Consider the following 56,057-nt stretch of genomic DNA (forward strand, 5'->3'; position numbering starts at 1 on the left):
CCTCTCTGGGGCCCCACCCGAAGGGCCGGGGCGGCAAGGGGCGCAGGGCGTCGTTGCGGTCCTTGCCCAGGCGGCCAGCCTGGGCTGCGGCCCGCGCCTAGCCCTGCACCCCTTGCCGCCCCGGCGCGGGGGTGATTCATGTGTCGACAGGCCCTTGGCCGACCGATGAGCGCCGTGACTTCTCCCGCCTCCGCTACCGCTGCCCGCCACGAAGGGCCGCTCAACCTGCGGCACCTGATCGAGTGGCTCGCCAAGGATCGCGTGATCTCGCCCGAGGAGGCCAAGCGGACGCTGACACGCTGCGCCCAGGCCGAGAGCCGGCAGCCGCCGCTGGTGCGGCTGGCCAACGTGGCGATGACGCGCCAGGGCGACGGCAAGCCGCTCGACCTGGAGATGCTGACGGAATGGCTGGCCGGCCGCGCCGGGCTCGCGTATCTGCGCATCGATCCGCTGCGCGTCGACGTCGGCAAGGTGGCCGACACCATGAGCGCCGCCTATGCCGAGCGGCACAAGGTGCTGCCGGTGCAGGTCACGCCGGCCGAGGTGGTGGTGGCCACCGCCGAGCCCTTCCTCACTGACTGGATCGCCGAGGTCGAGCGGCAGGCGCGGCGCCCGGTGCGGCGCGTGGTCGCGAATCCGACCGACATCCAGCGCTACACGGCCGAGTTCTTCTCGCTGGCCAAGTCGGTGCGCGCGGCGCAGAAGGCCGGCGGCAACGCGGGCAGCGCGAGCTTCGAGCAGCTGGTCGAGCTGGGCAAGAGCAACAAGCAGCTCGATGCCAACGACCAGAGCGTGGTGCAGGTGGTGGACTGGCTGTGGCAGTACGCCTTCGACCAGCGCGCCAGCGACATCCACCTGGAGCCGCGGCGCGAGCAGGGCGTGATCCGCTTCCGCATCGACGGCGTGCTGCACCCGGCCTACCAGATGCCGATGGGCGTGATGAACGCGATGGTCTCGCGCATCAAGCTGCTGGGCCGCATGGACGTCGTGGAGAAGCGCCGCCCGCTCGATGGCCGCATCAAGACCCGCAACATGCGCGGCGACGAGGTCGAGATGCGCCTGTCCACGCTGCCCACTGCCTTCGGCGAAAAGATGGTGATGCGCATCTTCGACCCCGACACCGCGGTCAAGGACCTCGACGCGCTGGGCTTCGCGCAGCACGACGCGCAGCGCTGGGAGCAGCTGGTGACGCGGCCGCACGGCATCATCCTGGTGACCGGGCCGACCGGCTCGGGCAAGACCACCACGCTTTATTCAACGCTCAAGCGGGTGGCGACGGAGGAGGTCAACGTCAGCACCATCGAGGACCCGATCGAGATGATCGAGCCCTCCTTCAACCAGACGCAGGTGCAGCCGCAGCTGGACTTCGGCTTCACCGAGGGCCTGCGTGCGCTGATGCGGCAGGACCCGGACATCATCATGGTGGGCGAGGTCCGCGACCTCGCCACCGCCGAGATGGCGGTGCAGGCCGCGCTCACTGGCCACCTGGTCTTCAGCACCCTGCACACCAACGATGCGCCCAGCGCCATCACGCGGCTGATGGAGCTGGGCGTGCCCAACTACCTGATCAACGCCACCATGCTCGGCGTGCTGGCGCAGCGCCTGGTGCGCACCCTGTGCCCGCATTGCAAGGTGCCTGACGAGAGCGTCACGCGCGAGCAGCTCGGCGCCTTCGTCAAGCCCTGGCAGATCACCGGCTCGGTGCGCGCCTACAAGCCGGTCGGCTGTGTCGACTGCCGCATGACGGGCTACCGCGGCCGCATGGGTCTCTACGAGCTGCTCACCGTCAGCGAACCGTTCAAGACCCTGGTCGACAAGGAGCCCAACGTGGGGGCGCTGCGGCACCAGGCCGTGGCGGACGGCATGCGGCCGCTGCGCCTGGCCGGCGCCCTGCGCGTGGCCGAAGGGCTGACCACCGTCGACGAAGTCCTGAGCGCCACGCCGCCGCTCGAATAGGGCCGTGCGCGCCGCACCGCGCCCCGGGGAAACCCTAGCTTCACGTTTAGTGGTATCCACATCGATCCTGACCACAAGCTGACCCCACAATCGCCTGTTCGAAAATTTTCGAGGGGACAGTTCGTGAAGATCAAAAGTCAAAGGGACTTTTTTGCGGGTCTGATGTTCACCGTCGTCGGCATTGCCTTCGCATGGGGAGCAACGACCTACAGCGTGGGCACCGGCGCCCGCATGGGGCCGGGTTACTTTCCGCTGATGCTGGGCATCCTGCTGGGCGTTCTGGGGGTCATCGTGATCTTCACGGCGTTGACCATCGAGACGGTGGACGGCGAGCCGGTGGGCAGCATCGCCTGGCGTCCGCTGGGCTACATCATCGGCTCCAACCTCGTCTTCGGCATCCTGCTGGGCGGCCTGCCCAGCATCGGCCTGCCGGCCATGGGCCTGATCGCCGCCATCTACGCCCTGGTGCTGATCGCCGGCCTCGCGGGCGAGCACTACCACATCCGGTCCAGCCTGATCCTCGCCACCATCCTGGCGGTGGGCAGCTACGTCGCCTTCGTGGTCCTGCTCAAGCTGCAGTTCCAGGTCTGGCCCACCTTCATCACCGGCTAAGAGCGACAGCGTCATGGATCTCATCAACAATCTCTCCATCGGGTTCACCGCGGCCTTCACGCTGCAGAACCTCATCTACGCCTTCGTCGGCTGCCTGCTGGGCACGCTGATCGGCGTGCTGCCGGGCATCGGCCCGGTCGCCACCATCGCCATGCTGCTGCCGGCCACCTACGCGCTGCCGCCGGTGGCCGCGCTCATCATGCTGGCCGGCATCTACTACGGCTCGCAGTACGGCGGCTCCACCACCGCCATCCTGGTCAACCTGCCGGGTGAATCGTCCTCGGTCGTCACGGTGATCGACGGCCACCAGATGGCCAAGCAGGGACGAGGAGGGGCCGCGCTCGCAGCGGCCGGCCTGGGCTCCTTCTTCGCCGGCTGCGTCGGCACACTGATCCTGGCCGCCTTCGCGCCGCCCTTGACCGAACTGGCCTTCAAGTTCGGCCCGGCCGAGTACTTCTCGCTGATGGTGCTGGGCCTGATCGGCGCCGTGGTGCTGGCTTCGGGCTCGCTGCTCAAGGCGATCTGCATGATCGTGCTGGGCCTCTTGATCGGCCTGGTCGGCACCGACGTGAACTCGGGTGTCGCGCGCTACAGCTTCGACATCCCCGAGCTGACTGACGGCATCGGCTTCATCGTGATCGCGATGGGCGTGTTCGGCTATGGCGAGATCATCTCCAACCTTTCGCGTCCCGAAGAAGAGCGCCAGGTCTTCACGTCCGAGGTGCATAACCTGTGGCCCACCAAGGAGGACTTCAAGCGCATGACGCCTGCGGTGCTGCGCGGCACCACGCTCGGTTCCTGCCTCGGCATCCTGCCCGGCGGCGGTGCGCTGCTGTCGGCCTTCGCGGCCTACACGCTCGAGAAGAAGATGAAGCTCAAGCCCGGTGAGGTTCCCTTCGGCAAGGGCAACATCCGCGGCGTCGCGGGCCCCGAGGCGGCCAACAACGCCGGCGCGCAGACCTCCTTCATCCCGCTGCTCACGCTGGGCATTCCGCCGAACCCGGTGATGGCGCTGATGGTCGGCGCGATGACCATCCACAACATCCAGCCCGGCCCCCAGGTGATGACCAGCAACCCGGAGCTGTTCTGGGGCCTGATCGCCTCGATGTGGATCGGCAACCTGATGCTGATCATCCTGAACCTGCCGCTGATCGGCATCTGGATCAAGCTGCTGTCCATTCCCTACCGCTGGCTGTTCCCGGCCATCGTGCTGTTTTGCGCGATCGGCGTGTACTCGACCAACAACAACACCTTCGACGTGTGGATGGTCGCGATCTTCGGCATCGTGGGCTACCTGTTCATCAAGCTGGGCTGCGAGCCGGCGCCACTGCTGCTGGGGCTGATCCTGGGGCCGATGATGGAAGAGAACCTGCGGCGCGCGCTGCTGCTGTCGCGCGGCTCGTGGAGCGTGTTCGTCACGCGGCCCATCTCGGCCGGCCTGCTGGTCGCCGCCGCGCTGATGGTCGTGATCGTGCTGCTGCCGGCGGTGAAGTCCAAACGCGAGGAGGCCTTCCACGAGGAAGAAGCCTGAGCGCGGTCCCCCGCGGTTCGAACGGCACCTTCGGGTGCCGTTTTGCTTTTGAGCGGCCCCGGCGCCGAAGCGTCAAAATCGAACCCATGAATATGAAAATATCCTCTCTCCTTCGCGCCGGGGCCCTGGCGCTGTGTGCAGCGGCCCTGCCCGCCGCGTGGGCGCAGCAGGCCTGGCCGGGCAAGCCGATCCGCCTGATCGTGCCTTTCCCGGCAGGCGGCGCCACCGATCTCTTCGCGCGCACCCTGTCGCAGAAGATGGGCGAGAAGCTGGGCACGACGCTGGTCGTCGACAACAAGCCGGGCGCCGGCGGCGCCATCGGCTCCGACCTCGCAGCCAAGGCGCCGGCCGACGGCTACACGCTGCTGCTGGCGACCACCAGCACGCATTCGATCGGCCCCGCGATCAATGCGAAGCTGCCCTACGACACGGTGCGCGACTTCGCGCCCATCGCGCATGTAGGCGATGCGCCCAGCATCATGCTGGTGCCCAACAGCTCGCCGGCGAAGACGGTGCGCGAATGGATCGAGTACGCGAAGAAGAACCCCGGCAAGCTCAACTACGCCTCCAGCGGCAACGGCACCATCGTGCAGCTCACGGCGGAGCTCTTCAAGGCGCAGGCGGGCGTGTTCGTCACGCATATCCCCTACAAGGGCACGGCGCTGGCCATCCCCGACCTGATCAGCGGCAAGATCGACGTGCTCTTCGACGCGCTGCCCACCGGCATGCCGCACGTGCGCGACGGCCGGCTGCGCGCGCTGGGCGTGACCTCGCTGCAGCGCAGCCCGCTGGCGCCCGAGCTGCCGGCCATCGCCGACGTGCTGCCGGGCTTCGAGTCGAACACCTGGTTCGGCCTCTATGGGCCCAAGGCACTTCCGGCCGATCTGGTGGCGCGCGTCAATGCCGCGGCCAACGAGGCGGTGAGCGACCCCGAGGTGCGCGACAAGCTCTCCAGGCTGGGCATCGCGCCCGCCACCGGCACGCCCGCGCAGTTCGCCGCGATGGTGGCGCAGGATGCCGCCAAGTGGAAGAAGATCATCACCGAACGAAAGATCATCAGCGACTGAAGCCATGAAGTTCGACTACACCAACCCCTACACCTCGACCCGCATCCCGGTCTTCGCCCGCAACGTCGTCTCGACCTCGCACCCCTTGGCCGCCCAGGCCGGCCTGCGCATCCTTCAGCAGGGCGGCAATGCGGTCGATGCCGCCATCGCCACCGCGGCCGTGATGACCCTGGTCGAGCCGGTCAGCAACGGCCTGGGCAGCGATGCCTTCTGCATCCTGTGGGACGGCGAGCAGCTGCACGGGCTCAACGCCTCCGGCTGCTCGCCGGCCGCCTGGACGCCCGAGTACTTCCAGCGCAAGTACGGCAAGGACGCCGCCGCGCCGCCGCAGCGCGGCATCGACTCCGTCATCGTGCCGGGTGCCGTCGGCAGCTGGGTCGCGCTGTCCGCGCACTTCGGCAAGCTGCCTTTCGAGGACCTGATGGCGCCGGCCATCGAGGTCGCCGAGCGCGGCTACCTGGTGCCCCCGGTGGTGCAGCAGAAATGGGCCGCGGCCACGCCGATCCTGCAGTCGCAGCCCGGCTTCGCCGAGGCCTTCCTGCCCTGGGGCCGCGCGCCCCAGGTGGGCGAGCTGTTCCGCTTTCCGGCCGCGGCGCGCGCGCTGAAGGCCATCGGCGCCACCAAGGGAGACGCGTTCTACAGCGGCGAGATCGCCGAGGCGATGGAGAAGTTCTCGCTGGCCCACGGCGGCAACCTCAAGGTGCGCGACCTCGCCAACTGGAAGCCGGAATGGGTGGCGCCGATCGCGCAGGACTACCGCGGCTACACGCTGCACGAGATGCCGCCCAACGGGCAGGGCATCGCCGCGCAGATCGCGCTGGGCATCCTGCAGAACTTCGACATGGCCTCGATGCCACCCGACTCGGTGGCCTCGCAGCACCTTCAGATCGAGGCGATGAAGCTGGCCTTCGCCGACACCTACCGCTACGTGTCCGACCCATCGTCGATGGAGGTGTCCCCGCTGCAAATGCTCGATGGCGCGTATCTGGCCTCGCGTGCCAAACTGATCGACGTGAAAAAGGCGCAGGACTTCAAGGCCGGCAACCCGGTCAAGGGCGGCACGATCTACCTCACCGCGGCCGACGAAAGCGGCATGATGGTGAGCTTCATCCAGAGCAACTTCATGGGCTTCGGCTCCGGCTGCGTGGAGCCTTCGTTCGGCATCAGTCTGCAGAATCGCGGCCACGGCTTCAGCCTGGATGCCGAGAGCCCCAACGTGGTCGAACCGCGCAAGCGCCCCTTCCACACCATCATCCCGGGCTTCCTCACGAAGGACGGCCAGCCGGTGATGAGCTTCGGCGTGATGGGCGGCAATATGCAGCCGCAGGGCCACATGCAGACGTTGGTGCGCATGCTGGACCACGCCCAGAACCCGCAGGCGGCCTGCGACGCGCCGCGCTGGCGCTTCAACCACGGGCTGGAGATCAACGCCGAAGGGGCGATGAAGCCCGAACTCGTGCAAGGCCTCGGCGCGCTCGGCCACAAGGTCGAGGTGATCAACGACTCCTACCAGGACTTCGGCGCCGGCCAGTTCATCTGGCGCGCGGGCGAGCCGGCAGTCGAGGGCTATGTGGCGGCCAGCGATGCCCGCCGCGACGGCCTTGCGGCTGGTTTCTGATTGCCGATGTCTTCCGTGCAGGTAGCCGCCACGGGAGCCGCGCACGCGCACAAGCGCATCGGGCCCGGCCTGGCGTTCGCCTCGCTGGGCGCCATCGCCTTCAGCGGCAAGGCCATCATCGTCAAGCTGGCCTACCGTTACGGCGTGGACGCGGTCACGCTGATCATGCTGCGCATGCTGTTCGCGCTGCCGCTGTTCGCGCTCATGGCCTGGTGGGCCGGGCGGGGCAAGCCGGCGTTGACGCGGCGCGACTGGATGGGCGTGGTCGGCCTGGGCTTCTCGGGCTACTACCTTTCCAGCTTCCTGGACTTCGCGGGGCTGGCCTACGTCACGGCCAGTCTTGAGCGGCTGATCCTGTACCTCAACCCCACGCTGGTGCTGTTGTTCGGCTGGATCCTCTGGCGCCGGCGGATCACGCGCTGGCAGGCGGCCGGCATGGCGGTCAGCTACACCGGCGTGCTGCTGGTCTTCGGCCACGAGCTGCAGCTGGGCCAGAGCGCGGCGGCCGCCTGGGGCACCCTGCTCATCTTCCTGAGCGCGGTGAGCTATGCGGTCTACCTCGTGGCCAGCGGCGAGTGCGTCAAGCGCCTCGGCTCGCTGCGCCTGGTGGGGCTCGCGACCAGCGTGGCCTGCGTGCTGTGCATCGTGCAGTTCCTGCTGCTGCGGCCGGTGGAGACGGCCTTCCTGGTGGCGCCCGCGGTGATCTGGCTCTCGGTGCTCAACGCGATCGTATGCACCGCGCTGCCGGTGCTGGCGGTGATGATGGCCATCGAGCGCATCGGGCCCGCGATGGCGGCGCAAACGGGCATGATCGGGCCGATGTCGACCATCCTGATGGGCGTGCTGATCCTCGGCGAGCCCTTCACCGCATGGATCGCGGCCGGCACCGTGCTGGTGATCGCGGGCATCTTTGTCTTCACACGAATGGGGCGCTGAACGCCCGAAGGAAATCGATCATGGATCTTGGAATCGCAGGCAAGACGGCCCTGGTGTGCGGGGCCAGCAAGGGACTCGGCTACGGCTGCGCGGAGGCGCTGGTGCGCGAAGGCGTCAACGTGCTGATCGTGGCGCGCGGCGCCGAGGCACTGGCGGAGGCGGCGAAGAGGCTGGAGGCGGCGGCCGCGGCCCACGGGAGCGCCCTCAAGCCCTGGGTCAAGCAGGTGGCCGCCGACATCACGACGGCCGAAGGGCGCGCCGCGGTGTTCGCGCTGCAGAAGGACTTCGACATCGTCGTCACCAACGCCGGCGGCCCGCCGCCGGGTGACTTCCGCGACTGGGACCGCGAGGCCTGGATCAAGGCGGTCGACGCCAACATGCTCACGCCCATCGAGCTGATCAAGGCCACGGTCGACGGCATGGCGGCGCGCGGCTTCGGGCGGATCGTCAACATCACCTCCAGCTCGGTGAAGGCGCCGATCGACATCCTCGGCCTTTCGAACGGCGCGCGCAGCGGGCTCACGGGCTTTGTCGCGGGCGTGGCGCGCACCGGGATCGCAGCCAAGGGGGTGACCCTCAACAACCTGCTGCCGGGGTCCTTCGACACCGATCGGCTGAAGGGCACCATGGCCGGCGCCGCGAAGAAGTCGGGACAGGACTTCGACACCGTGTGGGAAAGCCGCAAGAAGAACATTCCGGCGAAGCGCTTCGGGACGCCCGAAGAGTTCGGGGCGATCTGTGCTTTTTTGTGCAGCGTGCAGGCGGGTTATCTGACCGGGCAGAACGTGCTGGCGGATGGCGGGGCGTATCCCGGGACCTACTGACGCTTGCTTCCTTGCCCTCTGGGGGAAGGAGTAATACCCCAGCCAGCGCCGACATCGAAGCCTGACTACGATGGGCGTCCCCCAGCCCATCCGGACAGAAGGAAACACCCATGCGCAGCCAAGCCATCCGCATCGACCGCAATGGCGGTCCCGAGGAACTGAAGATCGTCGATGTGGAGGTCGGCGAGCCCGGCCCGGGCGAGATCCGCATCCGCCATCACGCGGTCGGCCTCAACTTCATCGACACCTACCAGCGCAGCGGCCTCTATCCCTTGTCCCTGCCCCTGCAACTCGGCATGGAGGCCGCGGGCGTGGTCGAGGCGGTGGGCGAGGGCGTTACGCACCTGAAGGCCGGCGACCGTGCCGCCTATGCCAGCCAGCCGCCCGGCGCCTACTGCGAGCTGCGCGTGATGCCGGCCAAGAGCGTCTGCAAGCTCCCCGACGCGATCTCCTTCGAGACCGGCGCGGCCATGATGCTCAAGGGCTTGACGGCGCAGTACCTGTTGAAGAAGACCTTGCCGGCCGAGGGCCTGCAGCCGGGCGACTTCATCCTCTTCCACGCGGCCGCCGGCGGCGTGGGGCTGATTGCGTGCCAGTGGGCCAAGGCCCTCGGCCTGCAGCTCATCGGCACGGCCGGCACCGACGCCAAGTGCCGGCTGGCGCTGGACCATGGCGCAGCGCATGCGATCAACTACAGCACCGAGAACTTTGCCGAGCGCGTCAAGGAGATCACGGGCGGCAAGGGCGTGAAGGTGGTGTACGACTCGGTGGGCAAGGACACCTTCGAGGGCTCGCTGAATTGCCTGCGGCCCTTCGGCCTGCTCGCCATCTTCGGCAACGGCTCGGGGCCGGTGCCGCCGGTCAACCTCGGCGTGCTCGCCTCCAAGGGCTCGCTCTACATCACGCGGCCCACGCTGTTCACGCACATTGCCACGCGCGAGGGCACGCAGGCGATGGCCGACGACCTGTTCGCTGCGGTGACCAGCGGCGCGGTGAAGATCCCGATCGAGCAGCGCTACGCCCTGGCCGACGTGCAGCAGGCGCACCGCGACCTGGAGGCGCGCAAGACCACCGGCTGCACCATCCTCACGCTCTGAGCGCGCCGGGCCGCCCGCTCACTCGATCTCGGCGAGCCGCGACTCGCGCATGCGCGTGCGCGCCAGCGCGCCGGCCGAGTCGAGAATCGGGTAGGCGATCGAGCAGATGTGGGAGTTGATGCGCTTGAGCTCGCTGATCAGGTCGATGTGCAGCGAGCTGGTCTCGATGCTGGAGGCAGTCTGCTCCGACAGGCGCTCCAGGTGCGTGCCGGCATAGGCGCGCTCCAGGTCGCGGAAGCGCGCCTTCTCCTCCAGCAGCCTCTGCGCGTCGCGCACGTTGGCATTGAGGAACACGCTCATGCCGAGCCGCAGGTTGGCGAGCAGCCGCTCGTGCAGCTCGACGATCTCGCGCATGCCGGCGGCGGAGAAGCTGCGCTGCTTCTTGATCTTCTTGTCCTCGATGTCGATGATCACCCGCTCGATGATGTCGCCGATCTGCTCCATGTTGATGGTGAAGCTGATGATGTCGGTCCAGCGCCGGCTCTCTTCCTCGCCCAGCGCCTCGCGCGAGATCTTGGTCATGTAGTACTTGATGGCCGAGTAGAGCTCGTCCACCGTGTCGTCCAGCTTGCGCAGCTCGGCGGCCAGGCGCAGGTCGTTGTCGCGGATCACCTTGAGCATGCCGATCAGCATGGTCTCGACCACATCGGCCTGGTGCAGGGCCTCGCGCGCGGCGTTGGAGATCGCCAGCGTGGGCGTCGAGAGCGCCGAGGGATCGAGGTGCCGCGGACGCTGCATGGCGGGAGATTCGGTCGGCACCGGGAGCAGCCGTGTCACCAGCCGCGCGACCCAGCCGGTGAGCCCGATGAAGCCGATGCTGACGACGAGATTGAAGCCCAGGTGGAACAGCACCACCAGCTGCGTTGCGTCGGAGATGTAGGGCCGGGCCTCGCGCAGGTAGAGGCCGACGAAGGGCGCCGCGATCGCCACGCCCAGCAGCTTGAAGACCAGGTTGCCGACCGTGACCTGGCGCACCGGGACCGCCGATTTCGCGGTGGTCAGCACCGCCAGCAGGCCGCTGCCCAGGTTGGCGCCCAGCACCAGGCCCAACGCCACGTCCAGCGGCACCACGTTGGAGCTGGCCATGGCCGCGACCAGCAGCACCACCGCCAGGCTGGAGTAGGCCGCGATCGCCAGCACGGCGCCGATGGTGACCTCCAGCAGCACGTCGCTGGCGAGCGAGGCCAGGAGCTCCAGCACCGCGGGCGAGGAGAACAGCGGCCCGGTCGCCTCGACCACCAGCTGCAGCGCCAGCAGCATCAGGCCGAGGCCGATCAGCACCCGCCCGACGCGGCCGGCCACGGTGGAGCCGCGCGAGATGAAGAGCACCACGCCGACGAAGATGAAGAGCGGCGACAGCCAGGAGAGGTCGGCCGAGAACAGCACCGACATCAGCGCCGTGCCGACGTCGGCCCCGCGCATCACGGCCAGCGCGGCCGGCAGTGCCACCAGGCCCTGGCCGACGAAGGAGGAGGTCATCAGCGAGGTGGCGGTGCTCGATTGCACCAGCGCCGTGACGCCGATGCCCGAGAGCGCGGCCGTGAAGCGGTTGCGCATGCTGTGCACCAGGATCTTGCGCAGGTTGGCGCCGAAGACGCGCAGCACGCCGGTACGAACGAGATGGGTACCCCATACCAGCAGCGCGATGGCGGCCAGCAGATTCAACAGGTGCTTCATGGAATGCGACGACTATACGCGCAGGCCATCAGCGCTCAGTCGATCAGGGCGCCGCTCTCGTGGAAGGGATAGGGCCCCTCGAAGCTGCCGCTGGCGGCCAGGTGCGTGACCAGCCGGCCACCGTCCCAGGCGTGGATGCGATAGCCCGGCGGCTCCAGCATCCAGGCCGAGGCCGCCTCGGGCGAGAGGTCGAGCGCGACCTGGTGGGCGGGCGAGGGCGCGGTCGAGGCGATGCTGCCGCCGAAGCGCACGTCGATGGCGCGGTGCAGGTGGCCGCAGATCACGCGCTCGACGTTGGGATGGCGCTCGACCAGGGCTTCGAGCGCGGCGGCGCCTTCGAGCAGGCCGATCTCGTCCATGTGGCCGATGAGCGTGGCAAAGGGCGGGTGGTGCATGGCGATCACCACCGGCTCGCCGCGGTGGCGATCGAGCTGGTCGTCGAGCCATGCGAGGCGCTGCTCGCACAGGGTGCCGTGGCTGTGGCCGGGCACGCAGGTGTCGAGCGCGAGCAGGCGCAGCGCACCGACCTGTACCGCGTACTGCACGAAGCCCTCGCTGCCCAGGTAGGCGTGGTTCGGGAAGCTGCGCCGCAGCTGGTCGCGATCGTCGTGGTTGCCGGGCATCAGGTAGACCGGCATCCGAAGCGGTGCGAGCAACTGCGCGAGATGGCTGTACTCGGCCGCGCGGCCGAAGTCGCTCAGGTCGCCGGTGATCACCACCGCGTCGGGCCGCTGCCGCAGCTGCAGGACCGATTGCACGGCGCGCTGCAGATAGGGTGCGGTGTCGAGCCGGCCGTAGGCGAGGCGGCCCGGCTCGCGGATGTGGAGGTCGCTGAGCTGGACGAGAAAGGTGGTCATGCGGGGGACTCCTGCGGGCACATGAGGTTTGCGGGCTCGATGCGGATGCCGACGCTGTCGCCGGCGCGGAACGCGCTGTCGCGGCCCACGTCGGCGACCAGCGGCGGCTGTCCGTCGGCGCGCAGGCGCAGCTGCACGCGGTCGCCGAGGAAGGTGCGCTGCTCGACCCGGGCCTCGGCCCAGCCGGCCTGCGGCACGCCGACCTCGATGTCCTCGGGGCGCACCAGCAGCGCGCCGTGGTCCTGCCACGCGGGAGGGCAGGCGAAGCTGGCGCCGCCTATGTGCAGCATGCCTTGCGCGATGGCCTCGGGCCCGCGTTGCAGGCGGTTCACGCGGCCGAGGAATTCGGCCACGAAGGGATGCTGCGGCGACCGGTAGAGCGATTCGCCGCGGCCGATCTGCACGATGCGCCCGTTGCTCATCACCGCCAGCCGGTCGGCGATCGCCATCGCCTCCTGCTGGTCGTGCGTGACGTGAATGGCCGTGATGTGCAGCCGCCGCAGCAGCTCGGCCAGCTCGTCGCGCAGCGACTCCTTGAGCTTGGCGTCGAGGGCGGCCAGCGGCTCGTCCAGCAGCAGCACGCGCGGGCGCACGGCCACCGCGCGCGCCAGTGCCACGCGCTGGCGCTGGCCGCCGGAAAGCTCGGCGGGGCGCTTCTTCTCCAGGCCGCCCAGGCGCGTCAGGTCGATCAGCTCGCCGACCCGGCGCCGCTCCTCGTCGCGCGCGATGCCTCGGATGCGCAGGCCATAGCCGATGTTGGCTTCCACCGTCATCTGCGGAAAGAGGGCGTAACTCTGGAACACCATGCCGACGCCGCGCTGCTCCACCGGCCGCCCGGTGACCTCCTGGCTGCCGAAGAGGATGCGGCCGCCCGCATCGGGCGACTCCAGCCCGGCGATCAGGCGCAGCAGGGTGGTCTTGCCGCAGCCCGAGGGGCCGAGCAGCGCGAGCACCTCGCCCGGCTCCACATGCAGCGTGGTCGGCTGGAGGCCGCGCGTGCCGTCGGCATAGGTCTTGGCGACGCCCTGGGCGTCGACCGGAATGCGCTCATGTTCCATGGCGTTTCTGTACCTGGTGGGCCAGGAATTGCAGGCCCCACAGGACCGGCAGGATGACGATGAAGAAGACCAGCGTGTAGGCCGAGCCGATTTCCAGCCGCATGGAGGCGTAGCTGTCGGCCAGGCCCACCGGCAGGGTGCGGGTCAGCGGCGTGTGCAGCATCCAGGTGAGATTGAACTCGCCGACCGACAGCGTGAAGACCATCAGGCTGCCCGCGACGATGGCCGGGAACACGGCAGGCACCAGCACGCCGAGGAAACGCTGGCGGAAGTTGGCGCCCAGCGATCGCGCGGCCTCTTCCAGCGCGCGCAGCTCCTCGCGCTGGAAGGCCGAGGAGACGGTGCGGACCATGAAGGGCAGGGTGAACACGACGTGGCCCACCAGGATGAAGGCGAAGCTCTGGCGAAAGGCGGTGAGCTGGCCGTAGGCCAGGATCAGCGCCAGCGCCGTGGCCAGGCCGGGCACCGCCACCGGCAGCGTCAGCAGCTCCTCGAAGGCGCGCGCCGCGCGCGTGCGGCTGCGCGCGAGCGCGTAGGCGCAGGGCACGCCGAGGAGCAGGGTGCCGATCACGCAGCCCGTGGCCAGTGCGAGGGACCAGCCGACGGTGCTGCCGTAGACCTCCCAGACCTCCCGCAGCCAGCGCAGGGTCAGGCCGCTCTTCAGGCCGCTGCTGTAGTTGTTGACCAGGCCGGCCAGGACCGACAGCAGCATCGGCGCCAGCATGAAGAGGCTCACGAGGACCGTGATGGTCAGCAGGAAGGGGGCAGGCGGTGTGGTGCTGCGCATGGTCTTGCTGCCTATGGCGTGGGGTCGGCGCCGAAGTGCCGGGCCAGGAACAGCACCGCCCAGGTCACCAGGCCGAGGGCGATCGACAGCGAGGCCGCCAGCGCGAAGTTGGCGTAGTTGGTGAACTCGTTGTAGATCGTGATCGGGATCACCTCGAACTTGCTGGCCAGCGTGAAGGCGGTGCCGAAGGCGCCCATCGAGGTGGCGAAGAGGATCGCGCCGCAGGCCAGCGTGGTGGGCGCGAGCTCGGGAAGCCAGACGTCGCGCGCCACCCGCAGCCGCGAGGCGCCCAGCGAGCGCGCGGCTTCTTCCAGCTGCGGGTTCATCGCCTCGGCCGCCGCCGCGTAGGTGGCGATGGCGCGCGGCAGCGAGAAGTAGAGGTAGGCGAGGAAAAGCCCCAGCAGCCCGTAGGCAAAGGTGATCCGGCCTGCGCCGAAGGCAGAGCCCAGGTCGGCGACCAGGCCCTGGCGGCCGCCCAGCAGGATCACGAAGAAGCCGATGATCACGCCCGGGAAGGACAGCGGCAGCGTCAGCAGCGACAGCAGCACGCGCTTGCCGGGAAAGCTGTGTCGCGCGAGGTAGATGCCGACCGCGCTGCCCAGGAGCAGGGTCGCCAGCGTCACCGCCAGCGACAGCGCGACCGTGTTGGCCATGCTGCCCAGGTAGCGGCCGTCGGTAAGCACGGCGAGGTAGGTCTCCCAGCCCTTGGCGGCCGGCAGCGCCACCAGGCGCGCCACCGGCAGTAGCCAGAAGGCCAGGAAGAAAACCGCCGCCGGTGCCAGGCAGGCCGGCAGCAGCCAGCGCGAGCGGAAGGATCCGGCGGTGTTCATGCGTGCCTCAGCGCACTTCCTTCAGGTAGCGATCGGAGAAGCTGCGCTGGGCTTGTGCCATGCGGCCGTAGTCCACGGTCCTGGCGCGCGCGTACTCGGCGGCAGGCAGGAACTGCGCCTCGATCTCCTTGGGCATTGCGCCGGCACGCACCGGGCGCAGGTAGGCCTTGGCCCAGATCGCCTGGCCCTCGTCGGAGAGCACGAAGTCCAGCACCTTCCTGCCTTCCGCGGCATGCGGCGCCTTGGCGACCAGGCTCATCACGTAGGGCACGGCGATCGTGCCTTCACTGGGGATCACGAACTCGACGTTGGCCTTGTCCTTGTACTTCGCGCGGTAGGCATTGAAGTCGTAGTCCAGCAGGATCGCGATCTCGCCCGAGAGCACGCGCGCATAGGAGGTCTGCTTGGGCACGATGGGCTCGTTCTTCTGCAGCGCCTTGAAGTAGCTCATGGCCGGCTCGAAGTTGTCCAGCGTGCCGCCGCGCGCCTCGTTGACCGCGACCGCGCCCACGTAGCCGACGAAGGCGGAGGATGGGTCGAGGTAGCCGATCAGGCCCTTGTACTCGGGCTTGAGCAGGTCGGCCCAGGACTTGGGCACCGGCTTGCCGCGCAGCGCATCGACGTTGACCATGAAGCCCAGCGTGCCCGAATGGATGGTGAACCACTGGCCGGCCGGGTCCTTGAGTCCGTCGGGGATGTCCTTCCACGCGGCGGGCTTGTAGGCCTCGACCACGCCGTCCTTCTGGGCCTGGATCGCGAAGGTGACGCCGAGGTAGGTCACGTCGGCCACGGGGCTGGCCTTCTCGGCCACCAGCTGGGCCAGCGCCTGGCCCGAGTTCTTGTTGTCGGGCGGGACCGTGACGCCGGTCTTCGCCTTGATGGCGCGCAGCTGCGTGCCCCAGTCGGCCCATTCGGTCGGGCAGTTGTAGCAGATGGCGGTCTGGGCCATGGCGGTGCCGGCAGCCAGGCCGAGGGCCAGCAGGCCGGCGCGGACGATGCGATGAAGAGGCAGGGACACGGGAGCTCCTTGGTGATGGATGGAGAAGCGGGAAGGGTCAGAGGGGCGGCGCGCACGACTCGCCTGCGCGCAGTGCGTGCGGCAGCAGGAGGCTCGCCTCGGGGCCGAGTGCGACATCGCCGGCGAGCGCCTTCACCAGCAGTTCGACGCCGCGGCGGCCGATGTCGCTGTTGGGCTGGACCACGGTGCTGAGCGCCGGCGTCAGGTCTTCGCCGAGTGCGATGCCATCGAAGCCGATGACGCTGAGCTCTCCGGGCACCTGCAGGCCGCTGCGGTGCGCGGCTCGGATGCTGCGGATGGCCAGCAGGTCGTTGGAGCAGACCAGGGCGGTGGGGCGCGGCGTGGCGGCGAGGAAGCGCGTCAGCGCGTCCGCGGCGGTTTCGACGAAGGGCACCTCGACCAGTGCCGGCGGCTCCAGTCCCGCGGCGGCCATGCCCCGGAGAAAGCCGCGCCAGCGCTGCTGCGCCCGGTCGGACGCGGCCAGCGTGCCGCTGATCATCGCGATCCGGCGATGCCCGAGCGCGACCAGGTGCGCCACGGCGCCGGCGGTCGCGGCTTCGTTGTCCACCGAGATGCAGGGGTGGCCGGCATGCCGGTTGTAGGCCAGCACGTAGGGAAGGCCGGCCGCGCGCAGGCGCTGCAGCGCGGTCGAGGTGGCCGGGTTCGACACGACCAGGATCAGGCCGTCCACGTTGCCGGCCATCAGCCGGTGTACCGCGCGCTCTTCCTCGTCGACCTGGTAGCCGGTGGTCACGGGGATGATGGCGTAGCCGCCCGCCACGGCCGCCTGTGCGATGCCCTGCAGGCACTCGGCGAAGACCGGATTCAGCATCGTGGGCAGCACCACGCCCAGCACGCGGCTGCGCTGGGTGCGCAGCGTCCGGGCGCTCGAATTGGGCAGGTAGCCCAGCTCGCGCGCCGCCTGCTCCACCTGGGCGCGGGTGGAAGGCGAGACCTTCTCCGGCAGATTGAAGACGCGCGAGACCGTGGCCACGGAGACCCCGGCTTTTCTCGCGACGGCTTGGATGCTCATGCTGTTTCGCGTTCGATGTAATCGATTACATTGAAGCGCAGCAGTATGACGGCGTCATGACGCCGGTCAGGGAGGGCAAACCCTCCCTGAACTCATCGCAGGGGCCGCTACTTGCCGCGGCGCACGCGCCGCAACTCGTCGAGGATCAGGCAGATCGCCCCGATGGTGATGGCGCTGTCCGCCACGTTGAAGGCCGGGAAGTGGCGGCCTGCCAGGTGGAAGTCGAGGAAGTCGACCACGTAGCCGTGCATCATGCGGTCGACCACGTTGCCGATGGCCCCGCCCAGGATCGCGGCCATGGCGAAGGAGAAGAGCTTCTGCCCGGCATGCGACCGGAGCATCCACACGATGAACAGCGCTGCCGCCACGCCAATGGCGGTGAAGAACCAGCGCTGCCAGCCCGCCGCATCTGCGAGGAAGGAGAAGGCGGCGCCGGTGTTGTGGGCGCGCACGATGTTGAAGAAGCTGGTGATGTAGGTGGCATCGCCCAGCTTGTAATAGCCCAGGATGAGCGTCTTGGTGAACTGGTCGAGGATCAGGATCACCAGGGCCAGCGCGAGCCAGGGCCAGATGCCGGTGCGCGGCGAGGCGAGGGAGCGGGTCGCGGCCATCAGGCGGCACTCCTGGCTTCGCCGGCGCCGAACAGGTTGCTGGTGCAGCGGCTGCACAGGCTCGGGTGCGCCGGGTCGTGGCCGACATCGTCGCGCCAGTGCCAGCAGCGCTCGCACTTGGTGGCGGTGCTGGGCGTGACCTGCACTGCCAGAGCCTCGCTCTGGGCCAACTCGACCACCGAGGTGATGAGGACGAACTTCAAGTCTTCGCCCAGCGAGGCCAGCAGCGCATGGTCCTCGGCCGGCACCGCGAGCTTCACGTTCGCTTGCAGCGAGGAGCCGACCTGGCTGGCCGCGCGCACGTTCTCGATCTCCTTGTTGACCGCATCGCGCACCTCGCGGATGCGCGACCACTTGGCCAGGAGCGCCTCGTCGGGCTGCCCCAGGTCGCAGTAGACCTGGGTGAAGATCGACTCGCCGTTACCGCAGAACTTCCAGGCCTCTTCGGCCGTGAAGCTGAGGAAGGGCGCCATCCAGCGCAGCATCGCCTGCGTGATGTGCCAGAGCGCCGTCTGCGCGCTGCGCCGCGCGCGCGAGCCGGGCGCGGTGGTGTAGAGGCGGTCCTTGAGGATGTCGAGGTAGAAGGCGCCCAGGTCCTCCGAGCAGTAGACCTGCAGCTTGGCCACCACCGGGTGGAACTCGTAGACCTTGTAGTGCGCCAGCACCTCGGCCTGGAACTGCGCGGCGCGGCTCAAGGCGTAGCGGTCGATCTCGAGCAACTCGGCCAGCGGCACCGCGTCCTTGGCGATGTCGAAGTCGCTGGTGTTGGCGAGCAGGAAGCGCAGCGTGTTGCGGATGCGGCGGTAGGCGTCCACCACGCGGGCGAGGATCTTGTCGTCGCCGGCGATGTCGCCCGAGTAGTCGCTGGCCGCCACCCAGAGGCGGATGATCTCGGCGCCCAGCTTCTTGTTGACCTCCTGCGGCTCGATGCCGTTGCCGAGCGATTTGCTCATCTTGCGGCCCTGGCTGTCGACGGTGAAGCCGTGGGTCAAGAGGCCCTTGTAGGGCGCGCGTCCGTACAGCGCGCACGCGATCAGCAGCGAGGAGTGGAACCAGCCGCGGTGCTGGTCGTGGCCTTCGAGGTAGAGGTCGGCCTCGGGGCCGGTCTCGTGGTGCCCGTTCGCGTGCGTGCCGCGCAGCACGTGAGAGAAGGTGGAGCCCGAGTCGAACCAGACCTCGAGGATGTCGGTGCTCTTGGTGTAGTGGGGTGCGTCGTCGGGGCCGAGCATTTCTTCGGTGGTCACGCGGCTCCAGGCCTCGATGCCGCCTTTCTCGACGATGTCTGCGGCCTGGTCGAGGATCTCCATGGTGCGCGGATGCAGCTCGCCCGTGTCCTTGTGCAGGAAGAAGGGGATGGGCACGCCCCAGCTGCGCTGGCGGCTGATGCACCAGTCGGGCCGGTTGGCGATCATGTCGTGCAGGCGCGCCTTGCCGTTCTCGGGGTAGAAGCCGGTCTCGTCGATGGCAGCCAGCGCCAGCTGGCGCAGGGTCGTTGGGGCCTTGTCCTTGGTGAACACGCCTTCGCCCTCGTCCATGCGCACGAACCACTGGGCCGCGGCGCGATAGATCACCGGCGTCTTGTGGCGCCAGCAGTGCGGGTAGCTGTGGGTGATGGTGTCGGTGGTCAGCAGCCGGCCGGCATCGCGCAGTGCCTGGATGATGTGCGGCACCGCCTTCCAGATGTGCTCGCCGCCGAAGAGCGGGAAGTCGGGCGCGTAGGCGCCGTTGCCCTGCACCGGATTGAGGATGTCGTCGTAGGCGACGCCGTGGGCGATGCAGGAGTTGAAGTCGTCCACGCCGTAGGCGGGCGAGGAGTGGACGATGCCGGTGCCGTCGTCGGCGGTGGCGTAGTCGGCCAGGTAGACCGGCGACAGGCGGCGGAAGCCGGCGTCGACGTCGTACAGCGGATGTTCGAACTCGAGGCCGCCCAGCTTCTCGCCCTTGACGGTGGCCAGCACCTTGCCGTCGAGCGCATAGCGGTTCATGCACATCTCGACCAGCGAGGCGGCCAGGATGAGCAGGCCGCGATCGGTGTCGACCAGCGCGTAGTCCAACTCGGGGTTGAGGTTGAGCGCCTGGTTGGCAGGGATGGTCCACGCGGTGGTGGTCCAGATCACGGCGAAGGCGTCCTTCTCCAGCTTCGGCAGGCCGAACGCGGCGGCCAACTTGGCGGGCTCGTGCGCCTTGAAGGCGACATCGACCGTGTGGGACTTCTTGTCCGCATACTCGATCTCGAACTCCGCCAGCGAGGAGCCGCAGTCGAAGCACCAGTACACCGGCTTGAGCCCGCGATAGACGAAGCCGCGCTCGATCACGCGCTTGAAGGCGCGCAGCTCGCCCGCCTCGTTGGCGAAGTCCATGGTCTTGTACGGATGGTCCCATTCGCCCAGCACGCCCAGGCGCTGGAAGTCGGTCATCTGCTGCGCGATCTGCTCGGCGGCGTAGGCGCGGCTCTTGGCCTGCATCTCGTCGCGGCTCAGGTTGCGGCCGTATTTCTTCTCGATCGCGTTCTCGATCGGCAGGCCGTGGCAATCCCAGCCGGGCACGTAGAGCGCGTCGTAGCCCTCGAGCTGGCGCGCCTTGGTGATCATGTCCTTCAGGATCTTGTTGACGGCATGGCCCATGTGGATCTGGCCGTTGGCATAAGGCGGGCCGTCGTGCAGGATGAATTTGGGCGCGCCCCGGCGCGCATCGCGCAGCCGGTGGTAGCGCCCTTGGTCGTTCCATTCCTGGACCCAGCCCGGCTCGCGCTTGGGCAGGTCGCCGCGCATCGGGAACGGGGTGTCGGGCAGGTTGAGGGTGGCGCGATAGTCGGTGGTGGTGGAGGCGGCGTCAGCAGACATGATGAAGTTCGAAACAGAGGGGCTTCGACAGGCTCGGCCCGAACCTGGATGCAGGTGTCGGTGCGAAGGAGAAAAGCCGTCCGCCCTGAGCTTGCAGAAGGGCGGCAGCGCGGTCGGGCCCGGTTAAATTCGATCGCGCGTGGTCTGGCGACGGGTCTCGGCGTGGGCGGAAGCGAAGAACGCACGGGCATCGCGGCCATCCTTCGCGATGCCCGCCGTCAGGGCCTCGAGGCTGGTGTAGCGCAATTCGTCGTGCAGTTTGTGCAGCAGTTCCACGCGGACGATTTTACCGTAGGCCTCCTCTTCGCCGAGGTGGGCGGGCCAATCGAGGCAATGGGTCTCGAGCAGGACCCGGCCGGCATTGACGTCGTTGGCATCGAGCGAGGGGCGCACACCAAGGTTGGCCACGCCGTGCAGCGGTTGATTGTTCAAGCCATGCACCAGCACCGCGAAGATGCCGCTGGCGGCCGGCTTCCAGTGCTTGAAGCGCAGGTTGAGCGTACGGAAGCCGTCGTTGCGTCCCGGTGCCGAGGCGCCCAGCGCGCGGCCGAGCTTGCGGCCATGCACCACGTGGCCGGAGATCGCGTAGGGCCGGCCGAGCAGGGCCTGCACGTCGCTCATCCGGCCCTCGGCCAGGGCCTCGCGCACGGCGGAGCTGGACACGCGAAGGCCATGCACCTCGTAGCTGTTCATGCGCGCCACGTCGAAGCCGTTGGCTTCGCCGGCCGCGTCGAGCATCGCGTAGTCGCCCGCGCGCTTGGCGCCGAAGCGGAAGTCGTCGCCCACCAGCACGTAGCGCACGCCCAGGCCCTCGAGGAGCACGTGCTGGATGAATTCCTCCGGCGTCTGGGAGGCCAGGCGGGTATCGAAGGGAAGCACGATGGTCTGGTCCACGCCGCTGGCGGCCAGTGCGCTGAGCTTGTCGCGCAAGGTGCCGATGCGCGCCGGCGCCAGCTCGGGCCGCTTGCTGAGCTGGGCGAAATAGTCGCGCGGGTGCGGCTCGAAGGTCAGCACGCAGCTGGGCAGGCCGCGCAGGCGCGCCTCGGTATTGAGCAGCCCCAGCATGGCCTGATGGCCGCGGTGCACGCCGTCGAAATTGCCGATGGTCAGGGCGCAGGCCGGAGCCACGCCCGGATGCCTGAACCCCCGGAAAACCTGCATCGTTGGTATCTTTTTGATAGCGCTTCGCGCCCGTCGAATGGGCCCACTGAGGGCTTTTTGTCACAAAGCCGGTATATTGTGACGCAGTGCGTCGCTCGCAAGCTGTTCGATGTGTGCGATGTCCTGGTCTTTCCGTGGTTCTTCCCTGTTGTGAGGAGGCGTGTGTGAAGGTCTTGAAGCTGTCGGCCCAGGGGCTGCCCCAGTCGTGGATCTCGCTGGAACAAGCGGTGATCCACTATGCGGCGGACGAGGTGCGCTGGGAAGTCGGTGCACAGGTCGCGGTGTTCCGCGGCGGGCACAACGCGGTCACGGGCCAGCAGTCGCAGATCGCGATCAACAGCATCATCGGCACGAAGGGCGTGCCGCGCATCAATCCCTTCGCGATGCGCCCCGGCTTGACCAACAGCAAGCTCTTTGCGCGCGACCGCAACATCTGCGCCTACTGCGGCGGCCACTTCCATGAGGAAGACCTCACGCGCGAGCACATCATCCCCTTCGCGCAGAACGGGATCGACAGCTGGATGAACGTGGTCACGGCCTGCAAGCCGTGCAACCACCGCAAGAGCAGCCGCACGCCCGAGCAGGCGAACATGCCCTTGCTCTACGCGCCCTATGTGCCCAGCCTGTGGGAGGACTTCATTCTGCGCAACCGCCGCATCCTGGCGGACCAGATGGAATTCCTGATGGCGCACCTGCCGCACAACTCGCGGCTGCACTGCTAGCGCACGCTCGTCTCAGTAGCTCAGCTCGAGCACGCTGATCTCGCCTTTCTCGGCCGGCCAGGTTCGGCCGGCCAGGCGCTCGCCATTGAACTCCGCCGTCATGCTTTCCGGCGCATCGCTCGCCAGCCGGATCTTCGAGCTCGAGACCCCGGCGCCCTGCGGCGGCACGCCGGGCAGCGCGCTCTGTCCGTTGAAGCGCATGGTGTCGCGCTGGGCGTCGAAATAGCCGCGCGGCCGCGTGAAGATGACCAGGGCCTTGGCATCGCGGTCGGCTTCGGCAAGGCGTTCGGGCCGCAGCTGCACCACGGCGCTGGAGCGCGGGAAAGGGCTGCGGTAGATGTGCGTGGTGGCGTAGCCCGGCGCGCTCAGCACGAACTCATAGGCGGTCGTCGCTTGCCCGGCGAAGGGCCCCCAGCGGCCGTCCGGACCGATGCTCTGCTCCCAGGCCGCTTGGCCGCGGCGGGCGCCGGTCGTGGTATCGACGGCGTAGATGGCGAGCCGCGCACCGGCCAGGGGCAGGTTGTTGACGAAGGCGCCGCTGGCGGGATTGAGAGGATCGAGCCCAAGGCCCGTGACCCGGCCCGACAGCGTGACGGTCGATTCCGCTACCGGCTGCAGCGTACGTGGCGCCTCGCCGGTCAGGAAGCGCCAGGTTGCGTCGAAGGCGGCCGGCGAGAAGGAGGTCTCGCGGTGGTCCACGCGCGGCAGCGCGATGTTGGTCGCCCCCTTGAGGGCCGGCCCGTCGAAGCCGATGTTCGTGGCCGTGCCCTTGGCCCCGATCCACACGCCGTCGGGCTGCGCGTATTTGTCGTTGTTGTCCGACCGGATGGTGAGCCACTTCACACCCGGCGCGACCTCGTCGCCAGCCGTGTTCTTCGGCGCATTGAGCCGCTGGATGAAGGGGCTCAGGCCCGAAAACTCGCTGCCTTCGCGCAGGCCCTTCACGGCCCAGATGCCATGCGCCGGATTGCCGCCCAGCACCACATGGCTCACGACCCGGTCGCCGCCGCCGTTCTGCACGTAGTTGCGGATGGTGTTGCCGCCGCGCGAGTTGCCGATCAGCACCACCTTGGGCGCGCCGGTGGCCTTCAGCACGCGCTCCACCTCGGCCTTGAGGAAGGCCATCGACTCGGCGGTCGAGCTGCGCCCGGGCTGCGCCACGCCGTCGTCGTCGCGCGCGAGCGGAAAGGGCTGGTCGGGCGCGAACAGCCGGTCGCGCGGCCAGCCGTTCGACTCGAAGCGCCACAGCGTGGTCTGCCACAGCGCCGCCGAGTCGCCGTTGCCGTGCATGAACACGATCGGTGGGCGATCGGTCATGGTGGGCACGGAGCTGCAGGCGGCGAGCATGGTCGTGGCGAGGCTCAAGGCGATCAGGTGTCTGCGAGTGTGCATGGAAGCTCCGGCGCAATAAAGAAGCGCCCGCCAGCACAGGTCTGGCGGGCGCGGCGTGCTATCGAAAAAAGATAGCAGCTCTGCGTGTCATGCAAACACGCCGGCGCTGTCCTGCATGCGCGACGATACCTCGCCGAGGTGGTGCAAGGTGTCGCCGAAGACCATCTCCAGCTGGGTCAGCTTTCGGAAGTAGTGGCTGCCGATGTACTCGTCGGTCACGCCGATGCCACCGTGCAACTGCACCGACTGCTGGCCGATGAAGCGCATGGAAACGCCAAGCTGGTACTTGGCGCGAGCCATCGCCTGGCGGCGCTCGGCGGCCGGCGCATTGAGCTTCAGGGACGCGTAATAGCTCATCGAGCGGGCCAGCTCGAGCTGCATCTTCATGTCGGCCACGCGGTGGCGCAGCGCCTGGAAATTGGCGATGGCGGTGCCGAACTGCTTGCGCGTGTTCATGTATTCGACGGTGAGCGCGAGGGTCCTGTCCATCACGCCCACGCCCTCGGCGCAGGTGGCGGCGATACCGATGTCGACCGCATGCTCGAGCGCCGGCAGCCCGTCCTGCGCGACCAGCGTGGCGGCGGCCTTGTCGAACACGACCTCGGCCGCTCGGCTGCCGTCTTGCGTGCCGTAGCCGCGCGCGGCCACGCCGTCCTCGGAGCGCGGGACGAGGAAGAGGGCGATCTTGCCGTCCAGCTGCGCGGGCACGATGAAGGCATCGGCTTCGTCGCCGGCCGGCACCAGGCTCTTGGTGCCGCTCAGGCGGTAGGTGTCGCCGTCCTTCGTTGCCTTGGCCTCGCAGACGTCGAGCCGAAAGCGTGCCTTGCGCTCCTGATGGGCCAGCACCACCAGCGCCTGGCCGCCGGCAATGCGCGGCAGCCAGCTGTCCCGGGTGTCCTCGTCGGCATGCCCCGCGAGCACGGCGCCGGCGATGAAGGATTGCGCCAGGGGCTCCAGCACGATGCCGCGGCCCAGCTCTTCCATCACCACCATGCCTTCGACCGGGCCCATGCCCAGCCCGCCCTCGTCCTCGGGGATGTAGAGGCCACCCAGGCCGAGCTCGGCCAGTTCGTCCCAGGCCTCGCGCGAGAAGCCACCCGCGGCCTCGATGCCGCGGCGGCGCTCGAAGCCACAACCCTTTTCCACCCACTTGGCGACGGCGTCGCGAAGCTGCTGCTGGTCGTCGCTGAAATTGAAGTCCATCGTCTGGTTCCTTGCTGCTGTGTGGCGCTCAACCGAGGACGGTCTGAGCGACGATGTTGCGCTGTACTTCGTTGCTGCCGCCGTAGATGGTGGTCTTGCGCATGTTGAAGTAGGTGGTCGACAGCGGCGCCAGCTCGGGGTGGCCGCCGGGGAAGTCGCCCTGCCAGCCTGCGGCCATGGCCTCGCGGATCAGCGGCAGCGCGAAGGGGCCGGCCGCCAGCATCATGAGCTCGGAGTAACGCTGCTGGATCTCGCTGCCCTTGATCTTGAGCAGGCCCGCGATGTCCAGCGAGTTCTTGCCCGAGGTGGCGGCGGAGAGCACGCGCAGCACCAGCATCTCGAGCGCGACCACATCGACCTCCAGCTTGGCGATCTCGTCGCGGAAGCGTGTGTCCTCCCACACCCCTTCACGCTTGGCGATGCGCTTCAGGCGCTCCAGCTCGCGCTTGGCGCGGTTGACGTCGGCAATGTTGGTGCGCTCGTGGGACAGCAGGTGCTTGGCATAGGTCCAGCCCTTGTTCTCCTCGCCGATCAGGTTCTCGGCAGGCACCTCGACGTTGTCGAAGAACACCTCGTTAACCTCGTGGCCGCCGTCCATCAGCTTGATCGGCCGCACGGTGACGCCGGGCGACTTCATGTCGATCAGCAGGAAGCTGATGCCTGTCTGCGGCTTGCCTTCGTTGCTGGTGCGCACCAGGCAGAAGATCCACTCGCCGTACTGGCCAAGGGTGGTCCAGGTCTTCTGGCCGTTCACGATGTACTTGTCACCCTTGCGCTCGGCGCGGGTCTTGACCGAGGCCAGGTCCGAGCCCGAGCCGGGTTCGCTGTAGCCCTGGCTCCACCACACCTCGCCGCTGGCGATGCCGGGCAGGAAGCGCTTGTGCTGCTCGGCGTTGCCGAAGGCCTGGATCACGGGTGCCACCATCACAGGCCCGAAGGGCACGATGCGCGGCGCGCCGGCCAGCGCGGTTTCTTCCTCGAACAGGTGCTTCTGCACCGCGGTCCAGCCCGGGCCGCCGAACTCCACCGGCCAGCCGTAGCCGAGCCAGCCCTTCTTGCCCAGGATCCTGGCCCAGCGCTGCATATCGTCGCGCGTGAGCTCCAGGGCGTTGTGCACCTTGTGGGAGATGTCTTGGGGGAGGTTGTCCTTGACCCAGGCGCGAATCTCTTCGCGGAACTTCTGTTCCTCGGGCGTGAAGCTCAAATCCATGCGTTGCCTCGCTGTGTTGGTCGGGCGCCACGAAGGCGGCGCGTCGGTCTGTCGAACCAAACGGTTTTAGCACGGTCGTGCTTGTTTGCGCTGTCAGCGCGGCGACAAAAGCAGGGGGTGGAAACGAGCACAGATAATCCCGCCTCCCATGAGAAACATCGTGATCCTGATATCCGGCGGCGGCTCCAACATGGCAGCCATCGTGCGCGCCGCCGAGCGCGAGCAGTGGGCCCGGCGCTTCGACGCGCGGGTGGCCGCGGTGATCAGCAACAAGGCGGATGCGGGCGGACTGGCGCTCGCGCAGGCGCAAGGCATCGCGACCGCGGTGGTCGCGCACCAGGACTACCCGAGCCGCGCGGCCTTCGATGCGGCGCTGGCCGATGCGATCGATGCGCACGCGCCGGCGCTGGTGGTGCTGGCCGGCTTCATGCGCATCCTGACGCCGGGCTTCGTGGCCCGGTACGAGGGCCGCCTGCTCAATATCCATCCCTCGCTGCTGCCGGCCTTTCCAGGGCTGCACACGCACCGCCGCGCCATTGAAGCCGGTTGCAAGGTGGCAGGGCTGACCGTGCATCAGGTGACGGTCGACCTCGACCACGGGCCGATCCTGGCGCAAGCGGTGGTTCCGATCCTCTCGGACGACACGCCCGAAACCCTCGCCGCTCGGGTGTTGGCGCAAGAACATAGGGTTTACCCACAGGCTATTGCCAGTTGGTTGTCAGAAACAAACTGACACAATCTCGCTTTCCCCTGGAGAGCCTCTTCGTGAATCGTCGTTATCTGCCCTTGGCCGCGCTGGCCGCGGCGGCATTGTTATCCGGTTGCGCTGCCCCTGCGACCGCGCCAGCACCGGCCCCGGCGCCCGCTCCCGTCGCAGTCGCGCCGGCACCCGAGCCGCCGCCGCAATGTCGCGCCGACGACGCCAGGTTCGCGATCGGCCAGCCGGCCGCACCGCAACTCGAGGCTGCGGCCCGCGTCCGCGCCAGGGCTCAGAGCGTGCGCACGCTGAAGCCCAACCAGGCGGTCACGATGGAATTCAACGGCGGCCGGCTCAACCTCGTCGTCGATGCCCGCAACCGCGTGACGGCCGTGCGCTGCGGCTGAAGAATGTCCGCGTTGCGCCGCCCCTCTGCCTCTATCCGATCCGTGCGAAGCGCGGCTGGGGCCGGCCGTCAATTTCAACCATCTCGCCGAACATGGCTGCGGGGCGCACCCACAGGCCCTGCGCGCCGTAGAGCGCGCGATAGAGCGTCATCGGCTCCAGGGTCTCGCTGTGGCGAACGGTGCCCAGCACTTCGTATTCGCCGCCCTTGTAGTGGCGGTAGCGGCCCGGCGGGGTCTCGATCAGGGGCGGCAGGTCGTCGTCGGTCGGGGTGGTCATGGGCTTCAAGCTTCTGAGGAGTCGGGATGGATCGCGCCGATTTTGTTCACCTCGTGCGCTTGAGCGAGCATGCCAGCGCGGACGACAGCCAGGGCTATCGCCGCGGGGTCGCGGTGTTCGCCGCGCTGGGCTACCTGTGGGTGATCGCCTGCATGGCGCTCGCGGTCGGCATCATCGCCTGGGTGCTGCTCTCGCTGGGGCAGGGGCGCTTCAACTTCACGCGGGGCTGGCTGCTGCTGTTCGCGCTCGGCCTGCTGTGGGCCACGCTGCGGGCGCTCTGGGTTCGGCTGGACGAGCCGCAGGGCGTTCGGCTGGCGCCCGAAGATGCGCCCCAGCTCTTCGAAGGACTGGAGCGCATCCGCCGGAAGATCGACGGACCGCCGGTTCACCATGTCTACCTCGACGGCGAGTTCAACGCCAGCATCCGCCAGCTGCCGCGCTTCGGCCTCTTCGGCGGCGCGGTCAACTACCTGAGCGTGGGGTTGCCGCTGCTCATGGCGCTGGACCGGCGCCGGCTGCTGTCGGTGCTGGCCCATGAGTACGGCCACCTGCGCGGGAACCACGGCAAGCTGAGCGCCTGGATCTACCGCACGCGCCTGTCCTGGCTCAAGCTCGACGCGAACCTGCAGAACGACAGCGGCGTCATGGCGCTGGCCTCGCAAGCCTTCTTCCGCTGGTACTTCCCACGCTTCGCCGCCAAGACCTTCGCGCTGGCGCGCCAGGACGAGTACGAGGCCGACCGTATCTCGGCCCGCCTGCTCGGGCCGGGCGTGGCGGCGGCCGCGCTGGCCGAGATCGCCGTCAAGAGCGGCTGGTACGCGAACGAATTCTGGCCCGCGCACTGGGCGCGCGCGGCGACGGAGGCGCTGCCGGCCGGCCCCTTCGCGGCGATGGAGGTGCAGTTGATCGCGCCCGTCGCGCCTGAGCTGGCGCGCGAGGCCTTGCGCGGCGCGCTGCGGCGCGTGAGCGATGTCGACGATACCCACCCGGTGCTGCGGGACCGGCTCGAGGCGCTCGACGAGAAGGCGGTGCTGCCGGCCTGGTCGGCCAAGTCAGCACTCGGCCTGCTGGCCGACAGGGCGCGCTGGATCGGTCATTTCGATGCGGAATGGCGCCGCACTCACGCCAGCGACTGGAAGCAGCACCATGCCTATCTCCAGCGGGTGCGGCAACGGGCCGCGGCCCTGGCCGCCGGCGCAGCGCGCAACAGCGCGGACGAAATGGTCGAATGGGCTGATTGCGAGCGCCGCCTGGATGCAAGGGCCGATGTGCGCGGGCACTACGAGCGCGCCTTGCAGGTCACGCCCGACCACGCTGGCGCACTGCGGGGTCTGGCGCAGACGCTGCCGGCGAAGGACCGCCCAGCCCGCCTCGCGGTGCTGGACCGGCTGCACGAGTCCAGCACCGCCACCCGCTGGTGGGCGGCCCGGAATGCGGTCGCGCTGCTCGAGGACACCGATGCCGGGCCGCACGACGAGGCCGCCCTCAAGCGCTGGCGCGAGCGGATGAAGACCGCGGAAGAGGCCGAGCAGCGCGCCTGGGAGGAGATCACGAGCACGCCCTTCTTCAGCCAGATTGCCCACCACGACCTGAACGACTTCGAGCTGGGCGAGCTGCGGGCGGACCTGGTGCGCTGCAAGGCCGTCGCGCGGGCCTGGCTGGTGCGCAAGAACCTGCGCGAATTTCCGTGGCGCCGCGCGTACGTGGTGTTCCTCGAGCTGCCGGGGCTGTCCGACGAGGAGCGCTGGAACCTGTGCCGCGAGCTGGAGCAGACGCTGAGCCTGCCGGGCGCTGCCCTGGTGCTGTGGGCCGGGCATTCGCCGACGCTGGCGGAGATCGAGCAGCAGGCCTTCGCGCCGATCTGGGCTCGCACGGACGGCTGAGACAATCGGGGCATGCACCCCCGAGCCCTCCTCGAGTCCTGCGCCGAACTGGTCGGCCTGGCCCTCAAATTCGATCATCCGGCCGACCAGGTCGTCTCCCGTTACTTCCGCGAGCACCGCGAACTGGGGCCGCGCGAGCGCGCCACGCTGGCTGAGACGGTCTACACCGTGCTGCGCAAGAAGCTGCGGTTCGACCATATGTCGCCATCCGGCAGCGGGCCGAAGGAGCGGCGCATGGCCATCCTCGGCTTCCACGGTCCCCGCGATTTCCTCAAGAGCGCGCTCAGCGACGTGGAGAAGCGCTGGCTCGACCAGTGCGATGCGGTCAAGCCCGAAGACCTGCTGGAACGGCATCGCCACAACCTTCCTGAATGGCTGGTGGCGCCGTTGAAGGCGCAACTGGGCGCGGGTTTCTGGCCGCTGGTGCAAAGCCTGCAGGAGCCCGCGCCGCTCGATCTGCGGGTCAACGCCCTGACCGACAAGCGCCCGGACGTGCAGAAGGAGCTGGGCCTGGCCGGCATCCCGGCCGCCGCCACGCCTTTCTCTCCCTGGGGCCTGCGCGTCCAGGGCAAGCCGGCGCTCGCCAAGCTCGACGCCTTCGCCCGCGGCGCGGTCGAGGTGCAGGACGAAGGCTCGCAGCTGCTGGCCCTGCTGCTCGACGCCAAGCGCGGCGAGATGGTGGTCGATTTCTGCGCCGGCGCGGGCGGCAAGACGCTCGCGATCGGCGCCACCATGCGCAACACAGGGCGGCTCTACGCCTTCGACACCTCGGCGCACCGGCTCGATGCCCTCAAGCCGCGGTTGGCGCGCAGCAAGCTGTCGAACGTGCATCCGGCGGCCATCGCACACGAGCGCGACGAGCGCATCAAGCGCCTGGCGGGCAAGATCGACCGCGTGCTGGTGGACGCGCCGTGTTCGGGCCTGGGCACGCTGCGCCGCAATCCGGACCTGAAGTGGCGGCAGTCGCCCAAGGCCATCGAGGAGCTGACCGCCAAGCAGGCTGCGATCCTGCAGAGCGCCGCGCGCCTGGTGAAGCCGGGAGGGCGCTTGGTCTATGCCACCTGCAGCGTGCTGCCGGAGGAGAACGAGGCCATTGCCGAGGCCTTTGGCGCGGTCCATCCGGAATTCGAGGTCCTGGATGTCGCGCCGCTGCTGGGTGCCCTGAAGGTGGCCGGTCCCGAAAGCCTCTGCGCGGGCGGCGACGCCGGCGCGCGGTATCTGCGGCTTTGGCCGCACCGTCATTCCACCGACGGCTTCTTTGCCGCGGTTTGGCAGAAGAAATAGGGCGAAACCCTTAAAAAAGGGCGATTACTTGTTACAGATCAAGGATTTAGCCCCATTTCGAGGAGCCGCCCTTTAAAATCGATGGTTACCTGAAGGCTGCACCTTCGTGCGGCCATGGAGTACCGAATTCAATGTTGCTTCCTGACTCTGCCATCCTGAGCGCGGCCATCGACTGGCTCGGGAACGGCCTATGGGATCTCACGTGGTGGCAGGTCGTGCTGTACACGCTGGTCACCACGCACATCACGATCGCTGCGGTCACGATCTTCCTGCACCGCACCCAGACGCATCGGGCCATGGATCTGGGCCCGATCCCGTCTCACTTCTTCCGCTTCTGGCTCTGGATCGGCACCGGCATGGTGACCAAGGAGTGGGTGGCGATCCATCGCAAGCACCACGCCAAGTGCGAGACCGAGGAAGACCCGCACAGCCCGCAGGTCAAGGGCATCGACGAGGTGCTCTGGCGCGGCGCCGAGCTCTATCGCGCCGAGTCCAAGAACAAGGAGACGATGGAGCGCTACGGCCACGGCACGCCGGACGACTGGCTCGAGCGCAACCTCTATTCGCGCTACAGCTGGCAGGGTGTGGGTCTGATGCTGGTGCTCAACCTGGCGCTCTTCGGCACGCTCGGCATGGCGGTCTGGGCGGTCCAGATGCTCTGGATCCCAATCACTGCGGCCGGCGTCATCAACGGCATCGGCCACTACTGGGGCTATCGCAACTTCGAGGCGCCCGACGCCAGCCGCAACATCATGCCCTGGGGCTTGATCATCGGCGGCGAGGAACTGCACAACAACCACCATACCTACCCCACCTCGGCCAAGTTCTCGGTCAAGAAGTACGAGTTCGACATCGGCTGGATTTACATCAGCCTGATGCAGAAGATCGGCTGGGCGAAGGTCAAGAAGGTTCCGCCGAAGATGCTGCTGGGCGACATCCAGCCGGTGGCCGACGAGAAGACGCTGGAAGCCGTCATTGCCAACCGCTACGAAGTGATGGCCGGCTACGCCCGCGAGATGCGCCGCGCTACCAAGCTGGAACTGGAGCAGCTTAAGGCCAAGGGGGCCGACCTGTCGGCGCTGAAGGCCGCCAAGCGCTGGCTGCATCGCGACGATGACAAGGTGCCGGCCACCATGCGTTCGAACCTGGTGCAGGCCCGTGCGGCGCACCCCGTGCTCGACAAGATGGTGACGATGCGCGAGGAGCTGCGCCAGCTGTGGCTCAACACCTCGCAGTCCCGCGAGCAGCTGGCCGCCGATCTGGCCGCCTGGTGCCATCGCGCGGAGGCCAGCGGGATCGCGGGGCTGCGCGACTTCTCCACGCGCCTGCGCGCTGCGCGCGCCTGACGGATTCATCGGGGCCCCTTGGGCTCCCAGTAAAAAAGCCGGCCTTCGAGCCGGCTTTTTATTTACCCGTGTTGGACGAATAAAGGGCAATAAAAAACCCGCTGGATCACAGCGGGTTCCCATCCAGAAATCGGCCGAATTACTTCAGCTTGATTTCCTTGTATTCGACGTGCTTGCGTGCCTTGGGGTCGAACTTCATGATCGACATCTTTTCAGGCATCGTCTTCTTGTTCTTGCTGGTGGTGTAGAAATGGCCGGTACCCGCGGTGGATTCCAGCTTGATCTTCTCGCGTCCGCCTTTGCTCGTTGCCATGATTCAGCTCCTTAGGCTTGGCCGCGCGCACGCAGGTCTGCGAGCACGGCGTCGATGCCCTTCTTGTCGATCAGGCGCAGCGCGGCGCCCGAAACGCGCAGGCGCACCCAGCGGTTTTCGCTCTCGACAAAGAAACGGCGGTATTGCAGGTTCGGCAGGAACCGGCGCTTGGTTTTGTTGTTGGCGTGGGAAACGTTGTTTCCGACCATCGGGCCCTTGCCCGTGACTTCGCATACGCGTGCCATGTGGAACTCTTTTCTTGAACAGCTGGCACCCGGCGCAAGATTGCGGGGGTGGGTTGCAGCTTGACCTCGCCAGAAACGGGTGGCGGTACCCCGGCTTGCCGACCAGGCTCGCCCCTAAAAAGAGGGCGCCAAATTCGGCAAAGCCTTGGATTATAGCCCCAACAGCCGCGCCCAGCTCAAAGCGTGCCGTCCTGTTCCAGGAAGCGCTGAGCATCCAGCGCCGCCATGCAGCCGGTGCCGGCGCTGGTGATGGCCTGGCGGTACACGTGGTCCTGCACGTCGCCGGCCGCGAAGACACCCGGAATGCTGGTCATGGTCGCAAAGCCCTGAAGGCCCGAACGGGTGAGGATGTAGCCGTCCTTCATCTCCAACTGGCCCTGGAAGATGTCGGTGTTCGGATGGTGGCCAATCGCGATGAAGCAGCCCTTGAGGTCCACCTGCTCGGTCGCCCCGGTCTGGGCGTTCTTCAGGCGGACGCCGGTCACGCCCGAATCGTCACCCAGCACCTGGTCCAGCGTGCTGTGCAGCTTGAGCTCGATCTTGCCTTCCTTGACCTTCTCGTGGAGCTTGTCGATCAGGATCGGCTCGGCGCGGAACTTGTCGCGGCGATGCACCAGCGTGACCTTGCTCGCGATGTTCGAGAGGTAAAGCGCCTCCTCGACCGCGGTGTTGCCGCCGCCGATCACGCAGACTTCCTGCTCACGGTAGAAGAAGCCGTCGCAGGTTGCGCAGCCGGAGACGCCGCGCCCCATGAAGTGCTGCTCGGACTCCAGCCCCAGGTACTTGGCCGAGGCGCCGGTGGCGATCACCAGCGAGTCGCAGGTGTAGGTACCGCTGTCGCCGGTCAGGGTAAACGGGCGCTTGCTCAGGTCCACCTTGTTGATGTGATCGAACACGATCTCGGTTTTGAAGCGCTCTGCGTGCTCCAGGAAGCGCTGCATCAGATCGGGCCCCTGGACGCCATGCACGTCGGCCGGCCAGTTGTCGACGTCGGTGGTCGTCATCAGCTGGCCGCCCTGGGCAATGCCGGTGATGAGCATGGGCTGCAAATTGGCGCGCGCCGCATAGACGGCAGCGGTATATCCGGCAGGGCCGGAGCCCAGAATGAGTACCTTGGCGTGGCGTGGAGAGGACGACATGAGTAGAAAACCTAGGTTTGACGCTGCATCAGCGTGTACATTTTCAAGGGTAGATATGGAGTATCACCGTTCGGTTCAAGACCGGGCGTGGGGTGTTTTCAATGCGTGCGATTGTATTAATGCATGGGCTTTTCAATCGCGCGGTAGATCCGGGGATTGATGAATGTCGATGCTGTCCAATCTTGAATTGCTCCGCCGCGTGCCGCTGTTCGCCGCGCTCACGCCGGCCCAGTCGGCGAGCATCGCCGATGCGATCGTCAAGAAGCGTTTCAAGCGCGCCGAGGTGGTGGTCGAGCAGGGCAAGAAGTCGGATGCGCTCTACATCATCCTGACCGGCCGCGCCCGCGTGATGAGCACCGACAGCCGCGGTCGCGAGGTCATCCTGGCGACGCTGCATCCCGGCGACTACATCGGCGAGATGAGCATGATCGACGACGAGCCGCACTCGGCCACGGTACGCACCGAGGTCCAGACCGACGTTTTGATGCTTGGGCGCGAGGCCTTCGCACGCTGCCTGCCCGAGAACTCCTCGATGTCCTACAACATCATGCGCGGCCTGGTCTCGCGGCTGCGCCACGCCGACCGCAAGATCGAATCGCTGGCGCTGATGGACGTCTATGGCCGCGTGGCGCGCTCGCTGCTCGAGTTCGCGGTGGACGACGGCGCGGGCAACCTCAAGGTGCGCGACAAGATCTCGCGGCAGGACCTGGCCAAGATGGTCGGCGCCTCGCGCGAGATGGTCAGCCGCGTCATGAAGGATCTCGAGGAGCGCGGCTTCGTCCAGACGCAGCCCGATGGCTCCATGATCGTCAAGGAACGGCTCTCATCGCTCGCCTGACCTTCCGGCCGGCGGCCTCCCCCGCCGGCCTTCGCATCGCCGGCCCCGATGACAACGCGGCCGCGATGGTGTTCGTTGTAGTTTCCGTGCGTTGCTCGCCCGTTCACGCGGGCCGGCGGCCGTGCTTTTCATGACTTATTCGCTCAATACCCTTCAATCCTCCGCGTCGGGCGAGGCGCAGCCCGTTCGGGCGCGCGCGATGCGCTTCGCGCACGAGATCACGCTGATCGCCGGTTTCGTCGCGCTGCTGTTCTGGCTGCTCGCCATGCTGAGCTTCACGCCCTCGGACGCCGCCTGGTCCACCTCGGGCACCGGTGGCGAGATCAAGAACTGGGGCGGCCGCATCGGCGCCTGGCTGGCCGACGCCAGCTATTTTCTCGCCGGCTATTCCGTCTGGTGGTGCCTCGCAGCCGGCCTGCGCGTGTGGCTGTCCTCGCTGGCCGGCTGGATGCGCGGCGGCGAAGCGGCCGCGGCCGAGCAGCCGCCGCGCGGCCGCTTCAACCGCAGCCGCCTGGCCTTCTGGTTCGGCCTGGTGCTGCTGTTGTGCGCGAGCGTGATGCTCGAGTGGTCGCGCCTCTACCGGCTCGAAGCGCACCTGCCGGGCCATGGCGGCGGCGTGCTCGGCTACTTGGTGGGGCCCGCGAGCGTCAAGTGGATGGGCTTCACCGGCTCGGCGCTCATCGCCATCGCCGCTGGCGTGATCGGCTCGGCCCTCGTGTTCCGCTTCTCCTGGAGCCAGATCGCCGAGCGCATCGGTGCGCGCCTCTATTCGCTGTTCGAGTCGCGCCGCGAAAAGCGCGAGATCGCCGAGGACATCGCGATGGGCAAGAAGGCCATGCGCGAGCGTGAGGAACTGGCATCGGTGGAGCAGGGCGGCGAGCCCGATTCGCCCGAAGAGGAATTGCGCATCGTGCCGCGCCCCAAACGCCGGCCGCCTGCCCCGCCGGTGCAGATCGAGCCCGCCTTGACCGAGGTGCCCAAGAGCGATCGCGTCGCCAAGGAGCGCCAGAAGCCGCTGTTCCGCGAGCTGCCCGACAGCAAGCTGCCGCAAGTGGATCTGCTCGATGCCGCGCAAGGACGCCAGGAAACGGTGTCGGCCGACACGCTGGAGATGACCTCACGCCTGATCGAGAAGAAGCTCAAGGACTTCGGCGTGGAGGTCCGCGTGGTGCTGGCCTCGCCCGGCCCGGTGATCACGCGCTACGAGATCGAGCCGGCCACCGGCGTCAAGGGCTCGCAGATCGTCAACCTCGCCAAGGACCTCGCGCGCTCGCTGTCGCTGGTCTCCATCCGCGTGGTCGAGACCATCCCCGGCAAGAACTACATGGCGCTCGAGCTGCCGAACGCCAAGCGTCAGTCGATCAAGCTCAGCGAGATCCTGGGTTCGCAGGTCTACAACGAGGGCAAGTCCATGCTCACGATGGGCCTGGGCAAGGACATCATCGGCAACCCGGTGGTCGCCGACCTTGCGAAGATGCCGCACGTGCTGGTGGCCGGTACCACCGGCTCAGGCAAGTCGGTGGGTATCAACGCGATGATCCTGAGCCTGCTGTACAAGGCCGAGGCCCGCGACGTGCGGCTGCTCATGATCGACCCGAAGATGCTCGAGATGTCGGTCTACGAGGGCATCCCGCACCTGCTTGCGCCGGTGGTCACCGACATGCGCCAGGCCGCCCACGGCCTGAACTGGTGCGTCGCCGAGATGGAGCGCCGCTACAAGCTGATGAGCAAGCTGGGCGTGCGCAACCTCGCGGGCTACAACACCAAGATCGACGAGGCCAAGGCGCGCGAAGAGTTCATCTACAACCCCTTCAGCCTGACGCCGGACGACCCCGAACCGCTCAAGCGCGAGCCGCACATCGTGGTGGTCATCGACGAGCTGGCCGATCTGATGATGGTGGTGGGCAAGAAGATCGAGGAGCTGATCGCCCGGCTGGCGCAGAAGGCGCGCGCCGCCGGCATCCACCTGATCCTCGCCACGCAGCGGCCCAGCGTGGACGTGATCACCGGCCTGATCAAGGCCAACATTCCCACCCGCATCGCCTTCCAGGTGTCGAGCAAGATCGACTCGCGCACCATCCTCGACCAGATGGGCGCCGAGGCGCTGCTGGGCATGGGCGACATGCTCTACATGGCGAGCGGCACCGGCCTGCCGGTGCGCGTGCACGGCGCTTTCGTGAGCGACGAGGAGGTGCACCGTGTCGTCGCCTACCTCAAGTCACAAGGGGAACCGGACTACATCGAAGGGGTGCTCGAAGGTGGAACCGTCGACGGTGAAGGCGATCTACTGGGTGAAGGTGGCGGCGAAGGCGGCGAGAAGGACCCGATGTACGACCAGGCGGTCGAAGTCGTGCTCAAGAACCGCAAGGCCAGCATTTCGCTGGTGCAGCGCCACCTGAAGATCGGCTACAACCGCGCCGCGCGGCTGGTCGAGGACATGGAACAGGCGGGGCTGGTCAGCGCGATGAGCGGCAGCGGCCAGCGCGAGATCCTGGTGCCTGCGCGCGCCGAATGACGGAACACAAGGGATGATGCTGTTGAAGAAACTGTTTGTTGCCCTCGGCCTCGCCGCCCTCGCGAGCGGCGCCTGGGCCGGCGGCCTGGAAAGCCTCGAGGCCTTCGTGAAGAACACGAAGTCGGGCCGCGCGGAGTTCACCCAGACCGTGACTGCACCCGCCAAGGAGGGGCAGCCCTCGCGCGCCAAGGTGTCGAGCGGCACCTTCGAATTCCAGCGCCCGGGCAAGTTCAAGTTCGACTACAAGAAGCCCTTCGCGCAGAGCATCGTGGCCGACGGCGAGACGCTCTGGCTCTACGACGCCGACCTGAACCAGGTCACCCAGCGCAAGCAAGCGCAGGCCCTGGGTTCGACGCCCGCCGCGCTGATCGCCTCTGCGGCCGACCTGCGCGCGCTGCAAGCCGATTTCACGCTCGAGGGAGCGCCCGAACGCGACGGCCTGCAATGGGTCAAGGCCAGTCCGAAGAGCAAGGACGGGCAACTGCAGAACGTGCAGATCGGCTTCCAGGGCGAGGCCCTCGCCTCGCTGGAGATTCTCGACAGCTTCGGCCAGCGCTCGGTGCTGAAGTTCAGCAAGGTCGAGGTCAACCCGGGCCTGCCCGCGAGCACCTTCCAGTTCAAGGCGCCGGCCGGCGCGGACGTGATCCGCCAATAGCGCGGCGGCGCGGCCGCCGTCCCTCGATGGCCCCGGCCCTCCCGCCGGGGGCGCGCGCGACGCATGCGCGACACTACGCCTTCCATGGCCCCTACCTCCCATCAACCCCTGGCCGAGCGCCTGCGCCCCAAGACTCTGGGCGAGGTCATCGGCCAGCAGCACTTGCTTGGCCCGGGCATGCCGCTGCGCATCGCGTTCGAGTCTGGCCAGCCGCATTCCTGCATCCTCTGGGGTCCGCCCGGCACCGGCAAGACCACCATCGCGCGGCTGATGGCCGATGCCTTCGATGCCCAGTTCCTCAGCATCAGCGCGGTGCTCGGCGGCGTGAAGGACATCCGCGAAGCGGTCGAGCGCGCGACCGCCGCGCGCGACGGGTTGGAGCAGCGCCGCACCATCGTTTTCGTCGACGAAGTGCACCGCTTCAACAAGAGCCAGCAGGACGCCTTCCTGCCGCATGTGGAGTCGGGCCTGTTCACCTTCATTGGCGCCACCACGGAGAACCCCTCCTTCGAGGTGAACTCGGCGCTGCTGTCGCGCGCCGCCGTGTACGTGCTGAAGTCGCTGACCGAGGACGACCTGCGCCAGATCGTCACGCGAGCCCAGGACATCCAGGCCGTGCCCGCCGTCGAGGCGAAGGCGGTGGAGCGCCTTGTGGCCTACGCCGACGGCGACGCGCGCCGGCTGCTCAACACGCTCGAGACCCTTTCCGTCGCGGCCACCGCCGAGCAGCGCGGCGACATCGGCGACGACTGGCTCCTGCGCGTGCTCGGTGAGCGCATGCGCCGCTACGATAAAGGCGGCGAGCAGTTCTACGACACCATCTCCGCGCTCCACAAGTCGGTGCGCGGCAGCGATCCCGATGCCGCGCTCTACTGGTTCGTGCGCATGCTCGATGGCGGCGCCGACCCGCGCTACATGGCGCGCCGCCTGGTGCGCATGGCCAGCGAGGACATCGGCCTGGCCGACCCGCGCGCGCTGCGCCTGGCCCTCGATGCGGCCGAGGTCTACGAGCGCCTGGGCTCGCCCGAGGGCGAACTGGCGCTGGCCGAATGCGTGGTCTACCTCGCGATCGCGCCCAAGTCGAACGCGGTCTACCAGGCCTACAACGAGGTCCGCGCCTTCGTCCAGCAGGACAGTACGCGCCCGGTGCCCCTGCACCTGCGCAACGCGCCGACGCGGCTCATGAAGCAGCTCGACTACGGCAAGGGCTACCGCTACGCGCATGACGAGGAGGGCGGCTTCGCTGCCGGCGAGCGCTACCTGCCCGACGGCGTCGAGCCGCAGCAGCCCTTTTATCGGCCGGTGGAGCGTGGCCTGGAAATCCGCATCGCGGAGAAGCTGCGGGAGCTGCGCAAGCGCAACGAAGACGCGGATCGCTGATACGCGGTGTATCGCCGCTGATACGGCCTCGCCCCGAAACCTCCGCACCAGCGGGAAAACCCCGGTCGCCGCGCACCGAAATGGCGATCCGGCGTGACTACAATCCCGGCCACAAACCCGCCGTCGATACATGCTGGCGGGTTTTTTGCTAAGCGAAGCCAGGGCGCCGAACCGGTGCGTCTGGTACGTCGGGCGCCAACCAAGGGCGTCTAATACAAAAAGGGATCCTCTTTATGGACATCTTGCTGCAACAGATCATCAACGGTCTGGTCCTCGGCAGCATGTACGCCTTGATAGCCTTGGGCTACACCATGGTGTACGGCATCATCAACCTCATCAATTTCGCGCACGGCGAGGTCCTCATGGTCGGGGCACTGACCAGTTGGACCATCATCGGCTGGATGCAGACCGCGATGCCCGGCACTCCCGGGTGGATCATCCTCATCATCGCGCTCATCATTGCCTGCGTGGTCGCCGCCACGCTCAATTTCACGATCGAAAAAGTGGCCTACCGGCCGCTGCGCAACAGCCCCAAGCTGGCGCCGCTGATCACCGCGATCGGCATGTCGATCCTGCTGCAGACGATCGCGATGATCATCTGGAAGCCCACGAACAAGGCCTATCCCAACCTGCTGTCCACCACGCCCATCCAGGTGGGCGGCGCGGTGATTTCGCCGACCCAGGTCATGATCCTCAGCGTCACCGCCTTCTGCCTGGTGGTGCTGATGTGGCTGGTCAACTACACCAAGCTCGGCCGCGCGATGCGCGCCACTGCCGAGAACCCGCGGGTCGCGGCGCTGATGGGCATCCGCCCCGACATGGTGATCTCGGCCACCTTCATCATCGGCGCCGTGCTGGCGGCGGTCGCTGGCGTGATGTACGCCTCCAACTACGGCATCGCGCAGCATGCGATGGGCTTCATCCCCGGCCTCAAGGCCTTCACCGCGGCGGTGTTCGGCGGTATCGGCAACCTCGCGGGCGCGGTGGTCGGCGGCATCCTGCTGGGGCTGATCGAGGCCATCGGCTCGGGCTACATCGGGGCGCTCACCGGCGACATCCTCGGCAGCCACTACAGCGATATCTTCGCGTTCATCGTGCTGATCATCATGCTCACGCTGCGGCCCTCGGGCCTGCTCGGCGAGCGGGTGGCAGACCGGGCCTGAGGGAGGACGCGCCATGAAAGACACGAAAAAAATCGTCTACATCGCGATCGCGGCCATCGGCCTGCTGGTGCTGCCGCTGCTGCTGCAGAGCCAGGGCAACGCCTGGGTGCGCATCGCCGACATCGCACTGCTCTACGTGCTGCTGGCACTGGGCCTGAACATCGTGGTCGGCTATGCCGGCCTGCTGGACCTGGGCTACGTCGCCTTCTTCGCCATCGGCGCCTACATGTTCGCGCTGCTGGGGTCGCCGCACCTGACCGACACTTTCCCGGCGATGAAGGCCATGTTCCCCAACGGGATGCACAGCTCGCTGCTGCTCATCATCCCCGCCGCCTTCGGCCTGGCTGCCCTGTTCGGCGTGCTGCTCGGCGCGCCCACGCTGAAGCTGCGCGGCGACTACCTCGCGATCGTGACCCTCGGCTTCGGCGAGATCATCCGTGTGTTCCTCAACAACCTGGACCACCCCTTCAACCTCACGAACGGGCCCAAGGGCATCACCGCCATCGACCCGGTGCATTTCTGGGGCCTCAACCTCGGCAAGGCGCTCAAGCTCGGCGACTACACGATCTCCTCGGTCTCGCTGTACTACTACCTGTTCCTCGCGCTGGTGCTCATCACCATCGTGATCTCGCATCGGCTGCAGCTCTCGCGCATCGGCCGCGCCTGGATGGCGATCCGCGAGGACGAGATCGCTGCCAAGGCCATGGGCATCAACACCCGCAACATGAAGCTGCTGGCCTTCGGCATGGGTGCGAGCTTCGGCGGCGTCTCGGGCGCCATGTTCGCGGCCTTCCAGGGCTTCGTCTCGCCCGAGTCTTTCAGCCTGATGGAGTCGGTGATGATTGTCGCCATGGTGGTGCTGGGGGGCATCGGCCACCTGCCGGGCGTGATCCTGGGCGCGGTGCTGCTGGCGGCGCTGCCCGAGGTGCTGCGCTACGTGGCCGGGCCGCTGCAGGCCATGACCGACGGCCGGCTGGACGCCTCCATCCTGCGCCAGCTCTTCATCGCGCTGGCCATGATCATCGTCATGCTGGTGCGCCCGCGCGGCCTCTGGCCCTCGCCGGAGCATGGCAAGTCGCTGCTGCGCAAGGGTGCGCCGCCTTCGCCGGTGCCGGGTTCGACCCAGGCCCACGCGCCCGGCGTGCCGACGCCGGCCGACGAGATGCCGGGCGAGGCTTCCCGTCCCATGTCCATCAATCCGTGAACGAGGGGAGTACCAGCATGACTGAAACCGTCCTCGACGTTCGCGGCATTTCCAAGCGCTTCGGCGGCCTGCAGGCGCTGTCCGACGTGGGCATCAAGATCACCCGCGGCCAGGTCTACGGCCTGATTGGCCCCAACGGCGCCGGCAAGACCACTTTCTTCAACGTCATCACGGGCCTCTACACGCCCGACAGCGGCAGCTTCGAGTTGGGCGGCAAGCCCTACCAGCCCACCGCGGTGCACGAAGTGGCCAAGGCGGGCATCGCGCGCACCTTCCAGAACATCCGGCTGTTCGCGGAAATGACCGCGCTGGAGAACGTGATGGTGGGCCGCCACGTTCGTACGCACTCGGGCGTGCTGGGCGCCATGTTCCGCACCAGCGGCTTCAAGGCCGAGGAGGAGGCGATCGCCAAGCGCGCCCAGGAACTGCTCGACTACGTGGGCATCGGCAAGTACGCCGACTACAAGGCACGCACCCTGAGCTACGGCGACCAGCGCCGGCTGGAGATCGCCCGCGCGCTCGCCACAGACCCCCAACTGATCGCGCTCGATGAGCCCGCGGCCGGCATGAACGCCACCGAGAAGGTGCTGCTGCGCGAGCTGATCGACCGCATTCGCAAGGACGACCGCACCATCCTGCTGATCGAGCACGACGTGAAGCTGGTGATGGGCCTGTGCGACCGCGTGACGGTGCTCGACTACGGCAAGCAGATCGCCGAAGGCACGCCGGCGGACGTTCAGAAAAACGAGAAGGTGATCGAGGCCTACCTCGGCACGGGAGGACATTGAAATGGCACAAACTCTCTTGAAAGTGAGCGGCCTGAAGGTCGCCTACGGCGGCATCCAGGCGGTGAAGGGCATCGACTTCGAGGTGCGCGAGGGCGAGCTGGTCTCGCTGATCGGCTCCAACGGCGCCGGCAAAACCACCACCATGAAGGCCATCACCGGCACCTTGCCCGTTGCCGCCGGGAGCATCGAGTTCCTCGGCAAGAGCATCAAGGGCCGTGGCGCCTGGGACCTGGTGGGCGAGGGCCTGGTGATGGTGCCCGAGGGGCGCGGCGTGTTCACGCGCATGACCATCACCGAGAACCTGCAGATCGGCGCCTACATCCGCAAGGACAAGGCCGAGATCGCGAAGGACATGGACCGCGTGTTCGCGACCTTCCCGCGCCTGAAGGAACGCGCCACGCAGCTGGCCGGCACCATGTCGGGCGGCGAGCAGCAGATGCTGGCGATGGGCCGCGCACTGATGGCACGCCCCAAGGTGCTGCTGCTCGACGAGCCCTCGATGGGCCTGTCGCCGATCATGGTCGACAAGATCTTCGAAGTGGTGAAGCAGGTCTACGACCAGGGCGTCACCGTGCTGCTGGTGGAGCAGAACGCCAGCCGCGCGCTGCAGCTGGCCGATCGCGGCTACGTGATGGAGTCGGGGCTGATCACCATGAGCGGCGATGCCAAGGTGATGCTGAGCGACCCGAAGGTGCGCGCTGCGTACCTGGGCGAGTGAACACAGCGGCCCTCGCGGCCGCTGTCCTCAATCGACTTTTGCGCCGGTGGCCTTGACAACTTTCTCGTACTTCGCGAGCTCGCTCTTCATGAACGCGCCGAACTGATCCGGCGTGTTGGCGACCGGCTCTGCCAGCAGCGAGGCAAAGCGCGTCTTCGTCTCCGGCGCGTTGAGCGCGGCGACGAAGGCGCGGTTGAGCTTGTCCAGCACCGGCGCGGGCGTGCCTGCGGGTGCGACGAGGCCCCACCAGGTGTCGATCGAGAAGCCTTTCAGCGTGCCGGCCACCGTCGGCACCTCGGGCAGTGCGCTGCTGCGCTCGGCCGTGGTCACGGCGATCGCCTTGAGCTTGCCCGAGCGGATGTTCGGCGCCGCGGTCGCGAGGTTGTCAAAGTTGAAGTCCACCTGGCCCGACAGCAGCGCCAGCTGCGCCGGATTGCCGCCGTTGTAGGGAATGTGTACGGCGAAGATGCCGGCTTCCTTCTTGAACATCTCGCCCGCCAGGTGCCCGGCACTGCCGTTGCCGCCGCTGCCGTAGTTGAGCTTGCCGGGGTTGGCCTTGGCATAGGCGATCAGGTCGCGCAGGTTGGCGATCTTCAGGCGCTGCGCGGTTTCGGCATTCATCACCAGCACGTTGGGCACGCGCACCATCTGCGTGATGGGCGCGAAGGCGGTGGCGGCGTCGAAGGGCATCTTGCTGTAGAGCCATGGATTGACCGCATTGGTGGCAGTCGCCGCGATGCCGATCGTGAGGCCGTCGGGCGCGGCCTTCGCCACCGCGTCGGCGCCGATGTTGCCGCCCGCACCGGGCTTGTTGTCGACGATGACCGGGCCGAGCGAATCCTTCACGCGTTCGGCCAGCACGCGGGCCGTGACGTCGATCGGGCCGCCGGCGGCGTAGGGGACGACGAGGCGGATGGGGTGCTGCGCGGACTGGGCGGAGGCCTGGGTGGTGGCGAGGAGGGCAGTGGAAGCGAAGAGGGCGAGGAGGAAGTCTCTGGTTTTCATGGTTTCGATTGTGCGTGGAGGCCGCAAGACATCAGGGCAGCGCCTTGTCGGCCTCGGTCGTGAACGCATCCGCGAAGAACTCGTCTTCCGGCAGTCCACGCTTCGCCACATAGTCATGCTTCGCCGAATCGACCACGATCGGCGCGCCGCAGGCATACACCTGGTGGCCGGACAGGTCCGCGAAGTCTTCCATCACCGCCAGATGCACGAAGCCTGTGCGCCCGCGCCAGTTGTCCTCCGGCACCGCGTTCGAGACCACTGGCACGTAGCGCAGGTTCGGCATCTCGGCCAGCGCCGAGCGCACCCAGCCGTCCATGTACAGGTCCTCCGGCCGGCGCCCGCCCCAGTACAGCGTCGCAGGCCGGTCGATGGCCTTGAACTTCATGTGCTCCAAGAGCGCCTTGATCGGCGCGAAGCCCGTGCCGGATGCCAGCAGCACCATCGGCTTGGGCGAATCGTCGCGCAGGAAGAAGCTGCCGTACGGCCCCTCGATGCGCAGGATCTCCTTCTCCTTCATTGCGCCGAACACATGGTCGGTGAACTTGCCCCCCGGCAGGTGCCGGATGTGCAGTTCGATGCCGGTGCCGGGCTCGCCCAGGGTGTGCGGCGCGTTCGCCATGGAGTAGCTGCGCCGCGTGCCGTCGCGCAGGATGAATTCGATGTACTGCCCGGCATGGAACTGCAGCGGCTCGCCCGCCGGCAGCTGCAGGCGCAGCATCACCACGTCGTGCGACTTCTTCGAGATGGACTGCACGCGCACCGGCATCTTGCGGATCGGGAAGGCATTGGCGTCGGTGACCTGGCGCGACTCGAGCATCACGTCGCTCTGCGGCGTCGCGCAGCAGGTCAGCACGTAGCCGGCTGCTTCCTCCTCGGCGCTCAGCGCCTTGCTCTGATGCAGGCGCAGCGTGACCTCGCCCGAGAGCTTCTTGCACTTGCAGGAGCCGCAGGCCCCGTCTTTGCAGCCGTAGGGCAGGCCGATGCCCTGGCGGATGCCGGCCGCGAGGATGGTCTCGTCGGCATGCGCGGTGAAATGCCGTCCACTCGGCTCGACCGTGATGTGGAAGCCCGCCTCGTCCGGCGCTGCGCTCGTCATGGGTATTCTTCGACTCTTGTTCAGCAAAAGGGAACTGATTTTGCCCGGATTCAACAGCCCGCCCAGTAGCAGGCCTACCCGCTTCCGCCGCGAGCGCGTGCTCGTGGTCGGTTGCGGCGACGTGGGCCTGCGGGCGGCGCGCGCCCTGCGCGGCCGCGTGCGGCTGATCGCGCTGACTTCCTCGCCCGAGCGGGTGGCTGCCTTGCGGCAGGCCGGCCTCACGCCGATCGTGGCCGATCTGGACGACGCCGCCACGCTGCGCCGCCTGTCCGGCCTGGCCACGCGTGTGCTGCACCTCGCGCCGCCCGCGCTCGTGGAAGGTGCGCGCTGGTGGCGCGATGAGCGCACCGCCGCGCTGGTGCGCGCCCTGCGTCTGCGCACGCTGCCGGCTGCGCTGGTCTACGGCTCGACCAGCGGCGTCTATGGGGACTGCGGCGGCGCGCGCATCGACGAGACGCGCGCCGTGCGGCCCGACACGCCCCGCGCGCACCGCCGCGTCGATGCCGAGCGCGCCGTGCGCTGGCTGGGCCGTGCCGGCGTGGCCGCGCGCATCCTGCGCATTCCCGGCATCTATGCGCCCGACCGCGATGGCGGCACGCCGCGCGAGCGGCTGCACAAGCGCACGCCGGTTCTGCGCGCCGAGGACGATGTCTACACCAACCACATCCATGCCGACGACCTGGCGCGCGCCTGCGTGGCCGCGCTGTGGCGCGGCGGGCCGCAACGCGTCTTCCATGTGAGCGACGACAGCGAGCTCAGGATCGGCGACTACATCGACCTCGCGGCCGACCTCTACGGCCTGCCGCGCCCGCCGCGCATTTCGCGCGAGGAGGCCCAGGCGCAGCTGCCCCTGACGCAGATGAGCTTCATGAGCGAATCGCGGCGGCTGGACAACACGCGGCTCAAGCGCGAGCTGCGCGTGCGCCTGCTTTATCCGACTGTTGCCGCGGGCCTGGTGCCCTGACCTGCTTCGAGGTTCTCTCCATGCCTACCACCCAGCTGTCCGTCTACTTCTTCCTGCAGGTCGCCATGATCATCGCGGCCTGTCAGCTCGTGGGCCGCCTGGCGCAGCGCCTAGGCCAGCCGCAGGTGGTGGGCGAGATGATCGCCGGCGTGATGCTCGGCCCCTCGCTGCTGGGCCTCTTGTTCCCCGAAGTCCAGCGCGCGCTCTTTCCCAAGGAAACGCTGAGCATGCTCTACGTGGGCGGCCAGCTGGGCGTGGGCATGTACATGTTCCTCGTGGGGACCGAGTTCCGTGCCGACCACTTCAAGAGCCGCTTCAGGAGCGCCGCTTCGGTATCGGTGGCCGGCATCCTGGTGCCCTTCGTGCTGGCCTTCGCATTGGTGCCCTGGCTGCACCAGATCCCCGGGCTGTTCTCGGCGCGCGCCAAGCCACTGGAGGCCTCGCTCTTCCTCGGTGCGGCCATCGCGATCACGGCCTTTCCGATGCTTGCGCGCATCATCCACGAACGCGGCCTGGCTGGCACCTCGCTGGGCACGCTGGCGCTGACGGCCGGCGCGGTCGACGACGCGGCCGCCTGGTGCATCCTGGCGGTGGTGCTCGCCAGTTTTGGGGGCTCCTGGGGCGGTGCCTATGCGGCGATCGGAGGCGGCGTGGGCTATGCGCTTTTCATGATCTTCATCGGATCACGTCTGCTGCGCGGGCTCGCGGCCCATGTGCGGCCCGAGGCGCCGCTCTCCTCTTCGCTGCTCGCGCTGGTGCTGGTGCTCTTCTGCCTGAGCGCCTTCGCGATGGACGCGATCGGCATCCACGCCGTCTTCGGCGGCTTCCTGCTCGGCGCCGTGCTGCCGCGCGGGCCGCTCACCGAGAAACTGCGCGAGCAGCTGCAGCCCTTCGTCGTGATCTTCTTGTTGCCGATGTTCTTCACGTACTCGGGCCTCAACACCCGGCTCGCACTGCTGTTCGAGCCCGGCATCCTGCTCGGCGCGATCGCGATCCTGCTGGCCTCCTTTTGCGGCAAGGGCATCGCCTGCTGGGCTGCGGCGCGGCTGGCGGGTGAGCCGCAGCGCGACGCGCTCGCCATCGGCGCGCTGATGAACGCGCGCGGGCTGATGGAGCTGATCATCATCAACATCGGCCTGCACGCGGGCGTGATCCTGCCGGGCCTGTTCTCGATCCTGGTGCTGATGGCGATCCTCACCACGCTGATGGCGACCCCGCTCTTCAATTGGGTGACGCGTGCGCGCGGCGCGAGCGGCGCGGGTGCCGGTGCTCCGGTCTGATCGAGCAAGACCGCCTTCCCATGTCTGACCACGCCGCGCGATTGACCACCCCCCGCCTGATCCTGCGCCCCTGGCGGGAGGAAGACCTCGAGCCTTTCGCCCGCCTGAATGCGGACGAGCGCGCGACGCAGTACCTGCTGCATCGGTTGAGCCGTGAGCAGAGCGACGCGATGGTCGCGCGCATCGGCGCGCATTTCGAGCGCGAGGGCTTCGGGCTGTGGGCGGTGGAAGCGCCGGGTGTTGCGCCCTTCATCGGCGCGGTGGGCCTGGTGGTCCCGGGTTTCTCGGCGGCGTTCACGCCCTGCGTGGAGATCGGGTGGCGCCTGGCGCCGGACTTCTGGGGCCGCGGCTTCGCGAGCGAGGCCGCGCGTGCGGCGCTGGCGTTTGGTTTCGAGACGGCCGCGCTCGACGAGATCGTCTCCTTCACCGTGCCGGCCAACACGCGCTCGCAAGCTGTGATGCGGCGGCTTGGCATGACGCACGCACCCGCTGACGACTTCGATCATCCGCTGGTGCCCGCGGGCCATCCTCTTCTACGGCATGTGCTCTACAGGTTGTCGAAGGAAGCGTGGCTGGCCGCCGTGGGAACAGCGCACGACTGATCAAAGAAAAACGGGCCGCGAGGCCCGTCTTTCTTCTTGCTTTTGTCTTGTCCGGGACTCAGAGGCCGGCTTGGCGCGTGAACGACACCTTGGGCTTCTTGTACGCCTCGGGCACCTGGTCGCGATAGAAGGCGCGGCGGTCCAGGCTTGCGAACGGATCGTGCGCCTTTGCGACGGCTTCCTGGTACACCTGTGCACGATCGGCCGTCGAGTTGATGGCCACGGCGCCGGCGCCGGCCACATCGCTGTAGGCATTGCCGGCACGCGCGGCCGCGACGGCCTCGCTGGCGACTTCAGCACGGGTGGCGCCCGAGGTCAGGGGATGCACGCCTTCATAGGTTTCGGCCTGTGCCCCGGCGACAGCCAGAAGCGAGAAGGCAGCTGCGGTAAGGATCTTCGAGGCATTCATTTCGGGTTCCTTGAATGGGGTTGATCGATGAAATCAAGTGTGGTTGCAAAGACCTCCTTCAAACCGCTGCTGTTGGAACCACGGTGTTTTCAGGCTGGAAACAATCGAGCGCTGCGAAGGCAGCCCTGCCCAACCGGGCAGTAGCCGAGCGCGCGCGGCCTTTCGACAATGCAAGCCAAGCCCAGGAGTTGCGATGTCGAACACTTCTTCTTTCTCTGCCTTCGAACAGATCTCGGCCGCGATGGCCGATGCGGTGAGCGCCGCAGCGCCCGGCGTGCTCGCCATCCAGACGCGCCACGCGCGCGCCAGCGGGTTCGTCTGGCAGCCCGGATGGATCGTGAGTTCCGATGAAGGACTGCCGGAGGACGAGGAGGCTGAGCTCGTGCTGCCCGGCGGCACGACCGTCGCAGCCAAGGTGGCGGGCCGCGATCCCACCACCGACGTGCTGCTGCTGCGCTGCGAAGGCGCGAGCGCTGCGCCGGTGGTCTTCGATGCCGCGCCCCTGCGTGCCGGCGAGATGGTGATCGCGCTCGGCGCGCGCGAAGGCCTGCCGCTGGTGGCGGGCGGGCTGGTCTCGCTGGCCGGGCCGGCATGGCGCAGCCTGCGCGGCGGCGAGATCGACGCGCGCATCGAGCTCGACCTGCGGCTGCGGCTCGGCGCCGAGGGCGGCATCGTGCTCAACGCGAGGGGCCGGGCCGCGGGCATGGCGGTGTTCGGCCCCAGGCGGCGCGTGCTGGTCATCCCCGCGGCCACGATCGAGCGCGTGGCGACGCAGCTCATGACGCACGGCCGCATGCCGCGCGGCTACCTGGGCCTGAGCCTGCAGCCGGTGCGCGTGGATGCGTGCAGCGTCGGCGCAATGGTGATGGGCGTGGCGGAGCAGGGGCCCGGTGCGGCGGCCGGCATTCGCCAGGGCGACGTCATCGTGGCGATGAACGGCCAGCCCATCCGCAGCGTGCCGCTGCTGCTGCGCGCACTGGGTCCGGCCAGCGTGGGCACGGTGCTCGCGCTGTCGCTTCGGCGCGCCGGCGAAGCGGTGGAGGTGCAGCTCACGGTGGGCGAGAGGCCGGCCGATTGAGCGCAGTCCACAATGGCGCGATGAAGCCGATCGTGGTCGCGCTCGAGATCGAGGACGAGGCCTTGTCGCAGCGCCTCTTCGCCGCGCTGGCCGCGGCGCCGGACATCCGCGTGGCTGAGCGCGGCGAAGCCGCCGACGTGGCCCTGGTCCTGCCCGAGGCGGCGCAGCATGCCGAGGCGACGGACTCGACCCTGACCCGGCGTGAGCTGGAAGTGCTGGCCCTGGTTGCCGAGGGCGCATCGAACAAGCTCATCGCGCGGCGCCTGGGCATCTCGGTGCATACGGCGAAGTTCCATGTCGGCTCGCTCATCGACAAGCTCGACGCGACGGGCCGTACCGATGCGGTTGCGCAGGCGGCGCGGCTCGGCGTCATTCACCTTTGAACGGGCGAGCGTTTGAAGGGGCGAGCGCCTTCGCGCGGCGGGGCCGCGCGCATTCCTACGGCAGTGGGCAGAAAGGACGTCCTTCGACGGCCGCCCAGATGCAGGCGCGGATGCAGGCGATGACCAGGCGCGCGTCCTGCGCACGGGGCACGGTTCTCATGACGATCAGCATGGCTTGTTCTCTTTCTTGAAAGCGATGCGCGTCGCTTCACGCCGCCCAATGCGAATAGTGGAGCACCACGTAGCCGAGCGAATGCCAGAAGCAGGCCTCCGCGTGGCTGCGGGTCAGGATGCGCGAGCCGTTCAGTCCGAGGCATTCGTAGCCGCGGCCATCGCCCGCTGAATCCAGAATGATCTTGTCCATGACGCGCCTCCTATGTTGCAGGTATAGGCGCGAGCGGCTCCCGAAGCCAGCGGCTGGCGGCGCGGTGCTTCGTCGGCTGCCGGGGGCAGCACTTGTCCGCCGCATCCGGGCGATAGGCGTCGGCATTGGCTGACAGGGTCGCTGTTCAGAGGTGTGCGCGCAGCACGCCGGCCAGGCGTGCGAAGCTCGTCCCGATCTCTTCTTCGCGCACCGCGCCGTAGCCCAGCAGCAGGCCGCTCTCGGCGGCCGCCGGTCGCACGTAGTACATCGACAGCGGCCGCGTCGCGACGCCGGCGCGCTCGGCGTCGTGCGCGACGGCCTGGTCGTCCACGCCCTTCGGCAGGCCCAGCACCAGGTGCAGGCCGGCATCGCCGCCAATCACCGGCAGCGCATCGCCGAACTGCTGCCGGATGGCATGGATCAATGCATCGTGGCGCGCGCCGTACACCGCCCGCATGCGGCGGATGTGGCTCGCATAGTGGCCCTCGGCCAGGAAACGCGCGAGCACCGCCTGCTGCAAGGTCTGGCCTTCGCGGAACAACTCGTTGAGCGCGCGCGCGAAGCGCTCCACCAGGTCCGGCGGCAGCACCAGGTAGGCCACGCGCAGCGAGGGGAACAGCGTCTTCGAGAAGGTGCCCAGGTAGATCACGCGCCCCTGCTCGTCGAGGCCCTGCAGCGCCGGCAGCGGCCGGGTGCCGTAGCGGAATTCGCTGTCGTAGTCGTCCTCCACCACCCACACGCCTTGCGCCGCCGCATAGTCCAGCAGCTGGCGGCGCCGCCGCTGGCTCATCAGCGCGCCGGTGGGGTACTGGTGCGAGGGCGACACGAACATCAGCCGGGGCGGCCGGCGCAGTTGCCGGGGCGTGGGCGCGAGGCCCTCGGCATCCACGCCCACGGGCAGCAGCTTCAGGCCCATCGCGCGGAACATGCTGCGTGCCCCCCAGTAGCCCGGGTCCTCGAGCCAGACGGTGTCGCCGGGGTCGGCCAGCAGCTGCGCCACCAGCAGCAGCGACTGCTGCGTGCCGTTGGTGATCACCACTTGCTCGCTGGTGCAGGCCACGCCGCGCGTGCCTTGCAGGTATTCGGCGATGGCCTGGCGCAGGCCGGCATCGCCGGGGCCGGTCGCGTAGGTCAGCTGCTCGGGCGCCGCCCGGCGCCAGAGCCCGCTCTGCAGGCGGTTCCAGATGTGCGTGGGGAACAGCCGCACCTCGGGCACGCCGGGCGCGAAGGCGCCCCATTGCAGCCGTGCGGCGCCGGCATGCTCGACCAGGTCTTCGCCACGTCGCGAGAGCAGCACGCGGCGCGCCGCACGCGGCGCCGGCTCGGCCGGACGCAGGCCCAGCTGCGCCACATAGGTGCCGCGGCCCACGCCGGCCTGCACGTAGCCCTCCAGCGCCAACTGCTCGTAGACATGGACCACGGTGTTGCGCGCGATGCCGAGCGAGCGCGCCATCTCCCGCGTGGGCGGCAGCTTCAGCCCGGCCTGCAGCGCCGACTGGCGGATGCCGGTCTGCAGGATGCGGTAGAGCTGCAGGTGGTCGTAGTCGTCGGACTGCCGGTCGAAGTGGCGCAGCACGAAGTCGGGCAGGGCCGAGGTCCCGAGCTGCGGAGCACTTTGACTTGGTTCCATGAAATTGAGATTACTTGGTTCTGGTTATAGGATCAATACTTGCATAGACTGGCGCGGTCCACAGCTACGCGGGCCTTCCAGCGCTCGCACGGAACGCCATGAGCACTGCCACTGTCGCCCCTTCCGCCGCCGCCCGGCCCAGCAACGCCAGGATCGACGAGCGCCGCGTCGCCGCCACGCCGCGCGGCGTCGGTATCGGCTTTCCCTTCTATGCCGAGCGCGCCCGCAACGCCGAGCTGTGGGATGTGGAAGGGCGCCGCTTCATCGACTTCGGCTCGGGCATCGCGGTGCTCAACACCGGCCACTGCCATCCGCGCGTGATGGAGGCGGTACGCAGCCAGCTCGATCGCTTCACCCACACCGCCTACCAGGTCGTGCCCTACGAGAGCGCGGTTGCACTGGCCGAGCGGCTCAACCGCATCACCCCCGGCAGCCACCCCAAGAAGACCGCCTTCTTCACCACCGGCGCCGAGGCGGTGGAGAACGCGATCAAGATCGCGCGCTGCGCCACGCGCCGCCCGGGCGTGATCGCGCTCACCGGCGCCTTCCACGGCCGCACCTTCATGGGCATGGCGCTCACCGGCAAGGTCGCGCCCTACAAGAGCGGCTTCGGCCCCTTCCCGGGCAGCATCTACCATGTGCCGGCGCCGGTGGCGCTGCACGGTGTCTCGGTCGAGGAGTCGTTGGCCGCGATCGACCGGCTCTTCAAGGCCGACATCGATGCGGAGCAGGTCGCGGCGATCATTCTCGAGCCGGTGCAGGGGGAGGGCGGCTTCTATGTCCAGCCGCCCGAGTTCATGCGCGCGGTGCGCGAGATCTGCGACCGCCACGGCATCCTGATGATCGCCGACGAGATCCAGACCGGCTTCGGCCGCACCGGCAGCCTGTTCGCGATGGACCACTACGACGTGGTGCCCGACCTCATGACCGTCGCCAAGAGCCTGGCCGGCGGCCTGCCGCTGTCGGGCGTGGTGGGGCCGCGCCGAGATCATGGACGCGCCGGCGCCCGGCGGCCTCGGCGGCACCTATGCCGGCAATGCGCTGGCGATCGCATCCGCGCATGCGGTGCTCGACGTGATCGAAGACGAGCAGCTCGCACCACGCGCCGAGCGCCTGGGCCAGCGCCTGAAGGCGCGGCTGGGCGCCCTGCGCGCGAGCGTGCCGCAAATTTCCGACGTGCGTGGCCTGGGCGCCATGGTCGCCGTGGAGTTTGCCGGCAAGGACGGCAAGCCCGACCCCGATTTCACCAAGCAGGTCCAGGCCCGGGCCCGCGATGCCGGCCTGCTGCTGCTGACCTGCGGCGTGTACGCCAACGTGATCCGCTTCCTGTTCCCGCTGACCATCGAGGAATCGGTGCTCGAGGAGGGCCTCGACATCCTGGCCGCCGCGATGCAAGCTTGAAACAGGAGGCATTGGACCGTATGACACTCAATCTGAAAGACCCCTCCCTCCTGCGCCAGCAGGTCTTCCTGGCCGGTGAATGGATCGACGCGGACACGCGCGAGACCGTCCCGGTCACCAACCCGGCCAACGGCGAGCGGATCGGCACCGTGCCGATGTGCGGCGCCGAAGAGACGCAGCGCGCCATTGCCGCAGCCGAACTCGCGCAGCGCGAATGGGCCCGGCGCCCTGCCAAGGAGCGCACCGCGATCCTGCGCCGGCTCAACGACCTGATGCTGGCCAACCAGGACGACCTGGCGCTCATCATGACCACCGAGCAGGGCAAGCCGCTGGCCGAGAGCAAGGGCGAGATCGCCTATGCGGCCTCCTTCATCGACTGGTTCGCCGACGAGGCGCGGCGCGTCTACGGCGACACCATCCCCGCGCCCTCGGCCGACCGCCGCATCCTCGCGCTCAAGCAGCCGATCGGCGTGACGGCGGCGATCACGCCCTGGAATTTCCCGACCGCCATGCTCACGCGCAAGGCCGGCCCGGCACTGGCCGCCGGCTGCGCGATGGTGGTCAAGCCCGCCACGCAGACGCCTTTCTCGGCGCTGGCCTTCGCGGAGCTGGCCCAGCGCGCGGGGCTGCCCAAGGGACTCTTGTCGGTGCTCACCGGCTCGGCCTCGAAGATCGGCGGCGAGATGACGCGCAACCCCATCGTGCGCAAGCTCACCTTCACCGGGTCCACCGAGGTCGGGCGCATGCTGATGAAGCAGTCGGCCGACACCATCAAGAAACTCTCGCTCGAGCTCGGCGGCAACGCGCCCTTCATCGTGTTCGACGATGCCGACCTCGACGCCGCGGTCGAGGGCGCGATGGTCTCCAAGTACCGCAACACCGGCCAGACCTGCGTCTGCGCCAACCGCATCTACGTACAGAAGGGCGTGCTGGCCGCCTTCACCGACAAGCTGGTGGAGCGGGTGCGCGCGCTCAAGGTCGGCAACGGCGTGGAGCCGGGCGTCACCCAGGGCCCGCTGATCGACGACAAGGCGGTAGCCAAGATCGAAGAGCATGTGGCCGATGCGGTGGCCAAGGGCGGCAAGGTGCTCACCGGCGGCAAGCGCCATGCGCTGGGCGGCCGCTTCTACGAGCCCACCGTGGTGGCCGGCGCCACGCCCGACATGCTGGTTGCGCACGAAGAAACCTTCGGCCCGCTGGCGCCCGTCTTCGCCTTCGACACCGAGGCCGAGGCCATCGCGCTGGCCAACGACACCGAGTTCGGCCTGGCCTCGTACTTCTACAGCCGCGACATCGGCCGCATCATGCGCGTGGCCGAACAGCTCGAGTCCGGCATGGTGGGCGTCAATACCGGGCTGATCTCCACTGCCGAGGCGCCCTTCGGCGGCGTCAAGCAGTCGGGGCTGGGGCGCGAGGGCTCGAAGTACGGTCTCGACGAGTTCCTCGAGATCAAGTACGTCTGTCTGGCGGGGCTGGACAAATGAGGCCCGCCGCCCTACATCGTCGGCTGCTCGCAGGCCGTGTGGATTGACCCGGCGGGCAAGGAAGAGCCCGCGCTTTTGCGCAACTACGACTTCGCGCCCGCGCTGCTCGAAGGCAGCTGGCTGGCCACGCGCTGGCAAGTCCAGCGGGTCGCGGCCATGGGCGACTGCATCTGGGGCGCGCTCGACGGCCAGAACGAGGCCGGCGTGGCGGCCTCGCTGTCCTTCGGCGGCAGCACCGTCTCGGGCACGGGCCTCGGCATCCCGCTGGTGCTGCGCTATGTGCTGGAGATCGCGCAGAGCACGGGCGAGGCGGTGGCCCTGCTGCAGCGCGTGCCGGTCAGCATGCCCTACAGCATCACCGTGCTCGACCGCCGAGCCGAGTGGGCCACGGTGTTCGTGGGCCCGGACCGCCCGGCAGAGGTCACGCGCCGCAAGGCCGTCACGAATTTCCAGCACCGCATCGAATGGCCCGAGCATGCGCGCGCGACACATGGGGCCGAGCGGCTGGAGCGGCTGCAGAAGCAGGTCGATGGACCCGGCACCCTGGAGGACGCGATCGGCGCCTTGCTGCAGCGGCCGCTCTACCAGTCGGCCTACCTGCGTGGCTACGGCACGCTCTACGGCGTGGCTTACCGGCCGGCCAGCGGCCGCATGGAATTGTTGTGGCAGGGCGTGCGCTGGCCGCAGACCCTCGCTACATTCGCCGAAGGCCGGCGCGACATCGTCTACACGCCGGGGGCCGAGGCACCGCCGGACCCGGACGAGGCCGCCCTTGCGCAGCTGCTGACCGAATCACGGAGTTGAGAAGTTCGAATGCTCATCTTTTGAGGAGAAACGTCCCATGAACAGCCCCGCCCAGAAGAAAGGCCTGCCCCCGGCAGCCTGGATCATGATCGCGATGGTGATCGGCATCGTGATCGGCTACATGATCTTCATCAACTTCCCGGACAAGAAGGTCGCCGCGCAGATCGCCGGCTACATCTCCATCATGTCGGACGTGTTCCTGCGGCTGATCAAGATGCTGATCGGCCCGCTGGTGTTCTCCACGCTGGTGGTGGGCATCGCCCACATGGGCGACGCGGCCTCGGTGGGCCGCGTCTTCGGCAAGGCGCTGGGTTGGTTCATCACCGCCTCGCTGGTCTCGCTGGTGCTGGGCCTGATCATGGCCAACCTGCTGGAGCCCGGCAAAAACCTCGGGCTGCCCCTGCCCGACATCGGCGCCTCGGCCAACCTGGCCACCTCCAAGTTCACCCTGAAGGACTTCGTGAGCCACCTGGTGCCCAAGAGCTTCGCGGAGGCCATGGCCAACAACGAGATCTTGCAGATCGTCGTCTTCTCGATGTTCTTCGGCGTCGCGCTCGCTTCGCTGGGCGACAAGGCGAGGACCCTGGTCAACGCGATCGACGAGCTGTCGCATGCCATGCTCAAGATCAGCCGGCTACGTCATGAAGCTCGCGCCGCTGGCA

General features: G+C 68.1%; 51 protein-coding genes and 2 pseudogenes (1 of these 53 running past the window's edge). 31 read left to right on the forward strand and 22 right to left on the reverse strand.

Going from position 1 to position 56,057, the window contains the following annotated elements; translation table 11 throughout:
* Positions 1-165 precede the first annotated feature (165 nt).
* The 8 genes from tfpB to AC3A6X_RS33660 all read left to right on the forward strand — a co-directional run bounded on the left by tfpB (position 166) and on the right by AC3A6X_RS33660 (position 9,641).
* Positions 166-1,956, forward strand: a complete 1,791-nt coding sequence (gene tfpB / locus AC3A6X_RS33625; RefSeq protein ID WP_487846241.1) for a type IV pilus assembly ATPase TfpB — start codon at positions 166-168, stop codon at positions 1,954-1,956.
* A 123-nt stretch (positions 1,957-2,079) separates the two neighbouring features.
* A complete protein-coding gene (locus AC3A6X_RS33630; RefSeq protein WP_487846242.1) occupies positions 2,080-2,568 on the forward strand; it encodes a tripartite tricarboxylate transporter TctB family protein in 489 nt (162 codons plus the stop codon).
* A gap of 13 nt (positions 2,569-2,581) precedes the next feature.
* Positions 2,582-4,099 (forward strand): tripartite tricarboxylate transporter permease, encoded by a 1,518-nt coding sequence (locus tag AC3A6X_RS33635; RefSeq protein ID WP_487846243.1) that lies wholly within the window; start codon positions 2,582-2,584, stop codon positions 4,097-4,099.
* Positions 4,100-4,191: 92 nt separating this feature from the next.
* Positions 4,192-5,166, forward strand: coding sequence for a tripartite tricarboxylate transporter substrate binding protein (locus tag AC3A6X_RS33640; protein WP_487846292.1), 975 nt, complete (start codon positions 4,192-4,194; stop codon positions 5,164-5,166).
* 4 nt (positions 5,167-5,170) lie between these two features.
* Positions 5,171-6,784 (forward strand): gamma-glutamyltransferase family protein, encoded by a 1,614-nt coding sequence (locus AC3A6X_RS33645; protein WP_487846244.1) that lies wholly within the window; start codon positions 5,171-5,173, stop codon positions 6,782-6,784.
* 6 nt (positions 6,785-6,790) lie between these two features.
* Positions 6,791-7,720 (forward strand): DMT family transporter, encoded by a 930-nt coding sequence (locus tag AC3A6X_RS33650; protein WP_487846245.1) that lies wholly within the window; start codon positions 6,791-6,793, stop codon positions 7,718-7,720.
* A 20-nt stretch (positions 7,721-7,740) separates the two neighbouring features.
* Positions 7,741-8,544: an SDR family oxidoreductase gene (locus AC3A6X_RS33655; protein WP_487846246.1), complete on the forward strand. Its 804-nt coding sequence runs from the start codon at positions 7,741-7,743 to the stop codon at positions 8,542-8,544.
* Positions 8,545-8,654: 110 nt separating this feature from the next.
* Positions 8,655-9,641, forward strand: a complete 987-nt coding sequence (locus AC3A6X_RS33660) for a quinone oxidoreductase family protein (RefSeq protein WP_487846247.1) — start codon at positions 8,655-8,657, stop codon at positions 9,639-9,641.
* 18 nt (positions 9,642-9,659) lie between these two features.
* Here AC3A6X_RS33660 and AC3A6X_RS33665 read toward each other — a convergent pair whose 3' ends face one another.
* From AC3A6X_RS33665 to AC3A6X_RS33710, 10 genes are all read right to left on the reverse strand, one after another.
* A complete protein-coding gene (locus tag AC3A6X_RS33665; protein WP_309967247.1) occupies positions 9,660-11,318 on the reverse strand; it encodes a Na/Pi cotransporter family protein in 1,659 nt (552 codons plus the stop codon).
* Between the two features lie 35 nt (positions 11,319-11,353).
* Positions 11,354-12,175, reverse strand: a complete 822-nt coding sequence (locus AC3A6X_RS33670; protein ID WP_487846248.1) for a phosphodiesterase — start codon at positions 12,173-12,175, stop codon at positions 11,354-11,356.
* Complete coding sequence (locus AC3A6X_RS33675; protein ID WP_487846249.1) at positions 12,172-13,233, reverse strand: ABC transporter ATP-binding protein; 1,062 nt, start codon at positions 13,231-13,233, stop codon at positions 12,172-12,174. The genes AC3A6X_RS33670 and AC3A6X_RS33675 overlap by 4 nt, the downstream gene beginning before the upstream one ends.
* On the reverse strand, positions 13,223-14,020 hold the full coding sequence (locus tag AC3A6X_RS33680) for an ABC transporter permease (protein ID WP_487846250.1): 798 nt from the start codon (positions 14,018-14,020) through the stop codon (positions 13,223-13,225). Before AC3A6X_RS33680 ends, AC3A6X_RS33675 begins: the two co-directional genes overlap by 11 nt.
* Before the next feature lie 11 nt (positions 14,021-14,031).
* The gene (locus AC3A6X_RS33685; RefSeq protein ID WP_487846251.1) at positions 14,032-14,850 is read right to left on the reverse strand and encodes an ABC transporter permease; all 819 of its coding nucleotides are present in this window, start codon (positions 14,848-14,850) and stop codon (positions 14,032-14,034) included.
* A 7-nt stretch (positions 14,851-14,857) separates the two neighbouring features.
* A complete protein-coding gene (locus AC3A6X_RS33690; RefSeq protein WP_487846252.1) occupies positions 14,858-15,868 on the reverse strand; it encodes an ABC transporter substrate-binding protein in 1,011 nt (336 codons plus the stop codon).
* Between the two features lie 37 nt (positions 15,869-15,905).
* Positions 15,906-16,901 (reverse strand): LacI family DNA-binding transcriptional regulator, encoded by a 996-nt coding sequence (locus AC3A6X_RS33695; RefSeq protein WP_487846253.1) that lies wholly within the window; start codon positions 16,899-16,901, stop codon positions 15,906-15,908.
* Between the two features lie 107 nt (positions 16,902-17,008).
* Entirely contained in the window at positions 17,009-17,512 is a 504-nt protein-coding gene (gene lspA, locus AC3A6X_RS33700; RefSeq protein WP_106557874.1) for a signal peptidase II, read from the reverse strand.
* A complete protein-coding gene (gene ileS / locus AC3A6X_RS33705; RefSeq protein WP_487846254.1) occupies positions 17,512-20,355 on the reverse strand; it encodes an isoleucine--tRNA ligase in 2,844 nt (947 codons plus the stop codon). Before ileS ends, lspA begins: the two co-directional genes overlap by 1 nt.
* 123 nt (positions 20,356-20,478) lie before the next feature.
* Positions 20,479-21,516: a bifunctional riboflavin kinase/FAD synthetase gene (locus tag AC3A6X_RS33710; protein WP_487846255.1), complete on the reverse strand. Its 1,038-nt coding sequence runs from the start codon at positions 21,514-21,516 to the stop codon at positions 20,479-20,481.
* Between the two features lie 164 nt (positions 21,517-21,680).
* Between AC3A6X_RS33710 and AC3A6X_RS33715 the strand changes: the two genes are divergently transcribed.
* Complete coding sequence (locus tag AC3A6X_RS33715) at positions 21,681-22,238, forward strand: HNH endonuclease (RefSeq protein ID WP_487846256.1); 558 nt, start codon at positions 21,681-21,683, stop codon at positions 22,236-22,238.
* 12 nt (positions 22,239-22,250) lie between these two features.
* On the opposite strand, the gene AC3A6X_RS33720 is transcribed toward AC3A6X_RS33715, so the two are convergent.
* The 3 genes from AC3A6X_RS33720 to AC3A6X_RS33730 form a co-directional block, all read right to left on the reverse strand.
* The gene (locus tag AC3A6X_RS33720; RefSeq protein ID WP_487846257.1) at positions 22,251-23,630 is read right to left on the reverse strand and encodes an alpha/beta fold hydrolase; all 1,380 of its coding nucleotides are present in this window, start codon (positions 23,628-23,630) and stop codon (positions 22,251-22,253) included.
* An 87-nt stretch (positions 23,631-23,717) separates the two neighbouring features.
* Positions 23,718-24,833 carry an acyl-CoA dehydrogenase family protein gene (locus AC3A6X_RS33725; RefSeq protein ID WP_487846258.1) on the reverse strand — a complete coding sequence of 372 codons (1,116 nt, stop codon included), beginning with the start codon at positions 24,831-24,833 and terminating at the stop codon, positions 23,718-23,720.
* Positions 24,834-24,861: 28 nt separating this feature from the next.
* The gene (locus AC3A6X_RS33730; protein ID WP_487846259.1) at positions 24,862-26,043 is read right to left on the reverse strand and encodes an acyl-CoA dehydrogenase family protein; all 1,182 of its coding nucleotides are present in this window, start codon (positions 26,041-26,043) and stop codon (positions 24,862-24,864) included.
* A 148-nt stretch (positions 26,044-26,191) separates the two neighbouring features.
* On the opposite strand from AC3A6X_RS33730, the gene purN reads away from it, so the two are divergent.
* Positions 26,192-26,776 carry a phosphoribosylglycinamide formyltransferase gene (purN, locus tag AC3A6X_RS33735; RefSeq protein ID WP_487846260.1) on the forward strand — a complete coding sequence of 195 codons (585 nt, stop codon included), beginning with the start codon at positions 26,192-26,194 and terminating at the stop codon, positions 26,774-26,776.
* A gap of 32 nt (positions 26,777-26,808) precedes the next feature.
* Positions 26,809-27,147, forward strand: a complete 339-nt coding sequence (locus AC3A6X_RS33740; protein WP_487846261.1) for an I78 family peptidase inhibitor — start codon at positions 26,809-26,811, stop codon at positions 27,145-27,147.
* Between the two features lie 31 nt (positions 27,148-27,178).
* On the opposite strand, the gene AC3A6X_RS33745 is transcribed toward AC3A6X_RS33740, so the two are convergent.
* Complete coding sequence (locus tag AC3A6X_RS33745) at positions 27,179-27,424, reverse strand: DUF1653 domain-containing protein (RefSeq protein ID WP_487846262.1); 246 nt, start codon at positions 27,422-27,424, stop codon at positions 27,179-27,181.
* A gap of 26 nt (positions 27,425-27,450) precedes the next feature.
* On the opposite strand from AC3A6X_RS33745, the gene AC3A6X_RS33750 reads away from it, so the two are divergent.
* From AC3A6X_RS33750 to AC3A6X_RS33760, 3 genes are all read left to right on the forward strand, one after another.
* Positions 27,451-29,307 carry a M48 family metallopeptidase gene (locus AC3A6X_RS33750; RefSeq protein WP_487846263.1) on the forward strand — a complete coding sequence of 619 codons (1,857 nt, stop codon included), beginning with the start codon at positions 27,451-27,453 and terminating at the stop codon, positions 29,305-29,307.
* Between the two features lie 12 nt (positions 29,308-29,319).
* Complete coding sequence (locus AC3A6X_RS33755) at positions 29,320-30,591, forward strand: RsmB/NOP family class I SAM-dependent RNA methyltransferase (protein WP_487846264.1); 1,272 nt, start codon at positions 29,320-29,322, stop codon at positions 30,589-30,591.
* Between the two features lie 131 nt (positions 30,592-30,722).
* Positions 30,723-31,937 (forward strand): DesA family fatty acid desaturase, encoded by a 1,215-nt coding sequence (locus AC3A6X_RS33760; protein WP_487846265.1) that lies wholly within the window; start codon positions 30,723-30,725, stop codon positions 31,935-31,937.
* A 139-nt stretch (positions 31,938-32,076) separates the two neighbouring features.
* Here AC3A6X_RS33760 and rpmG read toward each other — a convergent pair whose 3' ends face one another.
* From rpmG to trxB, 3 genes are all read right to left on the reverse strand, one after another.
* A complete protein-coding gene (gene rpmG, locus AC3A6X_RS33765) occupies positions 32,077-32,250 on the reverse strand; it encodes a 50S ribosomal protein L33 (protein WP_007830291.1) in 174 nt (57 codons plus the stop codon).
* 11 nt (positions 32,251-32,261) lie between these two features.
* Positions 32,262-32,495: a 50S ribosomal protein L28 gene (rpmB, locus tag AC3A6X_RS33770; protein ID WP_086925294.1), complete on the reverse strand. Its 234-nt coding sequence runs from the start codon at positions 32,493-32,495 to the stop codon at positions 32,262-32,264.
* Between the two features lie 176 nt (positions 32,496-32,671).
* Entirely contained in the window at positions 32,672-33,634 is a 963-nt protein-coding gene (trxB, locus tag AC3A6X_RS33775; RefSeq protein ID WP_487846266.1) for a thioredoxin-disulfide reductase, read from the reverse strand.
* A 163-nt stretch (positions 33,635-33,797) separates the two neighbouring features.
* Here trxB and AC3A6X_RS33780 point away from each other — a divergent pair, with 163 nt between their 5' ends.
* The 8 genes from AC3A6X_RS33780 to AC3A6X_RS33815 all read left to right on the forward strand — a co-directional run bounded on the left by AC3A6X_RS33780 (position 33,798) and on the right by AC3A6X_RS33815 (position 42,895).
* Entirely contained in the window at positions 33,798-34,472 is a 675-nt protein-coding gene (locus tag AC3A6X_RS33780; protein WP_068681431.1) for a Crp/Fnr family transcriptional regulator, read from the forward strand.
* 130 nt (positions 34,473-34,602) lie between these two features.
* On the forward strand, positions 34,603-36,987 hold the full coding sequence (locus AC3A6X_RS33785) for a DNA translocase FtsK (RefSeq protein ID WP_487846267.1): 2,385 nt from the start codon (positions 34,603-34,605) through the stop codon (positions 36,985-36,987).
* A gap of 16 nt (positions 36,988-37,003) precedes the next feature.
* Positions 37,004-37,642, forward strand: a complete 639-nt coding sequence (gene lolA / locus AC3A6X_RS33790) for an outer membrane lipoprotein periplasmic chaperone LolA (RefSeq protein ID WP_487846268.1) — start codon at positions 37,004-37,006, stop codon at positions 37,640-37,642.
* Between the two features lie 84 nt (positions 37,643-37,726).
* Complete coding sequence (locus AC3A6X_RS33795) at positions 37,727-39,022, forward strand: replication-associated recombination protein A (RefSeq protein WP_487846269.1); 1,296 nt, start codon at positions 37,727-37,729, stop codon at positions 39,020-39,022.
* Positions 39,023-39,255: 233 nt separating this feature from the next.
* Positions 39,256-40,185, forward strand: coding sequence for a branched-chain amino acid ABC transporter permease (locus tag AC3A6X_RS33800; protein ID WP_309967213.1), 930 nt, complete (start codon positions 39,256-39,258; stop codon positions 40,183-40,185).
* A 13-nt stretch (positions 40,186-40,198) separates the two neighbouring features.
* Positions 40,199-41,389 (forward strand): branched-chain amino acid ABC transporter permease, encoded by a 1,191-nt coding sequence (locus AC3A6X_RS33805; RefSeq protein WP_487846270.1) that lies wholly within the window; start codon positions 40,199-40,201, stop codon positions 41,387-41,389.
* Between the two features lie 17 nt (positions 41,390-41,406).
* Positions 41,407-42,177 carry an ABC transporter ATP-binding protein gene (locus AC3A6X_RS33810; RefSeq protein ID WP_487846271.1) on the forward strand — a complete coding sequence of 257 codons (771 nt, stop codon included), beginning with the start codon at positions 41,407-41,409 and terminating at the stop codon, positions 42,175-42,177.
* 1 nt (position 42,178) lies between these two features.
* Entirely contained in the window at positions 42,179-42,895 is a 717-nt protein-coding gene (locus AC3A6X_RS33815) for an ABC transporter ATP-binding protein (protein ID WP_487846272.1), read from the forward strand.
* Positions 42,896-42,922: 27 nt separating this feature from the next.
* Here AC3A6X_RS33815 and AC3A6X_RS33820 read toward each other — a convergent pair whose 3' ends face one another.
* Together AC3A6X_RS33820 and AC3A6X_RS33825 are read right to left on the reverse strand one after the other, a co-directional pair.
* Positions 42,923-43,900 (reverse strand): Bug family tripartite tricarboxylate transporter substrate binding protein, encoded by a 978-nt coding sequence (locus AC3A6X_RS33820; RefSeq protein WP_487846273.1) that lies wholly within the window; start codon positions 43,898-43,900, stop codon positions 42,923-42,925.
* 31 nt (positions 43,901-43,931) lie between these two features.
* Positions 43,932-44,996 (reverse strand): CDP-6-deoxy-delta-3,4-glucoseen reductase, encoded by a 1,065-nt coding sequence (locus AC3A6X_RS33825; RefSeq protein WP_487846274.1) that lies wholly within the window; start codon positions 44,994-44,996, stop codon positions 43,932-43,934.
* 40 nt (positions 44,997-45,036) lie between these two features.
* Between AC3A6X_RS33825 and AC3A6X_RS33830 the strand changes: the two genes are divergently transcribed.
* From AC3A6X_RS33830 to AC3A6X_RS33840, 3 genes are read left to right on the forward strand one after another with little or no spacing between them, the layout of a single operon-like run.
* Positions 45,037-45,960, forward strand: coding sequence for an SDR family oxidoreductase (locus AC3A6X_RS33830; protein ID WP_487846275.1), 924 nt, complete (start codon positions 45,037-45,039; stop codon positions 45,958-45,960).
* A 20-nt stretch (positions 45,961-45,980) separates the two neighbouring features.
* Positions 45,981-47,240, forward strand: a complete 1,260-nt coding sequence (locus tag AC3A6X_RS33835) for a cation:proton antiporter (protein ID WP_487846276.1) — start codon at positions 45,981-45,983, stop codon at positions 47,238-47,240.
* A gap of 20 nt (positions 47,241-47,260) precedes the next feature.
* On the forward strand, positions 47,261-47,842 hold the full coding sequence (locus tag AC3A6X_RS33840; RefSeq protein ID WP_487846277.1) for a GNAT family N-acetyltransferase: 582 nt from the start codon (positions 47,261-47,263) through the stop codon (positions 47,840-47,842).
* 58 nt (positions 47,843-47,900) lie between these two features.
* On the opposite strand, the gene AC3A6X_RS33845 is transcribed toward AC3A6X_RS33840, so the two are convergent.
* Complete coding sequence (locus AC3A6X_RS33845) at positions 47,901-48,251, reverse strand: alpha/beta hydrolase (RefSeq protein ID WP_309967197.1); 351 nt, start codon at positions 48,249-48,251, stop codon at positions 47,901-47,903.
* 193 nt (positions 48,252-48,444) lie between these two features.
* Here AC3A6X_RS33845 and AC3A6X_RS33850 point away from each other — a divergent pair, with 193 nt between their 5' ends.
* Both AC3A6X_RS33850 and AC3A6X_RS33855 read left to right on the forward strand, forming a co-directional pair.
* Positions 48,445-49,329: a S1C family serine protease gene (locus tag AC3A6X_RS33850; protein WP_487846278.1), complete on the forward strand. Its 885-nt coding sequence runs from the start codon at positions 48,445-48,447 to the stop codon at positions 49,327-49,329.
* A gap of 32 nt (positions 49,330-49,361) precedes the next feature.
* Positions 49,362-49,712 carry a response regulator transcription factor gene (locus AC3A6X_RS33855; protein WP_487846279.1) on the forward strand — a complete coding sequence of 117 codons (351 nt, stop codon included), beginning with the start codon at positions 49,362-49,364 and terminating at the stop codon, positions 49,710-49,712.
* A 208-nt stretch (positions 49,713-49,920) separates the two neighbouring features.
* On the opposite strand, the gene AC3A6X_RS33860 is transcribed toward AC3A6X_RS33855, so the two are convergent.
* Positions 49,921-50,076 (reverse strand): hypothetical protein, encoded by a 156-nt coding sequence (locus tag AC3A6X_RS33860; protein ID WP_164255379.1) that lies wholly within the window; start codon positions 50,074-50,076, stop codon positions 49,921-49,923.
* Positions 50,077-50,221: 145 nt separating this feature from the next.
* Positions 50,222-51,706: a MocR-like pyridoxine biosynthesis transcription factor PdxR gene (gene pdxR / locus AC3A6X_RS33865; RefSeq protein ID WP_487846280.1), complete on the reverse strand. Its 1,485-nt coding sequence runs from the start codon at positions 51,704-51,706 to the stop codon at positions 50,222-50,224.
* A 98-nt stretch (positions 51,707-51,804) separates the two neighbouring features.
* On the opposite strand from pdxR, the pseudogene gabT reads away from it, so the two are divergent.
* From gabT to AC3A6X_RS33885, 4 genes and pseudogenes are all read left to right on the forward strand, one after another.
* Positions 51,805-53,107, forward strand: a pseudogene (gene gabT, locus AC3A6X_RS33870) (4-aminobutyrate--2-oxoglutarate transaminase).
* A gap of 20 nt (positions 53,108-53,127) precedes the next feature.
* The gene (locus tag AC3A6X_RS33875) at positions 53,128-54,591 is read left to right on the forward strand and encodes an NAD-dependent succinate-semialdehyde dehydrogenase (protein ID WP_487846281.1); all 1,464 of its coding nucleotides are present in this window, start codon (positions 53,128-53,130) and stop codon (positions 54,589-54,591) included.
* Positions 54,592-54,606: 15 nt separating this feature from the next.
* The gene (locus AC3A6X_RS33880) at positions 54,607-55,395 is read left to right on the forward strand and encodes a C45 family autoproteolytic acyltransferase/hydrolase (RefSeq protein WP_487846293.1); all 789 of its coding nucleotides are present in this window, start codon (positions 54,607-54,609) and stop codon (positions 55,393-55,395) included.
* 85 nt (positions 55,396-55,480) lie between these two features.
* Positions 55,481-56,057 (forward strand): annotated as a pseudogene (locus AC3A6X_RS33885) (dicarboxylate/amino acid:cation symporter) (it continues 699 nt past the right edge of the window).

The organism is Variovorax sp. Soil_C_12 (genome assembly GCF_057657375.1).

Bases quoted from the DNA above. Each gene is read 5' to 3' on its own strand.
- tfpB (WP_487846241.1), top strand. From the start codon at position 166: ATGAGCGCCGTGACTTCTCCCGCCTCCGCTACCGCTGCCCGCCACGAA.
- AC3A6X_RS33635 (WP_487846243.1), top strand. From the start codon at position 2,582: ATGGATCTCATCAACAATCTCTCCATCGGGTTCACCGCGGCCTTCACG.
- AC3A6X_RS33640 (WP_487846292.1), top strand. From the start codon at position 4,192: ATGAAAATATCCTCTCTCCTTCGCGCCGGGGCCCTGGCGCTGTGTGCA.
- AC3A6X_RS33645 (WP_487846244.1), top strand. From the start codon at position 5,171: ATGAAGTTCGACTACACCAACCCCTACACCTCGACCCGCATCCCGGTC.
- AC3A6X_RS33650 (WP_487846245.1), top strand. From the start codon at position 6,791: ATGTCTTCCGTGCAGGTAGCCGCCACGGGAGCCGCGCACGCGCACAAG.
- AC3A6X_RS33655 (WP_487846246.1), top strand. From the start codon at position 7,741: ATGGATCTTGGAATCGCAGGCAAGACGGCCCTGGTGTGCGGGGCCAGC.
- AC3A6X_RS33660 (WP_487846247.1), top strand. From the start codon at position 8,655: ATGCGCAGCCAAGCCATCCGCATCGACCGCAATGGCGGTCCCGAGGAA.
- AC3A6X_RS33665 (WP_309967247.1), bottom strand. From the start codon at position 11,318: ATGAAGCACCTGTTGAATCTGCTGGCCGCCATCGCGCTGCTGGTATGG.
- AC3A6X_RS33670 (WP_487846248.1), bottom strand. From the start codon at position 12,175: ATGACCACCTTTCTCGTCCAGCTCAGCGACCTCCACATCCGCGAGCCG.
- AC3A6X_RS33675 (WP_487846249.1), bottom strand. From the start codon at position 13,233: ATGGAACATGAGCGCATTCCGGTCGACGCCCAGGGCGTCGCCAAGACC.
- AC3A6X_RS33680 (WP_487846250.1), bottom strand. From the start codon at position 14,020: ATGCGCAGCACCACACCGCCTGCCCCCTTCCTGCTGACCATCACGGTC.
- AC3A6X_RS33685 (WP_487846251.1), bottom strand. From the start codon at position 14,850: ATGAACACCGCCGGATCCTTCCGCTCGCGCTGGCTGCTGCCGGCCTGC.
- AC3A6X_RS33695 (WP_487846253.1), bottom strand. From the start codon at position 16,901: ATGAGCATCCAAGCCGTCGCGAGAAAAGCCGGGGTCTCCGTGGCCACG.
- lspA (WP_106557874.1), bottom strand. From the start codon at position 17,512: ATGGCCGCGACCCGCTCCCTCGCCTCGCCGCGCACCGGCATCTGGCCC.
- ileS (WP_487846254.1), bottom strand. From the start codon at position 20,355: ATGTCTGCTGACGCCGCCTCCACCACCACCGACTATCGCGCCACCCTC.
- AC3A6X_RS33710 (WP_487846255.1), bottom strand. From the start codon at position 21,516: ATGCAGGTTTTCCGGGGGTTCAGGCATCCGGGCGTGGCTCCGGCCTGC.
- AC3A6X_RS33720 (WP_487846257.1), bottom strand. From the start codon at position 23,630: ATGCACACTCGCAGACACCTGATCGCCTTGAGCCTCGCCACGACCATG.
- AC3A6X_RS33725 (WP_487846258.1), bottom strand. From the start codon at position 24,833: ATGGACTTCAATTTCAGCGACGACCAGCAGCAGCTTCGCGACGCCGTC.
- AC3A6X_RS33730 (WP_487846259.1), bottom strand. From the start codon at position 26,043: ATGGATTTGAGCTTCACGCCCGAGGAACAGAAGTTCCGCGAAGAGATT.
- purN (WP_487846260.1), top strand. From the start codon at position 26,192: ATGAGAAACATCGTGATCCTGATATCCGGCGGCGGCTCCAACATGGCA.
- AC3A6X_RS33745 (WP_487846262.1), bottom strand. From the start codon at position 27,424: ATGACCACCCCGACCGACGACGACCTGCCGCCCCTGATCGAGACCCCG.
- AC3A6X_RS33750 (WP_487846263.1), top strand. From the start codon at position 27,451: ATGGATCGCGCCGATTTTGTTCACCTCGTGCGCTTGAGCGAGCATGCC.
- AC3A6X_RS33755 (WP_487846264.1), top strand. From the start codon at position 29,320: ATGCACCCCCGAGCCCTCCTCGAGTCCTGCGCCGAACTGGTCGGCCTG.
- AC3A6X_RS33760 (WP_487846265.1), top strand. From the start codon at position 30,723: ATGTTGCTTCCTGACTCTGCCATCCTGAGCGCGGCCATCGACTGGCTC.
- rpmG (WP_007830291.1), bottom strand. From the start codon at position 32,250: ATGGCAACGAGCAAAGGCGGACGCGAGAAGATCAAGCTGGAATCCACC.
- rpmB (WP_086925294.1), bottom strand. From the start codon at position 32,495: ATGGCACGCGTATGCGAAGTCACGGGCAAGGGCCCGATGGTCGGAAAC.
- trxB (WP_487846266.1), bottom strand. From the start codon at position 33,634: ATGTCGTCCTCTCCACGCCACGCCAAGGTACTCATTCTGGGCTCCGGC.
- AC3A6X_RS33780 (WP_068681431.1), top strand. From the start codon at position 33,798: ATGTCGATGCTGTCCAATCTTGAATTGCTCCGCCGCGTGCCGCTGTTC.
- AC3A6X_RS33785 (WP_487846267.1), top strand. From the start codon at position 34,603: ATGACTTATTCGCTCAATACCCTTCAATCCTCCGCGTCGGGCGAGGCG.
- lolA (WP_487846268.1), top strand. From the start codon at position 37,004: ATGCTGTTGAAGAAACTGTTTGTTGCCCTCGGCCTCGCCGCCCTCGCG.
- AC3A6X_RS33795 (WP_487846269.1), top strand. From the start codon at position 37,727: ATGGCCCCTACCTCCCATCAACCCCTGGCCGAGCGCCTGCGCCCCAAG.
- AC3A6X_RS33800 (WP_309967213.1), top strand. From the start codon at position 39,256: ATGGACATCTTGCTGCAACAGATCATCAACGGTCTGGTCCTCGGCAGC.
- AC3A6X_RS33805 (WP_487846270.1), top strand. From the start codon at position 40,199: ATGAAAGACACGAAAAAAATCGTCTACATCGCGATCGCGGCCATCGGC.
- AC3A6X_RS33810 (WP_487846271.1), top strand. From the start codon at position 41,407: ATGACTGAAACCGTCCTCGACGTTCGCGGCATTTCCAAGCGCTTCGGC.
- AC3A6X_RS33815 (WP_487846272.1), top strand. From the start codon at position 42,179: ATGGCACAAACTCTCTTGAAAGTGAGCGGCCTGAAGGTCGCCTACGGC.
- AC3A6X_RS33820 (WP_487846273.1), bottom strand. From the start codon at position 43,900: ATGAAAACCAGAGACTTCCTCCTCGCCCTCTTCGCTTCCACTGCCCTC.
- AC3A6X_RS33825 (WP_487846274.1), bottom strand. From the start codon at position 44,996: ATGACGAGCGCAGCGCCGGACGAGGCGGGCTTCCACATCACGGTCGAG.
- AC3A6X_RS33835 (WP_487846276.1), top strand. From the start codon at position 45,981: ATGCCTACCACCCAGCTGTCCGTCTACTTCTTCCTGCAGGTCGCCATG.
- AC3A6X_RS33840 (WP_487846277.1), top strand. From the start codon at position 47,261: ATGTCTGACCACGCCGCGCGATTGACCACCCCCCGCCTGATCCTGCGC.
- AC3A6X_RS33845 (WP_309967197.1), bottom strand. From the start codon at position 48,251: ATGAATGCCTCGAAGATCCTTACCGCAGCTGCCTTCTCGCTTCTGGCT.
- AC3A6X_RS33850 (WP_487846278.1), top strand. From the start codon at position 48,445: ATGTCGAACACTTCTTCTTTCTCTGCCTTCGAACAGATCTCGGCCGCG.
- AC3A6X_RS33860 (WP_164255379.1), bottom strand. From the start codon at position 50,076: ATGGACAAGATCATTCTGGATTCAGCGGGCGATGGCCGCGGCTACGAA.
- pdxR (WP_487846280.1), bottom strand. From the start codon at position 51,706: ATGGAACCAAGTCAAAGTGCTCCGCAGCTCGGGACCTCGGCCCTGCCC.
- AC3A6X_RS33875 (WP_487846281.1), top strand. From the start codon at position 53,128: ATGACACTCAATCTGAAAGACCCCTCCCTCCTGCGCCAGCAGGTCTTC.